The following is a 57,671-nucleotide window of genomic DNA, read 5'->3' on the forward strand; positions in this document are numbered from 1 at the left end:
ATTTTGCCTCACCGACGAGGAGTGTCGCTCCATTCGTCGGCGCAACGATGTCGATCTCGCTTCCGCTCCCATCCCACCAGTTCCCGGGCTCCTCTACGAAACGATACTCGTCACCGAATGCGTATAAGACAGCACGCTGGCATAACTGTTCGAACGTCCCACTGACGAAGTCTGGCAGTTCTGGGTCGATGAGGTCGATATAAGCGTCCTCACCATATACCTCGTACCGCGCTGTCCGCCCATAGACGAATCTGAACCAGAACCGGAATAATGGATCTGTAATCGTATACCGGCCTTTCCGGCTTCGATCTGGGTCGACGGTGACCGGGTAGTCTCGTTCAATAATGCGCAAGTCATTCAGTCGGTTGAGATAATAGCCGACACTACTATTACTGATTCCGGCACCCTGGGCGACTTCGTTCTTGACTCGGTTTCCTTCCGCAAGCGACTTTAATATCGCAAAATACCGGTCAACTTCGTCCAGTTCTCGGTGGAGCACGTTTTCAGGCTCCTCGTGGAGCCCTCCATCACGCCGTAACAGCGTTCTCGTGACGTTCTCCTCAAGTGTCTCGTGATCTTCGACGGCTCGCAAATACTCTGGCGTCCCGCCGAAGACACCGTAGGTCATCACCTGTTCAACGGGGGAATAATCAGCGAAAAACGACATCGCCGCCTCAAAGTGAAGTGGGCCAACTTCGATTTCCCCGTTCGGGTTCTTGGCGACGCGACCGTACAACGGCGCTGTTCCTTCAAGCGCATACTCATGCATCATTCCGATAGCGGACCCGGTCAGCACGAAGGTCGTTGCAGTTTTCTCAGCGGTATGGTCCCAGACGCGCTGCAAGATCGATGGGAGTGCGTCCGTTTGCTCAACAAGATACGGAAACTCGTCGACGATGATGACTGCATCCTGCTCGGCAAGAAATTCGAAGAGCGGTTCCCACTCTTCACGGATCCGCGTGATCCCTGGATACACCTCGGCAGCGTCGTTGATGAACGAGGAAATCTGCTGGTCTGCAGTCCCTCTAGTCGCCTGGTAGTAGACGGCGTCGTTGCGGTCTCGGATCGACTCGATTGCGAGCGTCGTTTTCCCCATTCGCCGTCGTCCCCAAACTACCGCCAGTGCTGCCGTATCGCTCTCGTAGAGTTTCTCGAGGCGTTTCAGTTCCCGTTTCCGGTTTACAAATCCAGTCATGGTGCTCACTTTGAGGGGGGCACGTAAAACTGTTCCTCTAAAGGAGTTTGAACTAACTTAGTTTAGACTAACGTATCTTCGGCACCCATAAACGAGTTCTTGATGCTGTAGTATTCCAATATCAGTTAGTTATCGGGGTCAAGCCCGCGTCCTTCCATAATTAACTCTCCGAGGCGCTCGGGATTCTCGATAGCCATTCGATAGAGCGCATCATGGATTTCGCGCGTCTCAACATTCTTGACGCCTCGTGTGACGAGAAACGGCTGCACCTCGGCCGTATCAATCTGCTGGAATTTTTCGAGAATATCCTCGCGCGGGTACGTTGAATACTGACGAACGTCTTCCGTTCCAAATGGTGGCTCTTCCTTCGGATCCACCACTTCCTCGCTAGTGGTGTCCTCTACTGACGGTTCTGTCTGCTCCACGTCTTCGACTGACTCCTGGTCGGCCGGATCGTCGTCTGCATCTTCTGCGCTTTCCCCAAGGTCAAATCCACTCATGCCTGAATCCCTCCATTCTCGACGATATCAGCAAGCGTTTCGAAATGTGCTAACTGCGCGTTCTCTGGGTTGTACGCTGTCAGCGGCTGGCGTTCCTCGTAGGCGTCCCCGAACTCGCCGGAATGCCGAATCCCTGGCTTGAGATGGAGATCACCGTTATCGATCTGTTCCCACTGGTCGGGCGTAATTCGTGCGAACGGCGGGATGTGTTCGTCCAGAACTGTCTCAACGTCGACGCCGTCATGAAGTTCGGGCTGGCTGCCCGTCCAGTCGGCACGGCGGCCAGCTTCAAGGTAGGCAGCAAAGGTAGGGTCAGTGTTCATCGCCTCAAGCAGGTTGCGATCCTTCGTCCGCTGGTCGATTCGCTGTGAGAGATTGTTCGGTATAGTCGCTAGAATCTCGAAATCGAAGGCTTGCCGAATATCCATCACGAGCTTCTTTGAGGTTTCTCGCAGGCCGTTCAACGCTTCTGGAGCCGGCATAAGCGGGAGAATCGCATTTGGTGCGCCGACGACAGCGTTGTTTACGAGCTTGTTTCGCGAACCCGGGACGTCAAAGAGGATATAATCGTAGTCATTTCCAAGCAATGGGTCGACGAGCTCGTTTTTGAGTTTCATATCGCTCGCGAACACGTCGTCGCGGGCGAGATCGTCATTGACGCGTTCAAGGTTAAGTGCGGGAACGAAGTCGAAGCCGTAACCAGGATGCTTGATTATTTGTTGAGGGTCGGTTTCATTGAGGAGGACGTCTCCGAGGTCGGCTTTATCTTCGTCTTCGCGCGTATAGTAGCCAAGTCCGGTGGAGAGGTGGCCTGCTGGGTCAAGGTCTGCGACGAGGACGTTGTGACCTCGGTTGCCGAGAACGCCGCCAAGCGTGTTCGCACAGATTGATTTGCCGAATCCACCTTTGAGCATCGCAAATGATACGGCGCGTGGTGTTGGCCCGTTCATCGTGATAATTTCTATAATTCACACCATCTTAAAACCTTGCGCGACCTTGAGAGATTGTATAATTTCTATAAAGTATAAGATGTAGAGGAGAGATGTGGATGTTGAATCCAGTATATGCATTTCGGGAATTTTGTAAACCATGCAGATTTTAGAATTTTTGTAGTTTCCAAGATTTTCAAAAATTATAGGAATTTCTAAGATGCTACGATGATTAGAGCGGAAGATGGTGGCTCACAGAAGACCGATATATCGGACAAGGGTTGCCTGATACGAGGGAGTGAGGTACCACGGGTGGGGTGGGCCGTGGCTTCGCCGTAGTCTCTGGCACGAGGGCGCGACACAGGCCCGGCGCACCGCGTCGTATCCCGGAATGGGGTGCGCGGGTTTTGCGAGGCTGATAACGTGGGTTCCATCTCACAGCATCCGTTCTAGTTTAGTGGAGAAATACCACGCTATCTGCTGATTGGAGACCGTCGCAACTACCTGTCTGAGAAACCCGGTGGGAGTTATGCCCTACTCACCACCGGATTCGGTGATTGTTGAGCGGATTCAAAGAGCGTTTCCCTCTGACGAGTTGCGCGAGCGCGCTCGCGCAACGAGTCTCGTTGAACGTGAGCGGAAGTTCGACATCGTTGCACTGTTCTACACGCTCTCGTTCGGTTTCGCTGCTGGATCAGACCGCTCTCTCCAGGCGTTTCTCGAACGCTACGTCGAAATGGCTGACTGCGACGAACTCTCTTATGCGGCGTTCCACGACTGGTTCGAACCAGGATTTGTCGCCTTGCTTCGAGAGATTCTCGATGACGCCATCGAGAATCTCGACACCGGACGAGCCGACTTGAACGGGCGTCTCGAACGCTTTCGAGACGTCCTCATTGCCGACGCAACCATCGTTTCGCTGTACCAAGACGCCGCTGATATCTACACAGCAACCGGCGACGATCAAGCCGAGCTGAAACTCCACCTCACCGAATCTCTCTCAACTGGCCTTCCGACACGATTCCGCACAACCGACGGAACAACTCACGAACGGAGTCAGCTACCCACCGGCGAGTGGGTAGCTGACGCCCTCATCCTCCTTGATTTAGGCTTCTACGATTTCTGGTTGTTCGACCGAATCGACCAGAACGGCGGCTGGTTCGTCTCGCGTGTCAAGGACAACGCGAACTTCGAGATCGTCGAAGAACTGCGAACGTGGCGGGGCAACAGTATCCCGCTGGAAGGAGAGTCGCTGCAGGCCGTCCTTGACGACCTGCAGCGACAGGAAATCGACATCCGCATCACGCTCTCATTCGAGCGCAAACGAGGGTCGGGCGCCAGCGCGACCCGGACGTTCCGGTTGGTCGGCCTACGTAACGAGGAGAGCGAAGAGTACCATCTCTACTTGACGAATCTCGGTAAAGACGACTATAGCGCGCCCGATATCGCGCAGCTCTATCGGGCGCGCTGGGAGGTCGAACTGCTGTTCAAGGAGTTGAAGTCGCGGTTCGGCTTGGACGAAATCAACACGACCGACGCCTACATCATCGAGGCGCTGATCATCATGGCGGCGATTTCGTTGATGATGAGTCGTGTAATCGTAGATGAGTTGCGGACGCTCGAAGCAAGACAGCAAGAGGCCGAAGCCGCCGCAGACGCCGACTCGTCGGCGTCGCGGCTCCCTCGCCGTCGCTGTTCGCTAGCCGTCGAACGCCACGCTCATCTGATCCAACTGTATCTCATGATCGAGTTAGGCTACGAACTGCCGGATTTGGACGACCTGTTGCTGTGGGCGTCACAAAATCCAAATCCACACAGAGATCGGTTACGTGAACGGGTTGAACGAGGTGAGTTCGGCTTTGACCGCCACTAAACTAGAACGAATGCATCTCACAGTAGGGCGTCCAGATAGTTGAAAACAGGGACGCAGCCGAGCCCACGCGCTTCACCCCCGCCCCACCGTGGGCGGGGAACTCCCGCTGTCTCTCCTTCAGATTAAGTATAGTGCCCAAACCCGTCTTACTAACTCAGCTTTGCACGTTAGCGTCGGCGGTTGAGTGAACGAAGAGGTGGTCGATCTCTTCCATGAGGTCATCGACGCCACGATCATCGTTGTCTCGAACCCACGAGAGGAGATTGTACACGGTTTCTTTCAGGGAGTGTTCGAGGTTCGCTCGAAGCGATTAGTAGTTCACAGAAGTTTTGGGTACTCCACGTGCCAGAGATAAGGTAGAAATCCGTTCTTCGACTGAGTCCTCATCCCGGTTCACCCAGAAGTTTCGTTGATCACTAGACGCTTTCGAGCGAACCGTCCCCAAGGCGCTCGACTCAGGATCAAGACGAACGAGACTGTAGGCAGCCATCAGAAGGTGCCAGTGCATAGTGGTTCACAGAAGATTTAGGTGTATTCTGAGTTGGTAGGGCAATGACAGGACGAGAGAAAGAGATCGTCCGTCACCTCAGTGAGGACGATCTCGACCGCTTGCTCACACAGACAGATGACGAGAAGGTGAGTAAGCGACTCATCTTCATCAAACGGCTGTACAAGGGCGCATCACTCGAAGATGCAGCCGACGATGTCGGGATGTCCCAATCAACCGGGAGTCGCTGGGCCAGGCTCTGGAATAAGGGCGGTCTCGGACTTCTGACCCCGAGCTTCGGGGGCGGGCGGCCCCCGAAGCTCGACGAGGAACAACGAGAGCGGCTCCTTGACCTGCTCGAAGAGGGCGAACCCTGGAAGAAGCAGGAGATTCAGCACCTCATCAACGAAGAGTTCGATGTCGAGTACCATCCGAACTATCTGCCGCGACTCCTGTCTGATCTCGGCCTCTCGTACGCGATTCCGCGTACCGAGAGGCCAGACCGGCCAGAGAACGCCGACGAAATCCTCGACGAACGCGTTGCCGACGCGTTCGCCGAGGATGAGAAAAACGAGCCCCACAACAAACAGCCAGAAGACGACGAAGATGAAGACTGGACGGTTGATGACGATATCCGGACAGATGGCGGCACGACAGTCGGTTTCTTCGATATCTCGCATCCGCAACCGTGGGACAATTCTCAGCGGCTCTACACAGTGAACGAGCCGACGATTACCCGGCCGCTGGTGAAAATCGATACACCAGCGGCCGGGTTCTATGCGCTCAACGGCGAGAGTGTTCTCCAATTCCCGCCGAATCAGGAGAAAGAGCAGATCTGTGCGTGTCTCGAAGCGATCCGCGAGCAGAATCCGGGCGAGCGGATTCTGCTCGTCTTGGATAACTTCTCGTCACACATCTGTGCGTACACGCGCAAACGCGCCCACGAACTCGGGATCGACCTCATCTTTCTGCCTGTGGGCTCGCCGCATCTCAACCCGATTGAACCCGTCTGGAAGAGTCTCAAATGGGAGTCTTCGCCCCTGATCGTGGAGGGCGCGGCCGAATACCGCGCCCTCCTCGATGAGATCTTCACGAAGCTGACCGACCAGCTGAGTTTCGCAGGCTCGTGGATCGAAAATCACCTCGACGGATTCATTCAGAAGTTGCGTTAGTCACTACGACTGGCACCTTCATCGGTCTGCATCTCGCAGTCTCCTAGGCCGAGATCCTGCTTCGAGTCCTCGAAGAACGTCTCGATGCGCCATCGCATTCCGTAGGAGCGAATCACGTGCTCGGTCGGGGCGTCGATTTTGTTCGTAGCGAGGTACTTGACCGGGTTCTCTTCGTCTTCGTCGGTCTCCTTCTCGGCGATGACCAGCTTCACGTCTCCCAGCTGGGAGACGGGAAGCTTCTTCGTCCAGATGTGGTAGGTGTCGTCATCGACATCGCGCTCAACCGTGTCGATGCGCTCTGCAAGCGCATCGACGCGGATCTCTTCGCCACCATAGGTCACCTGTCGATTGCTCCGGAGCGGGCCGATCCAGTCCTTGTCGTAGGATTCGATGTGTTCGGGAAGGCCAGAGTCGTGAGCGAACCACGAGTCGAAGAGGTAGGTGTCCGCAGGCACACCTACCTCTTCTTCGAGTTCGGTAACGATCTCTCGGGCTAGATCGTATTTGGTATCGTGGTCATCGTCCTCGTCGTCTTGCTGTTCGTAGAGGCGGAAAGTGAGCGGATAGGCGGTTTTGTCGTCAGCGTAGAACGCGTAGATGAGGTCTTGGCCCCAGACAGTGTCGCCTTCAGCGTGATCGTAGAAGCGGCCGACGCCGGGGACTTCGTCCCCGGCTTTCTCGGTGATGGTGTCGTCGAGGATGATGTAGCCATCCTGTGACCAGCGCGTTTCACCGTGTTTCTGAAGCTCTTCGAGGCGTTCGTGGTTGAACTCCTGTTCGTCCCAGTCGTACTCGGTGAGGAACTTGTTGAGAGCGCGTTTCCCCTGAGCTGGAAGGACTTCGCGTGCGATACCCGCCACGGTCTTGTTGCTGGCCGCAACAAGACCGGTGGCGTAGGTTTTCGCATGATGACGTTGTGCTGGTGACAGCGACTCGAACTCGTCGAACACGCGCGTACACGACAAGAAGTCCGTAATCGGCATCATCCGTCCTTGCCACCGCCTACGTCACGCTCCTACTTCAACGTGCAAAGCTGAGTTACTAAGTAGAACTCAATCCTACACAGTAATACTATATGTGAGGGGAGCTTACAGACTCATATGAGCGATTCAGAATCGGTCACAACTACAGTTACAGCTGGCCCCCCGAAATACCAGGTGACAATTCCAAAGGAAGTGCGCCAAGGTCTGGACTTAGAAGGGGAAAGAGCCCTACTCGAAATTAATGTTAGTCTTGTAAAGATCCTTGACGAGAAAGGAGGTGGCAAGTAGAACTGTCACTAACCACGGTGAAGAACCAGGGGCGGGCCAACGCCCCCAGAATTGGACTCCCAGTGGGCCAGGGTGTCCGTGATCAGTTCTTCGCCACCGAGCGCATTAGGAGTTTCGTCCCCCGACGCGACTCGGAAGTAAATCCTCGTGGAAAGACTGATCTGAAGTCTACAAACACTGGAAACCCCACCCCATTACACAATCATTTAAGTCGGTCCGACTCACAAGACGAAGCAACAGCTAGGAAAACGCAACTCACCAGAAGAAGCGGGTGCCTGAACACCTCCTGCTTCTTCCCGAACCGGCTTAAGCGTTTGCCTTCGGAGAGCCGCTGCTCTGTCCCTCTCGCCACTAAGCCGGCAGGTCGAGCTTGTCCCAGCTACCCAGAGAGATGCACATCCAAAACCAGGACCACCGCGATAGAAAGCGTCCCCAGTAACTCCACCACTACGCTATAGTCATGACTCACAAGCACAGTTTCAAACGACAATCCGGGTCCGATGCTACCAGGCCTCGCCCCGGATGTCGTTTTGCAGTATCGCTGAAGCGGACCAGCGGAGCCGGCCCTCAACACGGATGGAGCGGTATTATCAGCACGCTCCTATCCACAATGTGGACGCGAGGGGTCAAATTGGTTTCGGGACCCTCGCATTCTGCCGGCTTCCACGCAGTCCGCATCTCTCCACGGACTGCATGCACACGCCTAATCAACAACAGGGAATCCGGAAGATCGTTCCAGAAGGGAACCTCTCTACTGCTGGAATTACCATCACCGAGGTCACCCCACAGGTGACGGAGTGGATGCCTGACCTCCTCGAGGAATCTGCTGCTCACGGAGTGTTCAGTCGGTTCGAGAATTCATCCGCGCAAGAAGACCCCGGAGTCCTCGCGCACGCACGATACAACACCGTCCTATCGCCGTCTTCAGAGAGGAAACCCTGGGGTTCGACCATCAAGAGATGGCGCTCCACAACGGATATTTGGAGTGATGCAGAGGCTGAAGCGGTTGAATACGTAGAATCACTTGTCGAGTTCGCAGTCAAATATTCTGACGTTGACGAAGATGATCTCGACGAACTTTCGGAGTATCACCAGCAGCGGTGCAAATCGCTTAAACAGACTCTCACTACGATCAGTACCGGACGTGGCCCTCTCAACGCTGGCCTTGAAACCTTTACCAAGGGACCCGTACGACTCCACGATGAGCTCGATGACGCACCGCAACCGATCACGCTTGTCCTTGATGGCGAGTCGTGGTCAAAACTCGACGATAGAGGAACAGGTATCCGAGCACTTGCAGCTATCGCCGTGCTCGGCTCCACCTTCGACGTCCGCCTGGTTATTTCACCAGCGTTAGACGCCGCGATTGAGCGACGGTATCCAGACTGGTATCACGCCCATCTCCGTCTTACTGAAACCCGTGAGACCTCCTCTGTAGAATCAGCGGGTGGCGACAGACAACCATCGGCGGAGCAGCTCGAGGAAGCATGGGAAGCAATACAGACCTTACCAGAAGAATCGGGGAGACTCCGTCTGCTTGGGAACCTCCCTATAGAGGGATCTCGAGACTATCGTGATCTCAAGCAGGATGATGAAATCAACGTGGAAGCAGGGACTGTCGGCCGTTACATCCTCGATCTGGAAGAATTAGGGCTTGTGGATATCGACCGTCGTGGGCAATACAACAGTGCGTCCCTCACCGGCTTAGGACAGGTTGCTGTTGAGCAGTATGTCACCACGGACTACCGGGTGATCCACCCGGCCCAATCGACGTTGGAAACGCATCTTACGCCGACCCCTCAGCCCCAAGCAAGTACAGTGTATCCCGCGCAGATGAACACGAGGGAGGGGAATCAACCTGGGACAGCGGAGGATTGGATAGCTGCGACAGGCAGTCCTAGTGAGGGTGCTGACTACGTTCAATGGCTCGATGGGCCGTCTGGTGTTCTCGACGCTTGGGGGATGCATCAACGGTATCTTGCTGGACGTCGAGATCGGGGTGTCACCCTAGTTGATGACCAGATCGAGCGTTTTGAGGATGGTCGCGTGTCGTACCTCAGTTGCTTCGATGATGATCTCTTCGTGGCCACTCAGTGGGGTGGCCCCCTCCCTACCCTGGGACGTCTTGCGGGAACCTTACTCAGCGACAAGGCACTAAGCAAGGTTCTCACACCATCACGCCTCGGTTCCGAGTTCGAAGAAATCGATAACTCGGTTGTTGAGAAACTCGATAGAGAAGCCGGAGAAATCATCCGCTGGGGACATCAGATCGGATGGTTCGGTGAAGACGAAGAAGACTATGACGGCTGGCGTGACCGCATTGGAACCGTCCGCAGTCTGTGTTTGAAACAGGTTGGTGAACTCACGAACAGCGACGACATCGAAGCTCGAACTGAATTAATCCGTGATCTGCACGGTCTCATTGCCTCAGCGACACAGCTGTACTACGCAGCCGGTGTCGATGTCACAATCAACATCCGAGTCCCTGACACGGGAATGCTCATCAGTGATGAGCGTCGTCTCAATGACTTCCTCGACTTCGCTCGTTACACCGTTCCAAAACAGTCCGTGTATGGGATTCACTCCGGGTACAGAATGCTCCTGGAGGACCGCCCGGACAAACTGAAACGTCGTCTTCCGTACGACGTGGACGATGCTGACTCGACGATGCACCTGACGGCGTCGTGGGTTTTCTCAGGACCGACGATGACCGATCTTCACGGCGACATCGAGCGTGCCATCGATCAAGAGGCGAACGAACTCCGTGAAGCGATTGCGAACGGACGAGAGTCAGCACCAGTAATGGAGATTCCCGTACGGCTTGGGAATTCCTATTCCGCGGTCCGTGATCTTGTCGAGGAATACGCTTCGGCGAAGAGCTACCAGGTGGCTCACAAAGGGGATATTCACGAAGGGAAACAGGATCTCGAACGGCTCGTCAGATTGTTCCTCCGTGTCCTTGGAACGGAAGATCGCCCACACCGGGCGTGTCCTCATGACGTGGCTGAGGCCATGCTCCACATTGCCCAATCCACCCAGAGTTACGATTTCCTCACTGTCCGAGACATCTCATACGGACTGTCGAATCTCCCCACGAAACGTCTCTTGCCCGAACTCCCTCCAACGGCGACTAAACTCCTCAAAACACTGCTTGACGCTGATGACCCGATGGGTCGGTCTGAGATCATTGACACCGCCGAGATTTCCGAAAGTAGCTACGACCGCTACATCAACGAACTCTCCGCTTGGGACATTATCGAACCACGCGAAATCGAGGGACGCCGCCGGTGGGAGGCACACTTAGAGCCGTGGTGGACACCGCAGAGTGATCGGGACGAACCCTTTGCCGACCCTGACCCAGACACGGGCATCCTTCATGCTGAATTCCCACGTGATGTCGCCAGTGCAGTAATGTGCCACCTCATCACCCATTACGACTTACCTGCCCTCGAAACAACGTACATCGAGGGAATCCAACCGGGAGATGATCTTCAATCTCTCTTCGATAGTCATGATCGGCTCAGACGATGGTGGCCATTCCTTTGGGGTGCGTTCGCCGGTTCGGACGAGCTTGATCAAGGGCCGGCTGGCATACGTGTCTCGGACTTGACCGTGGTCCGTCTCGGTCACCAACCAAGACCTGACACGTCGCAATCCAGCCTCCAGGATGATCTAGAACAAACTACCCCAGAGAACCGGCCTGGCCAGACATCCCCGGGATTGGACTAATGATTGCGGTTCATACCGTCGGTTAGCGCGGACGAACGTCTCTCCCTCGGAACCACATCTCCATGCCGGTGTCGCCGAGTTCCACGAGGTACTCCACGCTATCGATAGCCCTGCCGGTCTCCTTCGCAGCGTCATCAGTTCGGACCTGTCGGACAACTCCTTCACGTCCGTGGTATGGTTCGTGGTCGAGGTCAGTGGTGTCTGGGATATCGATGCGGACTCGGTCGCCGGGTTCGAACCGCATCCTCTACGTACGAACCTTCGCTTCTAGGACGTTCTCTGGTGTTTCAGCCCGTTCCTCGATTACCTCTCGGTGTTCGTCACTAAACCCATACAGGTCGTACACCGCGCCATTAAGCGTTTCTTCCAGCGCTGCTGCTTCCTCCACGGCGTCCTCCCGCAACTGCTGCGATTCACGGAACTCATCGATAACCGTCAATAACCCATCCTCGGTCTTTGGCACGTCCATCGACCGAAGATCGGAGATCAACTCCACCTCGAACGCTTGCAGCAGCGCCGCGAATGCATCTGCCGCCGCTTCAGACACGAACGATACCTCATTTTGCACGTTCAACCGAATGGTTGCCCCGTCAATCGCCGGCGAGACCTCACCACTTTCGTCCCCGAGATCCATCGCGTCGATGTATCCTGCGAACGATAGGCTAGAGGTTTCCACACCAGATACACGCTCGTACAGTAATTCGGGGTTTTCCGAGAGATTTCTCGCTTCTTGCACGTCTTTTGCCAGAGTACGGAGTTGGTTCGCCGTCTCACGTACGATCTGCACCGACTCCTCGTCTTTCTTTTCACTTTCAGGATCAGGAATCGGTATCTCCATCAGATAGCTGGTAATGTACCGTAAGTAGTCACCTCCGTACTGTGGTGCTGTCCGTCGCATGTAGAACTGTACGGCGTTGCTGTTGAGCACTCCGACAAGGTAGTCCCCCGGGAGTTCATCACTGAACATGACGTAAGTGCTGTTGAGCGAGTAGAACTCCCCGTTCTCATCGTGGAAGAAGTTGTTGTAGTAGCAGATGTCCGGAGTGATTACCTTCTCGGTGTCAAACACACCGGGGCGGTATTCTGCGAGTTCGTACCACTCGCGGCGGTTATCAGTGACGCAGTACCGCTCTTCGAGCGCATCGCGGTTATCCTGAAGGTACTCTCTCGCGCCCGGGAGTTCCTCAAGATTCGTTTCAGGCGTGGTGTAGAGGATATACTTGTCGAGTGCTTGCGTATACCACCGCGTTACGTCTCGTCCACCGAGCGTCGGGTGAACGACCTCGTCCTCAATATCGTATTCATCGATGGTCGCTTGATCGAGAACGAAGATGTCGTTCGCGCCAGTTTGAACTCCGTTATTCGCTACTGCACCGTCGTACTCACCGAACTCTCTCGCGTCTCCCTCCATCGATTCGAGGATTTCGTGTTCGTCCTTGGGTACGAACTGCCATTCATCGGCGTCAAGCAACATCGAGGCGTTGATCGGGTAGACCTGCAGCGGCGGCTGGTCTAAATCTGCGCTCGGGGCAATCCCTTGTAGGCGGTCGAGCACTTCCTCCTCACCCGGAGGTTTCGCTCCTGGTTCGTCGGGCACACTCGCCCTGATGATCTCAGCTATTTTCCCACCCTCTTTCTCGCGTTCTTGGGCTGGGGTGAGATCCTCATCCGCGCTCGTGAGAGCGGTTTGCGTTATCTCTGGGAGTCGCTCAGTGACGCTGGCATAGGTGAATGAGTAGTCCTTCGGGAGTCGGTAGTCGCTGCGCAAACTGGACCCTTGGTCCTTTGAGATGCGCTTTCCAGTGAGAATCATCGGGTAAGCGAGCACGCCCTCGAACACGCTCACATCACCGAAGTTGATGATCTCCTGCAATTCGTAGTGCTGCAGGATGTAGTCCTGAATCTTCGCTCCGTATCGGTTCTCAGTAAACTTGTTCGAGACGATGAACCCCAGTTTCCCATCTTCCGCCAGCCATTCCGCCGCGCGCTCGATGAACAGGATATAGATGTCGTAGTTATAGTGCGCAGTATCGTAGTCGTCGTATTCCTCTCGTGCTGGACCTTTCGGGAGGTTCTGAATACGAACGTACGGTGGGTTCCCGACTACGAATCCGTAGTCCTCTCGCTCCTTAATTTGTGAGGCGCGCCGGCGTTCTTCGCGGTACTGGCGTTGAATCGCTGAACTCTGTAGCGTCGCTAAACTCTCTTTTGCCTCATCCCGTAGGCTGTCGGTACGGTAGATCTGGAATCTGTCGAGGGTGTAGTCCGGGTCCTCGTCCTTGACGTCCTTGTACAGGTCGATGACCTGGAACAGGAGATTGAGTTCTGCAATGTGACAGGCGAACGGGTTCAGATCGAGACCGTGGATGCGCTGTTGAACGATTTCGATTGCGTCACGCGGTGGTACCCCTTTCTGGTCGAGCCTGTCGAGTAGTCGGCCGGCAGCTCGAACGAGGAATGTTCCGGACCCGCATGCGGGGTCTATGAGGTCGTACTCTTCGCGTTCGAGTTGCTTGTCAGCGGTGTACCCGACGCTGTCGAGAATCAGGTCAACAACAGCAGTTGGGGTGTAGAACTCGCCGAGTGCTTTCCGCTCCTCTGGTGGAAGGTGTTCTTGATATAGGTGGCCGAGAACGTCCCTATCCACGTTCTCGAAGTTATAGTGATTCAGGTGCCAGAGGGTACGCTGAAGCACGTCATCGAGGTTACTGCTGAACTCAGACTGTATCCCCCAGTCGAACAGGCGACGGGAGTAGAGATAGTCATAGACCTCGCTGAGTTCTTCGCTAGCGGTTTCGAACAGGTCGATGTAGTCGCGCGAAACGTATCGAGAGAAGTCGTCCCAGAAGTCGAAGTAACGGTGTACACCGCCGTTCGAAACCATAGCGTTGACGAGGTCTTTGTCCTCGGCGATTCGGATGAGGAGAATTTTGTTGAGCTGAACGTACACCGATTCGCGGCAGAACACCTCTTTGTTCTCGGCATCATCGTTGTCCTGGCGGTTCGAGAGCTGCACCCACGTCTCGTAGTCCGAGTGGAAGCGTTGGTAGACCTCGTACTCGTCTTCGAGCTCTGCGAGCTTGGTACGGAGCGTCGCTACTTCCGAGTCGTCGTGATCGAACTCTTCCAGTTGCTCAATCTGGTTTTCTAAGTCGCGGCGTTCACGTTCGAATTCCTCGTAGCGTTCTTCGAATTCGTCAAACGCAGAGAGCGTGTACGGGAGAAGGTAGTCTTCGAGACAGAGTCGGAGGGAATCGATGAGGTTGTCGAACCCGGTGTCGGTATCGACATCCTGTCTGCTGTTGAGCGTGAAGTTCTCGTATCGTTCAGGGTTAGTAACTTCCTCGCGTCGGAGCTGGTAGAGCTGCTTGATCTCTTGGCGCTCATCGAGCGTGAGTTCGCTGTTGATGGCGCTCCCGCTTGCTCGGTTGCAGATTCCTTCGAAGGGTACGTCGGCGACTTTGCGCGCGGAGACACCGTGGTGTGTGACGGCGTTTTCGTTACCAGCATCACACCGTTCGTATACTATGAACTGGTCGATGTTCGTGGAGATAAGGTAGCGGGCGTAGGGTGTTTCTGAGGCGTAGCGGAAGACCTGGTCGATGCCGTTCTCGACATCAACATCGCGGCGTTTTCCTTCGACAATGATGGCTGGGTTCCTATCGTCGTCGTAGAATCGAACATCGTTCCAATCGTCTTCTTGAGTGTAGTCGCTTTTCTCCCAATCGAGTGCGTTTATGAAGAGGTGGTCCACGAGCCGAGGCATTAGGTCGTGTTCGGCTCGTTCCCCATCTTGAATCTCGTCGTAGAGGTCAAGGAATTCATTGACGACGGTGTCAACGAATTCATCTTGACCAACGGCGGGTGTAGGTGGGGCGTCTGCCATATTCAGATATCGGTGATTCAGTCTACCCGTACTTAAAACATCTTAGTGGCATTAATCACCGCCTTACATCTGAATCAAATCACTATTAACATTCTAACGTCGGCTGTGGGATCTGCGGGGGAGCGGTGTTGCTAAGTGAGTCTACTGATTTTTCAGAGAATAGAATATGACGGAGCTTATCGAGGACCTTCCGGGTGATTGGGAACGAGACCGTGTCTCAGAGGATCCGAATCCGACCTACACCTACCGCCACCAGTATTTGGACGTCGAGGTCAGCGTGCTTGCGATGGACGCTGAGGAGATCGACTCTGAACTGGATGCGGAATACAGCTACAGTATTAGTCTTCGGTGGGCAGCTGATGTGGTCGGCGTGGTTGAGGACTTCTTCGATGGCCCAGGAGACATCACAACCCGTGGTGACGCCAGGGACTGGACACTAGCGTTACTGACGCAGATCGAACAACAATTCGAACCCGGAGATACAGACTACGTTTCCCGGGCTATGAGAGCCACAATGGGTCAGCAGACGACTGGAGGATCATCTAGTCGGATCTCCGATGCTGAGACCTGCCCTGCCTGTGATGCGCCCTTCTTCCAATTCCGCGGGATGGATACCTACGAGCAGGCTCAGAATCACTTTGCCTATATGGATGATGAAGAGCACGAGGGCTGGGATGTTTCGCTCGAAGAGCGACCGTAGTCACGCGTTTGATTAGCACTTTGTACTATCTCACCAACTACTCGCCGCTGATCAGTTTTACCGTGGTAGGATGACCTATATGGGGTTGCCCGTTCTTGTTCCGAGTAGAGGGTGGTTCACTCCCTCTGTCACACGCTCCCGAATAACCTGGCTTTCACCGTAGAAGGCTGTACTCCCCTTTGGAACACGCCACACTATGAGTTCCCAGAATCCTCGACTTGGAGGGTGTCCACGCTGCGGTGAAGAGATCCAACACCACCACGTCTTGATTGAGTACGAGACGGGGGACGAACCACGATACTGGGCAGAGTGTCCAGGCTGCGGCGACGTTGTCGATCCCGACGTATGATACGTCTCTTCAAATACGTGCTCCGCTCGGAAGATGCCCATGAGTCCGTGGTGGAATGCAGGCGGTGTGGCGCAAATCTGGAGTCAGCGGACGTGGATCACTGTCCCGCGTGCGGCAGTTCCGAGGTAGCGAGTTATCGGTTGTGATCCGGTACGCCATCGGGAAATCGCTGCTGGACCTTTCGCTGTCGCTGAAAACGAGCCGTACGCACCAACGCAGTCATTCCTGGGATGTTGTGCGGAACGTCGTTCCCGAGTCGAAGCTCGTGAGGTCGTCAATCCGGGCCTCTAACTCCTCGATCTCCTGCTGAAGTTCTTCGGTGTGCTCATCCGTGGCAGCAAGCTGGTCTTTCAGCCCTTGCAGCCGGGATTGCTTCGTTTCCTCGTCTACCTCAGCTTTCCGGACGTATTCACTCTCTGTGATGTCGTACACGTCCGATTCAGCGAGTTCGGTTACTTCCAGTGCTTCATCAACCTTACTGGAATCCACGGTCGTCACACGCTCTCGGTCAATCCCTGCCTCTTCTAATACGCTGAGTACCTCTTCGTCGTCTTTGAGCGAGCGATTCCGGCGTGACGTGCGCTGTACTGAGCCGTATTGGCCGCTGACTGGCTGGTCATGATGGAGTCGGTCAAGCAGTACGGCACGTACCTCTTGCCGGAGATCGTTCGCATTCCGCTGGACATCTGACAGCAACGTGTAGAGGTTCACCAGCGCGGGCGTCTCTGTCTCTTCGAGGTCGGTCGGATCGTGGCGTTCGAGCGCGTCAATCAGCAGGAGAGCGTCGGCGTAGACTGGAATATCTGGTTCTTCTCGGTCGGACGTTTCACTAGCCACCTCGTGAGCGTCAACAAGCGGGGAGCTCGTTGGCGTCTCCGTCTCTGTCAGCGTCCCGGCTCGGTCATCGAGTTCGAACCTGGGATGGAGACTCAGTACAGTCGCGTATGGTTCGGCGTCTGCTGGCAGTCGGTCCAACTCGAAGCCAGCGTGGGCGTCTTGTACACGCTGGAATAGTGTTTCAAACTGGTCGCGCTGGAGTGGAGTGGTTCCGTCGTCATCTCGATACGTGATGAGGATCCGGTGTTCCTGCACATCGGTCAGACGAAAAGATTTGCGCGATAGTGGCGTGAGAAGTGTCGCATCAGACGGTAACTCCTCAGCGTGATCGAGAAGCGTGTGCCAACTTGCGCTGAACGGCATACGTTGTCTTCATCAGCACAGGCCAAAAGCCTCTGGGCACCTACCGCACTTTGCTCTCTCTTCACCGTATCTGGTTCCGCTGCTTGATATCAGGCTCGTTTCACTCGCTGTATTGGGTCACGATGTTTTCCAGCGGTTCGCGTATTTCTCCCTCACCTTCGACCATCCCTGTTGGGGAGATGCGATACTGCTCGCCCATCTTCTCGACGAGTAACGACCCGTCGTCAGCTTGCTCGATGTCCCAGTCGGCGTCAGCAAGTCGAGCGCGCAGTGCCTCTCTGTCCACTGTCGTGTCCGCACGGAGTGTTGCAGCCTCCTCATCACTCAGTGTCGAGAGCCGCGACTTCGGGAACGTATAGAGCGTCACGTCGTGAGCGTGCGCTCCCTCCGCAAGGTCTTCTGGCGCAGCGTCCGTCCAGTCAGACCAGTGGGCGTCAAGTCCTGATTCAACGAAGGCAACGACCACCGCAGGCTCGTCAGCATCGTAGTCTGGGTTATCATCGGCGACCGTTCGCTCTCCCTCTCCAACCGGAATCGCGTCAATCGAGGCGTCAGGCCGATCCACGACGATCGCCACGTCTGGGTCGTCATCGTCAGTATCAATCACGTACTCCCCACGTTCCATAGTCGGTTGTTCAGCACCGCCGTATAAGGACTCTTTGAGAGTCTGTCACTCGCTGGTTGTCTCTGTGAGGGCACCCTGGCTGTCACTCTGCGCTGGTGATTCGTCGTCACGAGGAGTGGTGTCTACTGTCCCGGTGTCGCCTTGTGGTATCGTGTCGATCGTTTCGAACCGTGTCAGTGCCTCAGTGAGGTCTGTTGCGGCAGCGTCGATGTCGTGGAGCGTTTCAACTGTTTCGGTGAGCGTCTCGATGGCTGTTTGCGTCTCGGTGATGTACTCATCGTCGAAGGCGTCGGCGCGCTGTCCGAGTACGAACGCTTTCTGTGCGTCTTCCAGTGCTGTCTCTATCTCTTCGGTATCAAGTGTCGAGGCCAGCGCGTTCAGAATCGCATCAAGGTCGTCTTCGTCAGTCGTGAGCACCGTGTCGGTATCAGGAACTGCGTCGCGTGCACGAGCGAGTGCGTCGTCTACCTCGGCTTGCATCTCCTGGGTGGCTTCCTCAAACAGGTCATCCTCATCGAAGGTAGTCTGCGCCATACGTGTGTCTCTGTAATGGCTGAGCTATGAACCTGGCTGTTCGGAGGAGAACGATCCAGCTGAGCCAGTGTGCTCTATACCTATGCCGACTTGTGCCGACTTATCATAGAAGTCGTCACTAGCAAACCGCAGATACCCCCTGAAATGGCCTAATCGGCCGATCACACACCACCGTTTCTGATGCTCGACAGATATATGGTGCAAGGTTGTTTTAGAAGTACCTATGCGACTGGAGGCGACCGCGAAAGCGGACGAATACAAGGTCTGGATGACCGACGCCGAACTCGACGAACTCCGCCGAACGGCGGCGAACCATCGCGACGATCTCATCATCCAGCTCGGTGGCTACGTCGGCCTCCGAGCCTTCGAAATCCCCCAGATCCGCCCGGAGCACGTGAAACGCACACCCGACGGCGACCACTACCGGCTCCGGGTGCCAGAGGGCAAGGACACGACTGGGAACGGCGGGAAGCCACGCGACGCCTATCTCCCGGCCGACGTCGAGGGTGATATCCATCGCTACCAGAATGCCGAAGATATAGCGCCAGACGATTTATTGATCGATCTCACCGAGCGGGGCGTCCGCGACGTCGTGAAGCGTACCGCCGAGCGTGCAGCCGCCGAAACCGGCGACGACGACTACCAGTACGTGAGTTCGCACGACCTCCGCCGACGCTTCGCCCAGCGACTCCTCGTCGACCGCCAGATGAATCCTCGCGTCGTGATGGCCGTCGGCGGCTGGGACTCCTTCCAGGCTATCGAACCGTACCTCAACGCCCCAACCGCCGACGTCGTCAACGACGCCTTCGAGGAGGCCGGGCTCGCATGACCGAAGACGACGTCGACCCCGAGAACCCGCGACCGAACGGGCACTATCCCCGGTTTAGAGATAACGAGTGGCATTACGTTCCGGAGGACCTCGCACAGACGATCTCGCTGGGGCCGGGCGGCGACGGTGAAGAGGGCCAAGACTGGGTGCTCACGTACACGCCGGAGCAGCGAGATGAAGATGATCGCGAGAAAGTCCTCGTCCGGCTGACGCCACGCGCGCTCCACGAACTCTACATCGAGACGAAGGACCTCGACGTCGAAACCCGGCAGATGGGCCACCGCGCAGAGTGTGACCTCTGTGGCGAGATGGTCGATTTCGAGCGGGCAATTCCGAACGGCACTGGCGACCCGTGCCATCGTCGCTGCTGGGCCGACGCCTACGGCGCACCCGAGTGGTTTACTGACCACGCGTAGCGAGAATGGGCGAAAATGCGAGATAGGACGGCGAGGGAACCGGTTTCCGGGACGTAAGGGTGAGGTTCAAGCCGGGAAGATGGGGTTGTGGTGAGTGAACAACGCTGGTATCCGCCTTCTGCGATTATCCCGAATCCTTACTTTCCAACCATTCTGTGACTTCTGTGACGTCCATTTTCTCCAAGCGTTCCAAGCCGAGTTCGACGATCAGCGGGTAGAAGTGGCACATCTTCTTGAGTTCACATTAGGTGGTTCACCGATCACGCGTAGCGAAAATCGGTGAAATGCGGAATTGGCCGGCTCATCCACCAGGCTTTGCACCAGCTCGAGGCGGGGCACCGTGAAGATGTACTGGAGTCGGCTGGCGTCTATCGAGCCCCCATTTGCTGAATGTATCTTGCAGAAGAACCAGAGAGGGGCTTCGCACTAAGGAGAGAAGGACTAGCAAGAATAGCAGTGAGAGACTGTTATGAGATATCTCCTTGACGGTGAACGTGGTCTTCTATACACCTGAGTGAGTACGGGGAGTCAACTAATGACGACTAACGATGATGAGACGCTCCGACTTCTTTGTATGGGAGACAACCACGGGGATGTCGACTCACTGGAGCGGGTCGTCGACGGTACTGAAGGCGAGGAATTCGACTTCGTAATTCACGTCGGCGATATCACGAACGCATGGTTTGATGGCGTTGACGAGGGGCGGGAACAGCTCGATGCGGTCACGCCGTATTTCGAGACTCTCCGTGAGCGGGGAGAGCTCCTCTACATCTGGGGGAATCGGGACGGGGCAATCGGCCCGGAACAGCCGTTCCAAGACTACGACCTTCCAGGGACGTTCATCCCCGAAGATGACAGTATCACCGTTGCTGGAGAGACGTTCACGCAGAATCCCGAACTAGTTGAAGACGAGACAATCCTCGTGAATCACTACTGGCACCCCGAACTGCTAGAACACTTCGCGGGGAAGGCATACTTCTCTGGTCATATACACACCGGTCGCTACAAGAACAAGGCTCTCAATACCGCATTCCTCTACCGAACGGCAGACCATGGTGCAGACGCGCTTCTCGGCGCGTACTTCATCGTTGAGATCGCCCCTAACGGAACGTGGAAGGTCGATTTCCGAAACATCGGGCAGGTTCGAAAAGGAATCTGTCCCAAACACCAGGCGCTCGGTGTGCAGTTCGTCCCCGACTACTGGCGAAACGACTGTCAGTTCTGCTACGACGAAGACGAGTTCTACAGTGAGGTCGTCCGCACAGTGCTCTACGGACTGGGAACGATACAAGAGGAAGCCGAGACTGACGAAGTGGTCGAATCTGCAGCCGCAACGTTCGGGGCTACTCCACCGTCTTTCGAATCGAAGCTGCGAGAGTTTCTCGAAGAGCAGGCAGAAGATCATTCATAGCGGCCACTATGGGACGAGAACCAGAATCTATGCCGGTTCTGCCCGGAACCGAGTGATCGGGACGTCGGTGACGTCGTCGTAGTCATCGTCGGCACCGACCAGGAGCATCCCGTCGACGTGCGCTGCGGTCCCGAGTGCGAAGGCATCACCGAGTGCTGGCGAGTAGCGGAACTTGAAATCGGCGGCGGCGGACCACGTCTGTTCGGTGTCGACCCTGCGGATACCACTCTCCTCGAGGACGTCGACGACAGCATCAGCGCGTTCCTCGCCGTCAATCGCCCGGACGATGTAGTGGACCTCGGCGAGATTGATCGCCGAGATGTAGCCGTCTGCTGCGCCTTCAACGGCGTCGACGTACGTTTCGACGGTGTCGCTCCCTGGTTCGTTGCAGAAATAGGCGATGAGTGGTTCGGCGTCGAAGACGATCGTTTCGGGAATCTCAGCCCCGTCCGTCATGCGTCAGCCTCGTCGTCACCGGCGTAGCGCTGCCGCAACTCCTCTTCACTAGCCTTGTCCTGCTCGCGTTCCTCCCGCAGGCGTTCGACTGCTGAACGACCCTGCTCGTCGGTTTTCCCTTCCAAGACTCCACGCAGGTCTGTGACCGAGTGGATGGGACGGACGACGATTTCGCCCTCCTCGGTGCGAACGAACTTCACGCGGCCGGGTGTGTCGATGTCGAGTTCCTTCCGGAACTCTTTGGGAATGGTCGCTTGGCCGCGCGACGATACAGACACTACTTTTTCAGACTCTGCTTTACTCATACTCTCTCAATTCATTACTTCGTCCCAGTCATACATAAGAGTGTCGTGGGAGAGTAATCGGAATCACTCTATACTGAATCCTCTCCTTCCAACCGTTCTGTGACTTCTGTGACTTCCATTTCCTCCAATCGTTCTAGACCGAGTTCGACGATCAGCGGGTAGAAGTGCCGTGTCTTCTTGAGATTTACCTCGGCGTCAGCCTCCGAAAGCGAGAGATCCAGTCGTTTGAACGCAGTCGTGAGATTACTATCGAGGCCGTCATCGAGGTAGAAACTCCGCACATTCCATTCCTTCTTGATGTTCTGTGCTCTCTGTGAAGCCTGTGACTTCCTCTCGGCCCCTGATTGACTAGAATTCATGTCGTTCTGTGACTTCTCAGAAATGGTCTCGTTCTCGTCGTCCTGGTCGTCGTCAAACCGACGGCTCAGACGATCGTCGATTTCGTCACTCATCGGCCACCTCCGCAGCTATCTGCGCATACACGTCGGTCATATCGACTTCCTCGGCGTCTTCGGCGAACACCGAACCCTGGTCTTTCACTGCCCGCTTGATTGCTGCCCGGCTTCGAACGGTCCACACTGCGACGCGTCCTTCGAAGCGCTCGTTGAACCAGTCGATGGCCGCCTGCTGTTCATTGTCCAGGGGATAGGCCACGTTCGAAACAATGAGACCGAGGACATCGACGTGCGTGTCGTAGTTATCCTCGAGCGTGTCCAGCTGGCGGAGTAGATGGTTGAGCGCGAGCTGGGAACTTTCGTCGGCTTCGACCGGGACGAGCAGTTCCTCGGTGGCAAGAACGACGTTATCATTCAGTGGGCCGAGCGACGGCGGCGCATCGATCAGGACGACGTCCCACGCGGTCGCGTTCTCCAGGACCGTCTTCAACCGCAGCCGGGGACGCATCCCGCTCGCGATGAGATCCTGCTCAAGATGAAACATATCGATGTTGGCCGGAAGGAGATCGAACTCCTCGTGAGCGACAACGAGATCGTCGACGTCGTGGTCGGCGGGCGACTGAAGCGCATCGTATAGCGACGGTGGGTCCGAAGTGTACTCGTCTTCGAACCCAAGCCGATGCGTGAGGTATCCCTGAGGGTCCATATCGACGGCGAGAACGTCTACACCATCGGCAGCGAGCCCGCCAGCGACGTTGATTGTATTCGTGGTTTTACTCACGCCTCCCTTCTGATTCGTGATCCCGATTCTCCGAGTCATAGCTTCCATCCGTTCTGTGCTTTCTGTGACTTCAAATAACTACGTCAGACGCGTTTCGGTCTCTTGCCGTCTGAGTTACCCCACAGATTGATACTCAAAGCGAGACGTGGGGTAACTATGGACGGATCCTTAGAGCCGCCCACAACAGAACCGCAAGCGCCAGAGCTACCGAACTATATTCTCGAACCACTGGACAAGCAGTCGCCCGATCGACTCGATGCGATTGCAACGTATGCCACGAAGCTGGCGGCTTGGAAACACGCCGAACGCGAGCGTATGGCTGATCAAAACCAGGAAGAGGAATCGATCAGCGAGGCCCAACAGAACGAGCTCGAGGAACGAGACGTCTCGACTGATCCAGCAAACTACGATGATGTCCCAGCTGGTGGAGCCTACATCACGATTAAAGAGACAAAGCCGGGCTATCACTACTTTTACTGGCAATGGCGTGACGGCGACTCCTGGAAAAACGAGTATATCGCACCGGTGAACGCGAACCAAGAGTCTTGATTGCTCCAGATATCCTCGAATGGTTCTCCCTGTAGTTACCCCACGCATTCAATCATAGATCGCTGGCGTGGGGTAACGTTGAGCAGGAGAGAATATAGCGACTGCTTTGCTGATTGGTACGTGTTTACCCCGAGGTCTCGACAGCCGGCACAGCGTGAGCCCGTGAGAGCATCTCATTGCTGCTGACGACTCGACGAAGCTCTTCGTATGGATTGCGTCCCTGCTGGCGCCACGTCGCCAGCAGGGACAAGACCGTCTCGTGAACGAACATTCCTCGGTCATTGCGGAGCGTTCCGATGATTTTCCGGAGAACTACTGGCTCACGAAGCGCGTTCTCTGCGGCATTGTTTGTCGGAGAGACCGCTGGCTCACCGACGAAGGTGAGCCAGTGGTCAAGACCTCCTTCGATCTTCCCGAGCAGTGTTGCCACTGGTCCGTCGGGTACTGACCGTTCAATCAGCGATTCAAGCTCTCTTCGCGCCACACGCTGGAGGTCTGCTCTCTCACGAGGACTTGGGTCGCTCTCCAGCCGGGCCTGGAGAGCGACGTACACCTGTCTGAGAGCGTGGTAGATCGGTTCACCTTCTGCCTGCTTTTCGGCGGCGTCTTCAGCCTCTCGAAGAATATGCGCCCAACACCGCTGGAGGTTGCTGCTGAAAGCTGGGTACGCCGTCCACCCGTCACAGATGACCGTTCCCGCGAAGTCCTCGCCGAGGACTTCCGCGGGAACATCACTCCCGCGACTCTCTCTCACCGCGTATAACGTATGCTGAGCGGTCTTGAACGTCCAAATCCACGCCTGCTCACCGTCACGTTTGATGCCTGTTTCGTCGATGTGGACCACGTCGGCATCTTGGATCTCTCGACGGATCTGCTCGTACTCACAGCGACCGGCGCGCGCAGCGCGCTCGGTCGCGTGCCACGCGGATGCACCCGAGAGTTCGAGTTCATGCAGTTGCTCGAAGCGGTCAGCGATTTTCCGGTAGGGAAGGCGGTGATCGTACCGTGACAGAGCTGATTGAGCGATGACGTTCACCCCGAACTGCCCCTCATCGGGGCAGTCGGGGTGAGCCGCAACTGTCTCTGTTCCACAGGAATCGCACTGGTAGTAGTGGCGGTTGTACCGGGTGATTTCTGGGGGCTGCGGATCAGGGATCTCCTCGACGAGTCGGGGGCTGACGCCCACCGACTCGTCGAAGTGGTCGCCACACTCAGGACAACAGTCACAGGTGACTTCGATTTCTTCGTCGGGATCAGTTGTAGAACGCCACTCCGGGTCGTGACCGTCTTTTCGTCCGGGGGTGCCGCCGTCAGTTCGGACATCGTCGTCTTCGTCGTCTTGAGAGGTCGGGGACTCGTCAGTCCCCGACCGTCGCTTACTAGGCGGTGTATGTGGATTCTCGTATTTGCGAAGACGTGTTTCGAGTTCTTCGATTCGTTCGTCCTTCTGCTCGAGTTTCTCCTCCAACTCGTCGATTCGCTCTTCCATTTGGAGAAACCGTGAGAGAAGTTCGTCTTTGCTGAGGTCATCCCTATCCACTATGACCACCTCAGCGTTACCTCAGCAGGGTCACCGGGATGGTTTCCGAGCGGAGACCATCCCTGAAGAAGTTCAATTAGCCCTTGCTGAGGGTGCATATCTCCCCGATTGGTCGCCTGCTACGAGACAGTGCCGAAATTCACTGGGGCTAAACACGTACGCTGATTGTATTGCTCCCCCTCCCCCCATTTGCGGAATGTATCTTGAGAAAGGGTCGGGGACATCCTAACATCGAGAATGACCAAAATGTCGAGATCAACTGTTAGAAGACGTTTAGAGGAGATAAAGACGAAGAACAGTTCCGAAGCCATTCCTCTTCATATAGAAATTATATCTTTCTTTCCATTACGCTCTTGCTGTATTACGGATACTGTTACTAGCCCCTTTACATAAAACCTTCTATCTACAAACCTAATTGCAGATATTCACCAAATCAGCTATCTCAAAGTCTATAAGCGCGATTTTCCCGGTTTTAGTGATTCTTGTCGTGATTCTCCTCTCAACCCCACCCGCCTTTTCGTGAGATACAATCAGTAAATGGGGGGAGAGGGTGGGTTGCGACTGTTCGCTTGGGAAGATTCCAGTTCTCAACAGCCGCTCTGGGCTGTTACGGCTGGTCTATTGAATATTTCCTCGATGGGTGATGCGAGAACGACCTCGATGTCTCTGAGAATACCCTCCGACTTCCTCTGCTGTGGCGAGATACAATCAGCAAATGGGGGGATGACGTCTGTCAGACGTTCGTCGATGATGCTCGGACCCCAGATCGAGAGAATACATTCTGCACATGGGGCCTCTCACAGTATACAATCAGCAAACGGGGGGTGGCCACGTACCGCCTCGACCAGTCTCATCTTTTAAACAGTGAAGAATCTTGCCCCAAAGGGCAGGCGTGAATCGCGTCACTCGACTACGAAACCGCCGTTAATCGGCGGAACTGGATTCCATACGTTCGTCGATACACTCTCTGACGAGGCTCGACAGGTTGATATGATTCTCCCGGATCCATTCGTCTTGCTCTTCCCGGATTGTAACGTTTCTTCGGTTCACAGACGGTTCTACAGCATCGGAACCAAAAAGTGTGTAGGATGTGTATCGTGTGGTATGGCAGGGGAGGTGACGAAAACTCTCGAGGCGACACTTGCCCCACCGACGGAGGGGAAGGCGGTACGTCTCCGTCGCCTTCTCTCCACCTACCGCGAGGCGTTGCACGATGCGTTCGACTCCGGTGCGGATACGATGAACGGCGTGTCCGACGTAGTAACGCCGTTCGACCTGCCTTACCAGGCGAAGGCTGCACTGTGCAGCTACGTCCCGAAGCTCCGAAAAACGTACAACGCCAGCGAGTTAGACGACGAACACCCGATCCGGCTCACAAATCAAGCCGCGAAGTTCGACCGCGATGAATCTCGCCACCACGAGATTTGCTGGAACGTGCCCCTGCCGGGCTACGGGACGAACTTCTGGATTCCGCTGCGAATCAACCCCGAGCAAGAATCGTTGTGGCACGATCTCCTCAACGAGGGTGCCAAGGCCGGACAGATCCGGCTCCAGCAGAACCGGAGTAGCTGGGTGTTGCACATTACCGTCACGTACTCGGTCGAAGAACCCGAGATGGACGGTGACGAGACGTACATCGGGTTCGATATCGGCGAATCTACGTTGATTACGGGCTGTGCCCTCAAGCGGAACACGCCGACGAAGCCGATGCTCGAGAGTGGCAGTCGTGCTCGAGCACTTCGCAAAGAGATGTTCACGACACTCCGGCGGCTCCAAGAGCGCGACGCTGCCGAGTGGCGGATCGGTGAACGATTCAACCACTATCAGAACGCGCTGACAGATATCGTCGAGAAGGCGTCTCGAAAAGCCGTCGAGTACGCCCGACAGTTCGACGATCCCGTGATTGTGATGGAGGACTTGTCCTTCATCCGCGAGAACTTGGACTACGGGGAGTACATGAACCGACGCCTTCACGCATGGGCGTTCGCTCGGCTTCAAGGCCGGGTCGAAGATAAGGCCACCGAGGCCGGTGTCCCGGTCGAGTACGTGAACCCGCGCTATACAAGCCAGACGTGCCATGAATGCGGACACATTGGATCTCGTAATTCACAAGCGGAGTTCGAGTGTACGAACGACGACTGTCACGTAACTGAGTTCCAAGCAGACATCAACGCGGCGGCGAATATCGCCAGTCGCGTAGATCCGTGGGGAGAGAGCGTTCCTTGGGAACCGGAACGCGATGACTCGCCTCGGAACGGGAGCGCCTGTGACAGCGCCACAGTCTACCGGGAGACGAGCGAGAAATACTCGCAGATGACGCTCGCGGCCTACTCGGGCTGAAACCTACGGCACAGCCGGAATCCCACTGTCGTGGGAAGCCCCGCCGTTTACGGCGGAGAGGATGTCACGTGCTATTGAATTCGTCGAGCTGGGATTCCACGACAAGCTGGAGGGAATCCTGTTCGATCTCAGTTATCCGGCTGTCCCGCTCAATCGTCTCTTCGACAGTCTCGGGATCGATAGCGAAGGCGTACTCGTTGTGAACACCACGTCCGCGCCCGCGGCCGCTCCGATCCTTCGAGATGATGTTGTACGACGCTAATTCCTTTGCATACCGTCGGAAGGAATCGTCCGATTTCGTGACCGCATCGATGCTCTCGGTCACGTAGCTGTAGACCTCATAGGCGACTGGACCGGGGATCGAATCGAGTGAACGAGTCGCGTGAACAGCGACCGACGTCAAGGCGTACAGAGTGTATTTTTTCTGCGCGGAGAGCCCGTTGATCGTCTTCTGTGCTTGGTCGACGTCGAGTTTCCCCTGTGCAGTTCGAACATGGCGCTCCTCGACGGTCCCGCTTCCTTCGCGGTCGGCCATCTCACCTGCCTTTCTGAGCAAGTCGATTGCCTTCCGAGCGTCACCCTCGTCTTGAGCAGCGAACGCGGCGGCAAGCGGTATCACATCGCCGGAGAGTACGCCATCACGGAACGCATCTTCTCGATGCTCGAGGATGGCTCGAATCTGGGTGGCGTCGTAGTCGGGGAACACGACGTTATCTGGATTGAACGAACTGGCTGTCCGCCCATCCAATTTCTGTATCAACTGGGTGTCGTTGGTGAGTGCAGCGACTGCTGACCGGCCTTCGATGTCGCCCTCGGCGGTAGCGCGTGAGAGTTGATAGAGCAGTCGAGAGTAATCCGGCTCGTCGTCGTTGCTATTCCCGGTGAGATAGTCGATCTCGTCCAGGATGAATAGGATCGCCTCGAAGCGTTCATTGACGATCTCGTAGAGGCGGTCGTACTTGTCTGAGGTTGCCGTTCCCTGTTTTTTGATGCCGACCTCAGCACCGGTCTTCTCAGACACGTCCTGCAGCATCGCGTAGACGGCTTTATCCTCGGAGCTGATCCGCTGGCAGTTGATGCGAATGACGCCGAAGTCGACACCGCGATTCTCACAGAGCGTCGCGACCTCCTCGGCAGTCGCGTTGATGATGAGGGATTTGCCCGTTCCAGAGGGGCCGAATTGGAGAATATTGTCTTGCCGCCCTCCCTTCACTGCGGGGAGGAGTAGTTCGATGATCCGATCTAGCTGCTCGTCGCGACCAACGATGCGATTGGCGTCAATGATCGTATCCGGGTGAACGAGGTCCTTATTGGCAAACACTGACGTCGTCGAATCCTTCTCGTTCAGTTGGCTCTCGACGCGATCCCGAATCGTCTCATTCAATCCGCTAGTACTGCTCCCCTCTTCTGTGTCCGAATCAGGGTCAGTCTCGGCAGATCCATAATCTGATTCCGTAGCAGTCTCACTGTCAGCACCAGATTCGCCGTCTACATCGGGTATTGCACTGTCGTCAGTGATTTCCGCTTGGTCTGGAGTGCTATCCTTCTGCGGCCGGGTCATGAGTCGGACATTTCACCCGAGGGTAAAAGTCGTTGTGTATGCTGAATCTAAATTGCCAGTCCTGGCACTGTACACTCGAAATACCCATCTACTGCACAAATCCGTCTATCCACCGTTTGCAGGTTGTAACGGCTAACGGCGGGTGTCAGTTGCTGAATAGCGTCCTCAGATTTTCTGAGACGTATTAACCAACACGAGTTCTCATTTGCCGCCGAGTGTTGGTTAAGATAGCTGTCTCGGGCCGATCATGGCTGGAAAGACGATGAGATCTACGAGTGCGCATTGAACCGCTACCGCATCACGAATGCCCCCGTCGCTCCGCTCGGGGGCGTGCGCTCGGCTCCGTCAGTCGGGACCCGTGTGAGGGTCCCATCCTTCGGTCGCCTCGCTTGTGGTGGCTGTTAAGCCTCTGTAAGGGTGTCATAGAAGTCTTCTCATAGTGTTGATTACATCCACTTCTACGGTGAATTGGCCGATAAGTAGGTCTGCGAACTTAACAATACGAGTGAGGGTGTCATAGAACTCTTCTCACACTGTGATGATCGTACTTCCCGGATTGTCTCCACGTTCGTAGTTGGTGATAGCGACGACGAGGCGAAGGCACAGGGCAACAAACACCTGCGCCCGTGCGTGGACGCGGCCTCGGGCGTGCGTTCGCCCGAGGCCGCAGTCCTTCACTGATTCGTTGGTTCGTTCGACTCCAGTACGGCGGTTGTACGTCTCATCCAACGTGGACTGCTTCAGCTGCACGTCCTCGCCGTGTTCGGTGATGCGGTCTTCGACCCTGTACTCGATGTCTTTCGGGTCGTCAGTGTTTCGCGCGTTGTACGGCGCGACTGGCACGACCCCTGCGGCCAGCAGGTGGTCGTGCCAGTCGAGCGTGTCGTAGGCGCTGTCACCGACCATCCAGATCGGCTTGGCGACGGCGAGCGCGTCACGCGTGACGCGCATCGCCGTCTCCTCTGGCGCTTGTTTACTCTCTGTGAACTCCGCCGCGATTGGGATCTTTTGCCCGGTCGAGACGATCGTACAGCCGTAGCCGTAGTAGTACTCGTCGTCGGTTGGATCGTAGCACTTCGACGCGTCTTGATCGGCAGGCATCGCCCTCACGTCCGTTGAATCGATACAGTAGGTCAAGTCGAGCAGGCCGCGGACGGCGGCCTGCTCGACGAGTCGGTCAAAGACTTCGTCGACGACGTGTTCGAGGTCGGTGAGAAAGCGATCGACCGCGTCTCTCGACGGCGGTCGATCGAAGCCACAGCTCAGCCAGACAACCGTGTTCCGAAGCTCTCGTTCAACTGGACGAATTCCATAGATGTCCTTGTAGTAGCAGTGGAGGAAGCCACGCATCAGCTCTGGTGGTTCGTGCTCTCGTGTTCGCCCCGTCTGCGCCGGGGCGAACACGTCGAACTCTTCGAGAAACTCGAAGGAGAGGTGCTCAAACAGCGCTAGCGTCTCGGTCTCCGCGACATTGAAGAACGTCTCTACCGAAGGATCATCTTGCAGGGTCGCTGAGGCCATACCATCTCAGCATTCACCCTGCTCTTTGGTGTGGTAATCGTTCTATGACACCCTCATACGAGTGACAAAGACTATTCAAGTATTCTCCCAACAGTGACGTATGATTGAGCGGCAGGAACGGAACATACGACGAGATGGAGCCCTCTTTCTACTCGGCTTCATGGGCATAATTCTCGTTGAAGTCATGGCACCATCAGGGCCGGTCGGAAGTGATGAGACAGCAGTTCACGGCCTTCTCTTCGGTTGCTCAATCGGAATAATGCTTTCCGGTATTTTTCGTGCTACCAGTAAACAAGCCCTTTACTCAACGCTCGCATTGGGGATCGGTTTTGCCCTTGGTGCTGTTATCGACATATTCTGAGCCGGGTCGATAGAACCAGCGGTAAGTAGTTCACCTGTACTTATCGAATCAGGGTACTCACATAGGTTGTGTGAGAGCCGTTCTATGACACCCTCTCAAACTAGGTAGCAAGGCGGATTCCCCGCCCCACCGTGGGCGGGGAGGAAGCCGACGCCCGCTGCCACAAACCTACCAACTATTAAGTACCTTTACTCTCTATTGAAACTCGTGGCAGACGACTACCTGAGACGCACCGCAATCACTCGCCCCATCCTCACCCACGAGCAGAAGCAACTGCTTGATGCCACTATCAACGAGTGGCAAACTGCCTGCAACACCAGCAGCCAGATCGGATGGGAACACGGTGAAACGCGGAAGACGTACCTCCAAGACCTCGCCTACGGCGATGTGCGAGAGGAAACGCGTCTCGGGAGTCAGCACGCAATCCTCGCCACCCACCAAGCCGCAGCCGCACTCTCCGGCGTCGAAGAAATCAAAGAACTGGACGAGGAGTACAAGACATCACGTCCGGAGTTCACCGCCGAGACAGTGAAATACGACACCCGGACGATGACGATATTCGACGACGGAACAGTCTCACTTTCCACGGTCGACGACCGTATTCGGTGTGATCTTGCGTTGCCGGACGACGAAGGTGGCTACCAACACCAGTACCTCAACGATGAGGACTGGGAGGTCACCGAATCCACGCTTTCTCGGCGTGATGGCGACTACTACCTGCATCTCGGCTTTCGCAAACCGAAGCCCGAGAAACAGGTCGAACAACAGGGCGACGACGAGGACAGGACAGTTCTCGGCGTTGACCTCGGTATCGTCAACATTGCCACCACCAGTACGGCGTACTTCGCGTCCGGCAGGGAACTTCGACACCGCCATCGGGAATTCGAGCGGATACGTGGCAACCTCCAGCAGACTGTACACAATCCGCACACCGCACGATTCAGCAGATGAGCGGTAGGGAGTCCCGATACGTCCGTGATGTCCTGCACCGCGTGGCCAACGACATCATCGAAGAAGCACTGGAGCATAACTGCGAGTACATCACCTTTGAGAACCTGAGACACATCAGGGAACGTGCGCCGCCGGTGAAAGAGTTCCACCAGTGGGCGCACCGCCAGCTCGTTGACCTCGTGGAGTACAAGGCTGACGCGGAAGGCATCTGTGTGGAGTACGTTGATCCGGAGAACACGAGTCGGCGGTGTCCCGAGTGTGGACACACTAGCGAAGGCAATCGCGTCAGGCAGGCGGAGTTCGAGTGCGAGAAGTGTGGTGCGACAGCGAATGCGGACTATGTTGGAGCGAAGAATGTTAGGTGGCGGTATATCCGTCGGAGCCTACAGTCGTCGCGGCGGACGGGCGACGGTCAACTCGCCCTGAAGTCAGGAACCGTGACGCCGAACCGGGGATTCGTCCCGTCCGACTAACTGTCGGCAGAGGCCGAGTTCACTGACAAGCCCCGCGCCACCGTGCGTGGAGCAGTTGACTGAAGCCATAAATCAGGGTGTTAAGGAGTACTTGATTCTTGGAATCCAATAGGATGTGTCGAGTCATGGAGTCAGTGAATCAATGAATCAGTGAATCCAAGAGATAGGGATTCAATGAATTACCTACTCCGAGAAGCACAGAGTCACTCATTCAGTAACTGCCAGTTGCAACCACCATTCCACGAGGACCCAGCAAAGCGGGGATTCCAGGATGTGTTGAGTCAATGAATCAGTGATTCTTTGATTCCCACCAAATACATCACCAAAACCGCCTGTTAGCGGTTTATACCCTGAATACGGACCTTTAGAATTTCTAGAGCGGGATTCGATGTCTGGCGTAGATTTATGAATCAGTGAATCAATGATCGAACTATGACCGAGTCACCTCGTGGCTGGGGCGTCACACCATCGACTGGTATCCCCACGATCGCCTTCGGCAATCAGAAAGGCGGGACTGGGAAAACAACGGCGACGATAAACAGCGCCGCAGCACTGGCCTCTCGAGACCACGATGTCCTCGCGATCGATATGGATCCACAGGCCGATATGACGAAGGGGCTGGGATTGGGGCCAGGCGATGATAACGATCCGTCAAGCCCGAAGAACGACCTTCCAAATACGCTCGCGACCGATGACGCAAATGTTCTCGACGTCCTCGTCGACAATCCGCGCACGGACGACACGACTCTTTCAGAAATTATGATCCATAGCGACGATTACGAACACCTGAATTTCGATCTCGTACCGAGCCACAAAGACATGGGGCTTGCCCGGGATTGGATGGACGACGCAGGCGCTCGTCTTTCGTTGAAAGTGGCTCTCGAGGAGCTGGTGGACGACGGCTACGACTACGATTTTATCTTGATCGACTGCCCGCCAGATCTCTCGGTTCTGACGGATGCAGCGTTTATCGCGGCGCAGAACGTGTTCCTGGCCGCACAAACCCAAGCCACATCACGAGATGCCCTAGACGATCTCTGGGATCAGCTGGAATCCATCGAAGACAACCAACAGATCGAGATTGCAATCGTGGGACTACTGGCAAACATGTATAGAGACGATGGTCAGTCACAGAAGTTCCTAGAGGCATTTGACGAGTCATATGCATCACTAGCGCCGATTTTCAAACTTCCAATGCGGGTAGCGATACAGCGCGCGTGGGACAACGGCTGCGATATTTTCGAATGGGAGGACGCGAACGATCAGCAAGTTGAGCGCGATCTTTTCTTGGAGGTTGCTGAAACAATGGAACGGGCGTTCGACAAAACGCAGGTGGAGGTGTAAGTATGCCCCGAGGAATGGACGAGCGATTTGAGGACCCATCAGAGGAAGCAGAAGACGAAGAAGCCGCCGGCAGCGACGAGACAGCAGAGGCGACATCGGAAACAGAGAGACAAGACCGTGAACCTGGAGCCGCCACAGAAGAGCAATCAGGTCAGGGGAAGGGTGCTGGCTCGGCGGATACTAAGTCTCCCACTGAGGAGGCAACAGAAACGGATGATGAACCATTGAACATCCGCGAGGACTGGGACTCAGCCACAATATACGTTGAACCGGAACAGAGCGAGGATATCGAGGTCACATTCACGCGGCTGAAGAAACAGTTGAAGCGAGAGGACGTCACGCTCGAGAAGAACAAGCACTTCTACCGGGGGATTTTCGAAGTGGCGTTCGGCGAGCACCGCGAAGAGACGAAGGAAAAGATCCGCGAACTAGCAAAAGAAGACAGTGATCAATGAATCACTGAGTCTTGGATTCAACGAAAGGAAATCAACGTTGTGATTCCTGATCTACGGGAGTGAAAGTTACTGTCTGGTTCAGCACTCCTCAGCTGGCGTTCGTCCGTTGAGAGCGTGATTCGGCTGCGTGGTTGTAGTGATGTCTGAACCGCGTAGCAACCGTCTCGCGCTGGATAGATATTGCCTGCCATGAAATCTACAGCATCAGTTAATATGACGACCGGGGCGAGAAGGACATCTACTGTGACCTCCTCGAAGAGCAGAGCCTCTCATTTAATGTTTTGAATAAGTATGGAGCTGGCCTCGTACAACAAGGCGTATCGACCCTGCCTTTTATTTAAATGGGGAAAGACCCCACAGGCTACAGGTTTAGAGTTTCAGTGAGTGGCTCAGGGTCCCCAAAGCAGACGGTCGGAGAATCATGTCGTACTGAACACCAAGATCTCCTCGGTGCGTTAACGAACGAAAGCCGGTGGAGCAAGGAGGCGGATCTTGGCGTCGGCAATCAAGTCGTTGCCTCCACGCACGAGAGTCGAACAGTTTTGGAACTCATCCAGAATGCGCGGGACGCGATTCGCGACGGACACGACGATGACGGACGAGTGGCTGTTATCGTCGGCCCAGAATCCTTACTCATCGCGAACACTGGTCGGCCGTTTGAACTCCACGATGATGATGTGTTCGAGGCGGTCACTGGACTCGGTCGATCGGAGAAACTCGATAACAGCGACTCGATCGGTGAGAAAGGGGTTGGTCTCAAATCGTTACTCCAGCTGAGTGAGCGGTTTTCCGTCCATTCGGTCGTCGATGACGATCAGCTCTCGGCACAGTTCTCTCGCTATCGCGCGGGCCAGATGCTGTTAGCAGGGTACGACCATTACCTCAAGACAAATCTCAGAAATGAACTCGATGTCGAGAGTTCCGTCATCGAGTCGTATCAGTCTATTCTCGACGAAATCCTAGATGAAGAAGCATGGTCGAGACTCCCATCAACGCCGGATATCGACACCATCGCTGAGCGGGAGTCGACCGAGGAGCAGGCACCGCCAGCGCCAAGCGAATTCCTCACCGATTTGCCTCGACTCTCTTTATTCCGGTACCCATTCCTCATCAGTACCGACCGCGAGGAGTCGGATGCAACAGGCCGGCTCGTTGACGCTCTCCTCAAGACAGGTCAATCCTCTTCATCAACCGCAACGCCGGACAATGAATGGCTCGAGGACCATGCCGACACTTACCAGACAGTCGTCCGGCTTGATTATGATGACCCGGAATGGACCGGGTTGCTCGATTCTGTTCAAAACGCACTCGCCGAAAGTGGTCGCGATATCGTCGACGCCTTTGAGACTAACCGGCGAAGCGCAAACGTTGGCGGACTGTCCAGCGACAAGACACCCCAAGCGCAATTCTGGGATGAGTGTACCGACCTCTCTGCGTCAACGCTGGTTCTCCTTGGAGAACTCGACGAAGTCGATTTCCTCAAACTCGAGGGCGACGACACCGAGGAAACCGGTTCTCTTGAGATTAGCGACCGCCGGGAGGTGACTATCGAGACCAACAGTGCCCACCAGTCTTCCATCGGCGACGATCCCGAACTCTCCCGAATTCCGCATACAGTCACGGAAGAAACGACCACTACTGCCGGCACGACCAGCCACGAGCGAGAGTTCCTTCGATACTCACAGACACTGACCCCAGAGGTCCATCAGTGGTTGACGGATGAGGACCGCGACATCGACGCCGAATCGGCAACGATAGATATCCTGCTGGAACAGCCGCGCCCCGAGGCAGCCGATTGGGAACCAACGCCAGAACCTCTCCACCTTTACTACCCGATTTCGGATGCTTCGACGCCGTTCCCGTTCGTAATTCATGCTCCCTTCGAGGTGAGTTTCGATCGCCAACATCTCGCGACTGCTGAAAAAAACCAGACGCTCCTCAAGGAGCTCCCGACGCTCATCGCGACCGTAAGCGAAGACCTCATCCAAAGCAACGAGGCAACTCACGCTCCACCGTCGGGATATCGATCGTGGATGCCGTGGCTTGTTGCCCCCGTCGACGTCGCCGAGACTGACGCCGAGACATCGCTCGCAAATGGAATCGCTGACACCCTCAGTCGACTCCAAGACACCGCGATCGTCCCGACTGACTCCCAGGAACCGTTGCAGCCGACGGCGACACTGCTCGACCCGACGCGGTTGGAAGCCTTCGAGGCATTGCGTGGGCGGGATGCCGCGCCGCCGATCCCTGCTACAGAAGTCATCGCGAATGGGAAAGCGTGGAAAGCCGACCTCCCCGAATCGGGGCCGAGTGACCAATCCCAGTTCAACGGGTTCCTTTCCCAGATCGGGTTGACCACGATTATCGAGACGATTGCAGCAGATGCATCGGAGGATGACCTCGTGACGGTCCTCTGTGACTTCTGGAAACGAGCCAGTACAACCACACCGGATGGTGGGTTCGATGCGTGGCATGTGACTGTCGAGCAGCCAACCCACGCAGAGCTGTACTTCGAGGCCATAGCGGAGGCGCTAGCCGGCCACGGCGCAGATGCGGATGACGACGATGAAAACGATGCAGAAGTCGATGCAGCGACCCGCCTCGGTAGACATGGTGTCCCCCTATTGCCGGCAGAGAAACACAAGGAAGGCACATCGACGACTGAATCGGAGGAGGCAACCGTAACCAGATTAGTTCGCGCGAGGCCTAGCGAGGGGCAATCCGATGATGGATCCCGCCAACGGAGTGAACGCATCGTCTTCCGCCGCCAGGAGCCCGGTGAGTCACAACAATCCATGGCGGAACTCCCCACTCCACCCCAACAATTACCGGTCTATATCATTCCGTATCAAAACGAGTGGGTCGGCCCGCTCAAGCGGCATAACCGACGCTGGGGAACCCGAGAGCTGGAAGGACAAGCAGCTTTCTATCGCCGTGTCGGCGCCGAAGCGGGTGGGTTCTCGGGCGGCGAAAATGGCGACCCAGACGTCGTCGGCTACCTAGCCGATCTATACAAGCAATCCACAGCCGGACAAACTGCCGAGTGGGTGACCCCCCAGCCGTTCCACAACAAGCAGTTCGACGACGTCGAGGAAGTCTTCGCGTATGATACACTCACCGGTACCCCAACGGACTACGATGCGTTTCTCGAGCGACGATACATGCAGACGATCCCGCTTCCGACCGACGACGGCAACCAACTCCCAGCCGAGCGACTGGTGTTCGGCCCCGAATGGGCGGAGAGATTCAGCGCCGTTGCGGATTCGCTCGCAAGTGAAAATGGCGTCGAGTATCCATTTTCCGGGACTGATGATGGTGAGGCCGAGCCGGCCGCGAAGTTCCGACGATGGGCCGCAGCAATCGAGTGCCGCCAGGACTTCGAACCCACGGACACCCCAACCCTCGCGCCGCCCAGTGACGAGCAGTGGGAGGCCATCCATGCACAGATGGACCTCTCAGAGGCAGAACGCAAGCGGTGGGAACTCTACTTCTTGTTGCATCTGGGCGTCCAGGTCGGCCCCCACATCGATTGGGGATGGCTCTTCCCTGGCCGAGGCACCGACGACCGTCGTACGGGCGCGCTATCACTCTCGGAAGTGCAGTCCCTCGCGGATGCCGATCCCGAGTTCGAAGCCAATCCACCGATTTCCCCACCCGAAGACCTGCTGGAGCGGTACCAAACGATTAGTTGGCGCTCAGAACACCATCCAGCGTTCAGTGCCGGCCACTCGGGTAGCTGTCAAAAAGATTGGTTAGACTGCGATATTGAGGAGTGGGAGTACAACAAGGACTTGGCGATCCCAACGTGGTGGCATCTCACGGAACTCAATCCAGACGCTGACCGGGGTCATCGGGAGGCAGTTCGGGATGCGACGGCGCTTATCTGGCCAGAACTCACGGCGACCATCACAGACACTGCTTGGTACTGTGACGGTACGCATTACAGTCACCAACCGAATACACACGACGCCACGATTCCAGCGCTCGGGGTCGTCCAACTACAGGATGCGGCACTCTGGCCGGTCACGGAACCAGATACAGATGACGATCCTGCGGAACCGCCCGGTGGGTTGATGCCAGAGGACCTCCACACAGCAAGGCCACTGATCACCGCCGATGAGCAACGCGGTGCGGCCAGCTATCTGCCACGACTCGATCTCGACGAAATTATCGCAAGCATCGAGTCGCGGTTCGATTCGGATGGAGAACTGCCGAACGTCGACATTGCATCGCTGCCGACAATGCTTGGTGCACGGCCGCTTGATGGACTAACCCCGGCCCAAGCGGCCGATCGACTCAACGAGTTCTTAACCAGCCGTGCGGTTGCCGATACACATCGCACATACGACCACCAAGCGCTTTCGGCGATGGAATCCACATGGGATTCCCAGTCGAATACAGTGCCCACCTATGGATTGTTACGGCGGCTCACGGCGACCTCGCAAGTCAGTCGAAAACTCACTGATGAGGAACCCAAGCGCCAGTGGATTCGTCGAGATATCTGGCATACTGGCGTTCGACTCCCGGTCCGATGGGCCGACGACTCGCTCATCCTCCACGTTGAGGAGGACATCCCACAAGTCGAGGAGCCTGAGCTACGAATCTACACGCAGCAAATCCCACAGCATGCACGCGAGCAGTTCGCCAATGACGAGTCCATTGCGATCGTCGAACGGCCCAGTCGAGAGGCACGAGCCATTGCATACCTGCTCGGGGGTGCCCCCGATGGGCCAATACCTCCGTTTGGAATTCAAACAGAGACGGAACAACCGGACCTCGGAGTTCCCGAAGACGAGTCCGAGCCAACAGCGCAAGAACAAGATGCGATAGAGGATCTCAAATCCACACTGAAGCCCCGGATAATCTATCTGCTAGCCGCATACGATGCAGATGTATCTGAGCCCGACCATAGATCGGTCTACAACCAGCTTAATGCGATCATCAACAATCCAATCGGGATTATCGAGAACCCAGAAGGTACGAGTTCGAGACGATCAACGCAGTGGTCACCGCCAACCACTGCTGAGGAAAAGCCTAATCAGATCGCTATCTATCGGAGCGCAATCGACGAGCACAGTGACGATTCGACAGAGATCCCGCTATACCTCGTAGCAGATGGCCTTGCCCAAGTTATCGACCAATATTCGCTTAGGGATGTCTTCGAGAACATCCTCATCAAGCCAGATTACGCACTTGATTACGATTACGCCGAACAGAAAGAGAATGTCCGCAAAGAACTCTCTGAGCTCCGAGAACAGCGATTCAAGCTGGTTCAAGCGGCACTAAGAACACTGCTTTCGAACATCGACGAGACGGCAAGCCCACCGGAGTTGCATATCGATCCGGACGACGATGTCGAACCCACGTTGGAGAAAATGGCGAACGCACCGAACGAGACGGAGGACACTGTCGTCAATGCGTGGGTGGAGGCATTCACGACTGCGGGGCTTGCCGAACCGGTCACCCGGCATTGTATTGCGGCCGCAGCGACGGAGGAGTTCTACGCACGACTCCAATATATTGCTACAGCACTCCAGAACGCCTCAGAGCTTCATCACGATGACTTAAGAGGCCACCAAGTTTGGGATGAACTCGATTCGTGGCCGACCGACAGCGACGTCGAGCCCCTCCGAAAGTACCTCACTGCCGTCGCCAAAATTGACGCCTTCTGGGCGACGTACACAGATAGCGAATCAGATGTAGAAACCGCCTTCGCCCTGGCCGTCGAAACAGCTGCCAACCCAACAGCGCCACCGGCGCCACTGACACCAGTCATAGAGGGCATTCCCGCAGGCGACCGCGTGGCGACAGCGCTCAGGGACCGCTTGCTGATCGAACTCCCAAAACAAAGTGACGGGCCCATTCCCGAGTCCATTATAACGACCGTCGCCGAGTGGCACGCAACCCGCCACGAAACGTTCGCCGCCTCACTAAGTGAGGACGATGACACCAGCAAGCTCCTCAAGGCGTTCACAACGGCGCTCGAGAACCCCACCGAGTCGCTCGCGACTGTTATTGACGCACTGAACGGGTATCGTGAGGACACTGGTGGCGGTGGCGGCACTACGAGCCACGCCAAGCGACGGGAGCTCACCATGCAGTGGGTGTCAGCGTCGGATGCCGAGCTGGATGACGCGGTTAACTCATCTCTCACACTGGAGGATGCACCTGAAGATGGGGGCGCTCCCAGTATTGGATCGACTTCATCTAGCACCCCGACATCAAATGCAGAGATTGCTGATGACCGAGGGCGTGAAGCCGAACTGCTGTGTCTGGCGCGTACGTGGAACCAGTTCCGGACGCAAGACCAATCAACACGAGAGCGAATCCTCAAGGAACTCACTCGATGGCGGAGCGCCGATATCTGGCGAATGAAACCGGTTGAAGCCATCGCCGATATCGAGGCAGATGAGCCAGCAATCGTGGGCGAACGGCCGGAAGTGGTCCTTCGACAGGCAACAATCCCAGATGAATCAGCGTATCGGACTGCATTCCGCCTGTTGTTCGACGTCTCTGACGAGCGTGGGCCCGGATTCGATTATATCGACCCTTTCGCCGGCATGGACGAAAAAGCGAACTCTGACTGGCGTCCGGAACATATGAGACGGGTCGAAGTCAAGGCCGTTACACCGGATCGAGCGACTAATGGCCGCGTCAAATTGACCGGAAACGAATTCCGGATGGCCCGCCGGCGAGGTCCCGAACCATTGGCGGGTGAGTTACCGAAGCAAATCCGTGAATCAACAGACCGCTACCTGCTCCGCTTAGTGAGTCTCCCGCGTGCGTGGCGCAGTAACAGTGCGAATGGCATCACAGTTAGAGACATTCAGGACTTCATTGACTACGGGAAATTTGAAGAGGATGATGAACCCCTCTGGGAGAAGCTGCGGGGTGGAGAGTTCTACGTGAGCTTTGGATCTGGGGACTGACATCCCCCTCGATACATTCGGCGACTCGTCTACAATCCAACCCCTCACCCACACCACTACACGTTCGGCGCTATCGACAGAGTTCCTTTCTCAGCCGCCATTCACTCAATAGATCGAGTTCGTGCGTGTCTGTCAAAGGTGACTCAAGACATCCTCCTGGAAGCAGACGGATTCAGCCGAGATTTGGAATACACGGTCGTCGACCAACTACCCCACATACTCGCTGAGCAGGGTAATTAAGGAACTGATAGGTCGTGTTTTGTTGAGCGTGAAAGTGTACCAGTACTTTGGAAAGGTCGCCGCGACAACGACTTCAAGATCAGAGGCATCGAAGTCTGGCAGCGCTCAACCCCACCCTTCGTCAAGGACGTCCAGCGAGACTGTCTTGACCGGCTCGATGCCACGCGGTCACCGGACGCGGTGCTCGGACGGCTGGAACGAGCAATCGACGAACTGCAGGCGGGCAACGTAGCAGTAGAGCGGCTCGTCGAGCGAACCGTGTCTCGAAGCCGTTGGAAGGCTACTCACAGAATACCCAGAACGTGGCCGCCTTGAAGCGAGCGCGCGAGCAGGAACTGGCAGTCCAGCCGGGCCAGGATATCGAGTACGTAGTCGTCGACGACGAGAAATCCTCGCGAGATCGGGTCGCCCTCGCCCACGAGGAGATCGAGACCTACGACGCCTCGTACTACGAGACGCAGCTGGTCAGAGCCGTCGAGAGCGTGTCTTCACCGCTCGGGTGGGGTCGGACAGACATTCGACGGAGACTCGCACAGACACGAGAGCTGGAGCTGACGGAGTTTACAGCAGCCCGGAACGGATGAGTAGTCTCAAATCTCTTCTGAGGTGAGCAAAATCACAAGTGGGCGACGAGGTCGATCCCATTCACACTCCGGGGGGTCCTGCTCTCTGGAACACCCCCCAGAGTGTGAATGGAGGCAAATCAATCACACCGAGGGTGGACAACCTATATGTGAATGGGGCGAATTGGTCCGCTCATGCCAAACAACGATTCCACACAAACCACCGTCGACGAGATATTAAATGTCGACGAGGGGGATAGCGAAGATGAATCGGATATTTTTGAGAAACCGTGGTTGCTCGAGATCGATAACGTTCCTGACGCCAATCGAATTGTCGGACGAGACGACCATATCACGTTCTTGGCCAAGAATCTCCGAAAAATGCGGACAAATAGCGTCCCGGATAACGTCCTGGAGTGGGGCGAAACCGGGACGGGGAAGACACTAGTTGCAAGACACGTCTGCGAGCGGCTTGAAGCAGCAACTGCAGGAACGGACTCCCCCATCGTTACTGCCTACATTAACCCAGACCCCATCTCTACGTATACCTCCACCTTCCGAAAGATTGCAGAGCAGGTGAACGCGAAAGCAGAGAATCCGCTTGATGTCCCCTATCAGGGCCTCTCAGCCGAGCATTATCGGGATCAGAAATTGTGGCCCGTTGTTCAGCGGGAGTTTTCTGGCGGTCTTGTCGTCATTATCGATGAAATCGACAAGCACGGAGAAGTGAATGAAGTCCTCTACACGCTATCACGGTCACAATCAAAAGACGACGTTGACTTCCCAGTCCTTACAATCGGGATTTCGAACGACATCGAATTCAAAGGAGAAATCGAGTCACGGGTTCAATCGACTCTCCAGCCAGAACACCGAACGTTCACACCGTACGAAGAAGACCAGCTCATTGCAATCCTCGAAAATCGACGGGACGCATTTTACGACGGTGTCCTCGATGACGAGGTGATTCCAACCACGGCTGAACTCGCAGCTGAAGAACACGGTGACGCTCGACGGGCAGTCCGATTGTTCCGGAATGCGGGCGAGATCGCCGACGAAGAAGGCGACGATATCGTGACCGCGAATCACGTTCTCGAAGCTGACGAACTCGTCGAAGTTGAACTCTTTATGGAGATGGTGAAAGGGACTCCGTTGTCCGGGAAATTACTCCTGTTTGCTCTCACGCGTCTTGACCGGAATAACCCGGAAAAAGAATGGTTCCGGACGTCAGAGATTCACGAGGTTTACCAAACAGTAGCACGGGACGTCGAAGTAGAGCCCAAGGGGTACAATCGTGCGCTTGAGCTTCTGAACAAGCACGTGACGACAGGAGTTCTCGAATCGAAAAAGAAGGAAGGCGGAGATCAGGGGAAGTTCAGGTCGTATTCCCTCCAAGGAGATGTTGAGAGTACGCGAACTGGACTGATCAACTCAACGCCGGAACTCCAGACGTTGATGGGATGGTGACACCCCCACCCCTCGGTGTGAATGGTCCCCCATAGGATACGACGGTTGTAGAGATAGAGCGGCAGTCGGGGAAGCAGGCTCGTTCGTCTGAAGAACCTAGTACGGCACGGAGAGCGGCTTACACGTTCTGCCACGGTAGCTGACCCAAACCGCTACTGCACCGCACCGCAGTTGTAGTTATCTTTATTATACTACAGTCTAAACAGTCCTCCGAGTAGATGTATTCTGAAAGGCGAGGCCTTATGCCGAAGCCGAAGGTTCGCCACTGAGGCGAGAACCCTCCCTACGGCGTGAGGACTTTTGCTGTTAATGCCTTCTTAATCGCGGTACCCTGGGTGGTGGACCATTCACACTGAGGGGTGTGGGGGTAAACGAGGCGTAATCTATCCGCGTGTTGCTCTGTCTTCTCTCGGCGTGAAGTCTCGTTAGAGATCGGCGGTTGGTAGCCCATTCACACCGAGGGGTGTCGGGTAAACCGATCCCATTCACACTCTGGGGGTGTGTCATCTGCTACGCTCCGAATCACGTTGAAACGAACATCAGGATACAGTTCCATCTCGTCTACTCGTCGGGATTCACCGGCCCGTTGTACTTCGACGTCACCGAATCGCCTTCCCGCCACTGCCAGTAGTAGTAGCGGTTGTCGTTGATCTCCTTGATCGTGATCGTCGCTTTCGCCGGCACGTCGTCTGGGAGGTCATCGGGGCGCTCCTCGACGTCGGCGTCGTCCGCTTCCTCCTCGAGACGAGCTTCACGCTCCTTGTGTTCGGCCAACGCCTCGGCGTAGCTGGCAGCGTCCCGAAGATGCTCCGGTGTGGCTTCATTGAGGGCGTCGACGATCTCCGTCGGGAGGTTCGCCGGTGGGGTCGGGGGTTCGTCGGACATCGACTCTCTCCGTGTTAACCAACACGACCCACGAATCCATAGTTTTGTTGGTTAAGACGATGGGCTCTTATGTAGAAACACGGAAAAAGGCCGTCTACGTGTAGTGGCTTCACACTGCACGACTTAGTTAGCGTTCAAATCGCCAGAAGATAGCAGAATTAATTCCGGTTAAATCGTCTTTCCACAGCTGTACGGAACAACCAACGCGTTAACTGCTTTGTTCCAGTACGGATGCGATGACGAGTTACTCAGGGTTGTTGTGTAGGCCCCACACCCCAGATTTCCGGAGTTAGCAGAGACATTAATGTGCCATCCTATACGAACGCTACAGTACCAACTTAGATGTCGTATCTATTCGGTTATACCTGCAATACGGTTTTGGTTATACATAACATATCATAAACCTACCGGTGATTCCAGCTCTTTCTCAGATACTCTCTACCGCGATAACTCCGGAAATCTGGGGTGAGTATGTAGCATCTCCGGAAACAGCGGAAACGTCGATCCCATAGGTTTACAGGATCCCGAAATAACCTAGTACACATGTCCGACCGGCTCTTCGAACGGGGAAACACCCCATTTGCAGACCGCGACGCCCTATCTGACCACTATACCCCAGACGACCTCGTCGGCCGAGACGCCGAAATTAAGCAATACACGAATTATCTCGAACCCGCTGTCTGGGGCGAAGACCCAAACAACATCTTTGTCTACGGGAAAACCGGCGTTGGCAAAACCGCCACTACGCGATACCTCCTCGATAACCTCGAACGTGATACCGCCGAATACGATGACACCAATATTTCCAGTCTTCACATCAACTGTGACGGCCTCTCAACGTCCTATCGTGTCGCCATCACAATCACCAACGAGCTCCGGGAACCCCACAACCAGATCTCTGAATCCGGTCACTCCACGAGTGAAGTCTACAACCGTATGTGGGAAGCTATTGACAACCTCGCCTATGACCCCGACAAACCCGACCGCACAAACATCGTCCTTCTTGTTCTCGACGAAGTCGACCACACAGAAACCGGCGAAGACTCGATCCTCTACCAACTCTCTCGCGCCGGAGAAAACAATACACTTGAGCACGCCCGTATCGGCGTCATCGGCATCAGCAATGATCTTACATTCGCCAGTAGCCTCTCGCCGAAAGTCGAATCTAGCCTCTGCCAGAAGAAACTCTTCTTCGATACCTACGACGCAAATGAACTCCAAGAGGTCCTCCGACAACGCGCTGAAATCGCCTTCAAGGACGACGCACTCCGTGACGGCGTCATCCCGCACTGTGCGGCATACGGCCGCCGGCAGTCCGGGGACGCCCGCGAAGCACTTGACTTGCTCCGAGCCGCAGGCGATATAGCACGCAACGAAGGGCTCGAAACCGTTCGCGAAGAACACGTTGAACAGGGTATTGATCGCGTCCAGCGGGAAGAGGTTATTGAGGGAATCCGGACGCTCCACGAACACAGCCAGTACTGCATATACGCACTTGCGACGCTAGAAGCAGAGGGGGCGACACCATCTCGTACGCGTGGTGTCTATGAGCGGTATGAACTCGTTTGCCAGCTTGCTGGTGTTGACTCCCTTACCAGCCGCCGTGTTCGTGATTTTCTCCGCGAGCTATCGATGCTTGGCGCAGTTGAGACCCACGACCAAAACAAGGGGAAAGGTGGCGGCCAATTCTATGAATTCGAACTCGCCCATCCTTTGGAAACGATGGTGACCGCTCTTGATGATATGATCGAAGATGTTGGGATGCACTCTTCTATTGAAGAGTACACCTAATCCTGCACCCCACGTTTCCGGAGAAAGTTCTGGGATAGTATCCGTCTAACTCCGGAAATATGGGGTGGTACAGTCAAGCTTCTTCGGGACGGAGAGCGTTCTCGTATTTGACCATCTTCTCGGGCTTGTTGGAGATGGTGTCGTAGATCTGCTGGAGTGTCTCCTCTGCGGCGAGGGGGTTGTGGTCGTTGAGGAATGCCCGTCCCTTCTCGGTGAGTCCGTAGAACTTCCAGAGGTAGCCCTGCCGGCGCCGGTCATCGTCCAGGACGACTTCTTTGACGATGCCGACGTCGATGAGTTTCTGGATGTGCTTGTAGACGGTCGCGTCGCTCACGCTGGAGTTGTGCTCCTCGAGCTCGTACATCGAGGGGAGCTGCTTGGGATGCTGGAGGATGTTGTTGATGAGGGAATTGAGGCACCAGTTCTAGGGTGTGTTAACCAACAGAATCGCGCTTTTACGCCTATATTGTTGGTTAATATTCGAAACGGTGATCGCGGTCGGATTGGTCCACATCTGCCGCGGGGAAGTCCAGCTGGTGATTTCCTAGGGTGAGAGAATTCTATGGTTCAGTGGGAAATGGTGAAGCGGTGTATCGCCGGTGGTCCTCCACGGGGATGGAGGGCGAAGGGTGGTGACAGGTAATCTGGCGGCAGCGGTCTCAATTCTGGCGCCAACTCGGCGATACACACGGTAGTGACCACTCTCGTTATGTGTATTCTCTGAATACTCTAATATTTTCCACAGCCATCCCCACTCGCCTTCGCTATCCCCGATGGGGCTACTCGCGGCAATTTTCGGCACCTACAGCACCCGAACCATCCGAACCGACCCCCGTGAATCGCCCCCGGAGACAAGCCCCTCGACACTCAGCTTCCGCCGCCCGTAGACCATGTAACTGACGTGAGTTTCACTCAGGCGCAACGACGTCCTCGCAGCTGGGGCACTCCGCCCAAAGACCGTTCTCGCCGTCGCTTGTCTCGTATTCAACGAGCAACCACGCTTGGGTAATTTGGTCGCCACAGTCCGGACATCGACCAAGCACTGGCGTGTTTGTGGTCATGGAACGGGGTGGGCGGAGCGTGTGACTCGTCCGTCCATCTCGATGTTTGATTGCGTATCCCTAATGGTTGCGACTGTTCCAGCGGCTAGCAGACCGAATTATGGGCGATTACGTGCGGCCAATACGTCTACATACCTTCCTTTGAATTGCCTATGGACGATGGGGTTCGGACACTCCTCGCTCGCCTCCGTGCAATCAACAACGCTGACAGCATCGTTGAGTGCCGGCACTGCGGGACGACTGTCACGCCCGAGACCGATGAGTGTCCAGCGTGCGGCAGGCGTGCGTTTGCTCAGTATGACATCTCGTAGGATGTGCGCTGTGTATGGAGTCGATTCGGTGAAACGCATCCCCTGCAGACGATTCCACCGAGGCGGGGAAGGACCAATCGGGATGCGTTATCGGACGATGAGAACATGCGCAAGCAACCGGTTTTGATGTAGTAATTCGTTTTTAGAGCGCCTGTATCTCGATTAAACGATGTTTTAGGTGTATTTTGCGAGCCTTTATCTGATGGTGGCATTCAATATCGAATAAGTAAGCCCCGGTAGCATGGAGAAGCCATCTGTCGCATGCGGCAGGTGGAAGATATCAAAGGTTGTAACCCATGTAGGTCGCCTAACAAGCGATCAGGCCGTCATCGTGGTTCGGACTGTCCGCTCTACTGGGGAGCGGACGCCCGAATTCCGATCGGCTGCCAACGGAATCTGGAGTACATGGTTCACTCGGGATCGCCAACTGCGAGGCTCCGAGGTGGATGCCGGCGGAGAAATTCCGTCGATAGTGAGCAACACTGGAGCTACCACCCCAGCCGTGAGACTGCCGATTTCTATCGTTTTTCTGGCAACGGGAGGAATTTAGAATGGGTGTTTGGTCTGCTATAGTAATCACAGTCAGCAGTGAAGGGCTTGGATAAGAGCTGATGTCCGTAATGAAATCGTTTAGAGAGATTGAGAAGGGTCGGTTCGAGACGGGAAGTTTGTAACTCCCGAGTGGGGTGAGGTGGGATTGAAAAGGGATGTGACGGCCACGACCCAGCACGGTGTTGTCCTGGCGTGGTCGCCCCATCACCTCCCGCCTCTGAATCACATGCAATATCTTCCCCAGTGGCAACACACCGCCACCAAGTTGTATCAACTCCTGACCCAGCCCGTACTGTTTCGAGGGCCACGATGACGCGGCGGACGCGTCCCGAACAGGGACAGACTACGCGCGAAGCACTCGAGATGCACCTCGCACAAGCACTCACTCGCTGTGAGTCAGCCGTCGTCCGTGCGCATCTGGAGGCCGCATTGCGGCAGTGTCGTGACCTCCCGCCGACGCCGCTCGTCGAGTGCCCGGTCTGTGGACGAGTCGGATTGCCAGAGCGAATCCAAGCACACGACTGCTCAGGGACCACTCGAGATTAATAACGACAATAGTAGACACTTATTGATGAAATCTCGGATTCACTCAGTGACGAGGGGTTCGGTGTTTTCCACGGGCGGGAGAACGGCCAGCTCGCATTGAACTCGACGGTGTCCAAGCAGTACTTCAAGGGGAAGGAGGCTGTCATCCTGGCGTACAACGAGGACGACAACGAGATCGCAATCATCCCGCTGGACGAAGACTACGACCGGACGAACGTCTACTCGCTCCAGTGGGACGATGACCGCGGCTCCATGTCAGTAAGCGGGTTCCTCAAGCAGAACAACATCAAGCCAGACCAGACGATTCGGTATCCACCGGAGTGGGACGAAGACATCGGCAGCGAACAGGTTCCAGGTGCGCTCGTCATTGACCTCGACCAAGAGGGTGAGGTCTCTCCGACAGCGAACGACGGGGCGGACGAGGAAGCTGACGGAGCGGAAGCGTAACCAGAGTCGTTGCACTGGCTCCACAGTTCGGCCAGCATCTGCTCGAACTCCGTGGACGCGAAGCTCAACGACACTCCACAGCAGGCATTCTTTTCGGACACACCAGGATCTCGGGTGCCGGTAGCCACCGCACCGCCATAGCTGTCAACCCGGCCTCGATACGCGACCGCTGGTTCCTCCCACCCCCGGCGTTTTCGCAATCTTCGCAGAATCTACCCGTGATTCGCTCGCAGTCTTCGCAGATTATGTTCGTAACGGTTGGGAAACGCCTCCGCGTCGGCATACACACGACAAACCTCGGGGGTCGCGTCGATACCACGTAACTGCTGGTGCGATCCCCGAGTGAGCATGAGACTGAACCAGTACCAGCCGTCGCTCAAGCTCCAAACCTCCCGAATAACACCACCAGTATCACTATTCTTATACTACCGGCGGCGAGAACAGACTCTAATTACCAGACGGCAGCCGAATCATCGGAACGCCTCATTAGATGTGTAATTACCGGACGCACCCCCAGTTTGGATGGTCTCTCATTACACTCGAAGCCCGATCGGTGACTGCCCCGAGCCAAGCCGTAATTACAGGACGGCGTCCGATTTGCGTCCGTTCCTCATCAAACCGCTAATTACACGACGGGATGCGGATTACGGGGGTTCGTGATTACCGAGATTTTCGGCGTTAACCCGCGACGACAACAGCTGTAATTACAGGACGGCGGTAGGATTGGCACACCCACTCATTACATGGCTAATTACGGGACGGCAGCGGGGTTCGAGGTGGTCGTAATAACCCATCAACCAGCGGCTCAGAACACCCCTAATTACCAGACGGCAAGCGAATCCGACCCACCCATATTATCTTATGCGTTTGAGCCTACATTTCCACTAATTACGGTACGGCGGTAGGATTAACGGGGGAAGTCATAACTCTGAAGGGGTCGAAATCGGGCGTCGATGTTCAGCCACGCTCTCAGATTGCTCCATAGGGCCTATACAGTCCTCTCGTTCCCTTGTCGATGACCAGCCGAAATTACACAATTAGGGTTCAGGGGAGTTGAAGTTCCAGTGGGTAGTCGCGTGGCGGATGATTCAGGCAGAGCCGAGGTGTAGGCGGGGGTGAGGGGTGGAGTGGGAGCGGAGGCGATGGAGGTACTACCAGATTGTTGATAGTGGAGGGAACCCTGGGGGAGCGCATGGGTGGAGGCGGGGTAGAGGCGCGGCGAGGCAGGGGGAGACTGGAGGCGTCGACGGCGACGTGGTCTGGACGGGCTCGGGTGAGGGGGACTGGCGAGGGGCTGAGTTGAGAAGACAGCGAGGAGCGAGGAGGCGGCTGGCGGCTTCGGTGGACGACGTCTGGTGAGCGCAGCGGCGGGGGAGATCGTCTGGTGAGGGGTGGGGCTACGGGAGTCGTCTGACGAGGACCGAACAGCGAGGGTGGATGGCTGGCGAGCGAGTCGGCGAGGTCGTGGGTCGGTCGTGGCTCGGCATGGGCGGGGGGCTGGTTGGGGTCGCGCGGCGGCAGCGATTCGGGGAGTGGTCTGGACTCGGCAGGATGGGGAGTCAACATCGCGGCGAACGGCGACGGAGAACAGCTGGGGTTCGGGGCGACGAGAGAGGGGGCGACGGCGACAGCATATGCCGGGGGCGACGTCGCGTAGCGAGAGGGAGGGGGCGGTGTCTCGAGAGACGATGGGTTCTGGGGCGGGGCGAGAACAGCGGAAGCACTGGGGTCCGGGGGCGGCGGCGACAGCGACAGCGACGACGTCGGCGTCGACGACGAGGGCGATGGCGAGGAGCAGGAGCGAGGGTGGGGGATTGGGCGGGAGCGAGAGCGACGACGACAACGACGGCGACGGAGACGGCAGCGGTTGGTGGTGGGGCGGGGAGCGGAGGACGGCAACGACGGCGACAGCAGACAGCGACAGCAGGAGGGACAGCTCTCGACGGGCGACGGCACTAGACGTCGGCGCGGCGGACCCCTTCTCTGACTCGGGAGAAGGGGAGCGAGAAGGATAGTGGGTGGGGGTTGGTGTAGAGAGCGGAGGGATAGTCTCCCCGCGTTGCCGTGGGCGGGCTGATCAGGGCGGAGCCGAGGAGTCGGACAGGACGGGGCCAGGAGACGGGCGCGGCGGCGGGGAGTAGCCGGGGTCGACAAACAACAACTGGAACAAGACTGGGTCGGCAGACAAAATGAGGGAGCCTCGACTCAGCGAACGGGATTGTCAACCCAGGTCCCACGGCCAAGTCAGGCACGTGGCTAATACGTGTGGCCTCGGCTCAGGCGCTTTTGCTCGCCGGGGACACTGATTTGGATGGTCTGTGTTCTCCATATCGTTTACAACGCTCTGCGGACCGAGACAACAGCAAGGCCTCGGTCCAATGTGATGATTACAGGGGGCCGAATCGGGGGACGCTCGTGATGACTTTGACGATATTCCGGTACGACTCTGTAGAGGCGTTAGACGTCTATCGTGGTTGTCCTGGTCTCTGAGTTGGTGCGACTGAAGAGTGGACAGACGAAATCTGTGATCCTCGTTCAACCAGCAGTCCCTCATCGGAGTTTTCAGTGGTATCAGAGATCACGGGTTCATGGCTAGCGCGCCCAGCCTCGGTTGAGTGGAAGTCACGGTCACGGTAGTTCTGTCTATTGGTGAATCATTCAGAGAAATGCGGATTAACGTTGAATTGTGGGCTCCTATAACCCTCTACCTCCCTTTCTAACTACCTATTAGATGCGACTCTCGGACCGCAATATCTAATAACTAATTAGTCATTAGTTCATAGTGAGGACGTTATCGTATGGACTTGAATGAGACAGACCAGCTGATTTTAGCGAAGCTCAGAGAGGGCAGGTGTACCCCGCGGTATTTAGCAGATGAACTCACCCGAAACAAATCGTATGTAAGTCAGCGGTTACGGCATCTCCAAGATGAAGGATACGTTGATCGCGTCCATCGAGGATTGTACCGACTTACCGCTGTTGACCCATCTCACGTTTCCGCCGATGAGCTAGTAGAATCGTGTGAGCCAGAGGAGTTAGTTTCCCCGTGTGAAGATTCCAGTCAATACGATTCCACAGCGAATGAAGTCCCGTCTGAGATATCCTCACTACGTATCGAATTCGGCACTGACGATATTGCGAGCGTGGCCTCACGTGTCTGTCAATCCGGGACGGACGAAGAGCAACTGGCCCTGGAGTCACTCATTCACGATATCCTGTGGGTACTCATTCAAGATGGGGAGCTACCGGGGAAGGCCCTTCGGACCAAAATAAAGCAGCTGAACGATCTCGACGTCGTTGATTTCAGGGATATCCACCAGTACAAGGTTGCAATCACGAACAGACTCACAGACCACCCTCAGATTAGCGTGCGACGTAATTCACGATCGAGAGACGTGGTCTATACTGGCGAATCACCTGTGGTCCGTTTGTAACGTCTTTGGTGCTGTGAGCGACGCGGTTTCTCGCCGGACAGGATGTTGACTGTCAGGAAGGTTTCGAATTAATAGTCATAGTGGCATGATTCAAATCGTAATGGGATGAGTCGAGTCTGTATTGGGTATTTGGTATTGTTGTCTAAGAAACCTAATTGCCGGGGATTTCATACCGCAAGGGGTGGATAATTAGGGAGAATATTTCTGTGTATTAATCTATTATAGCAATATCTCTTGTAGGGAACAGTCCAATTTCAATAGATAAAACACAACGAGACTCGCAACCCCCCACGAAGTACCGCGGGAGTGGGGGCTGTGAGAGACTTGTTTTTAACTACCGGAGGTAGTGGAGTGTGAATTAATAGGTCGATAACACTACAAGGAGATTCTTGCGGTACAGGCGTTCAAAGACGCAAATACGCGATCCAGGGTTTGTGACAGCGATATAAAAGTCACAATCGCTCTTACACAGAACTAGCACGATTCTCGCGCAATCCCCCGGCGCAGGCACGCCGGAGGAATCGTGCTGCCACACCGATGACAGCAAGCCAAATTACCAGGGTCAACAGTGATAACTCTGTCTCACAGAGCGCCACTCTTGAACACGACCCACTGACACACCATGCCGTACAATTCGCACGCCAGCGAACTGACACAGCCGACGACGACAGCAGTCCCACAGGTACCCAGCTGCGCGAACCGATACCGCAGTATCTACCATGGCACCTACACGACCTCGACGAACACCGCCCCGACGACACCTCGTCGAGAACTCGTCAGGCGCATCGACGAACCACACCTATTGCGGGGGCGGTCTGAATGGACGATACAACCGGCGACACGGCGTCGCTCGCCATCCCGATGGATCCCGACGTCGCGTTCAACGCAATCTCGAATAGTCGTCGGCGCCGCGTCTTGTTATCGTTGTCACGCACCCACGGCGAGCTCACCGCTAACGAACTCGCCTTCGAAATCGCGGCCATCGAAAATTCAGTCGACCCCAGCAAAGTCGGCAGTGACGAGCGGACGTCCGTCTACATCACGCTTACCCAATCACATCTTGGGACGCTCGCTGAGTGCGGTGCCATCGACTATGATGGCCGTTCGAAGACTGCAACTGCAACGGATGCAACCGAGCCGCTCGCCGAATACATCCGCCGACTCCAAACAGCGTGCTACAAGCCAGAATCAGAGGAAACCACATGACGGACAGCCACCAGCCAGCACTCGCGGCGCTTCGAGACATCGACGCTCGCTTCCACCGGCAGCTGGAGGCGGTCGCCACCGCTGACGAGACAGCAGCTACACCAGTCAGAGATCCAGTTGCCACGTTGCGGCGCGCCCGCGCTCAGATCGACGCTGCACTACTCAAACACCAGCAACAAACCGACGACGAGACACTCCCAGACGGTGGAACGTGCGTCATCCAGTGGAACCCGCCCGGTACACCACCCCGACGGCTCGTCCTCGATCCCAAAGACGGCGACAGCTGGACTCGCCGTGAACTCGAATGGACAGGAGACGGCTGGCGTGTCTGTAGTCGTGACACCGTCGACGACGTTGCGATACGCGCCCCGGCGGAACCACGCTACCCGAATCCCGTGGACCCGCCGACGATCAACACGCTGCTCGAGTGGATTCGAGGCAGCTGGACGAATCCGGATCCAGACGTCCTCGTCTTCGATGCAACGGCAACCACCGAACAGGGCGTCCTCGTAGCTGTCGACGGTGAACTCCGCTACCGAGAAGCCGACAGCCACCGATGGGTTACAGTCACCGACGAAAACGAACTCTACCACCATCTCCAACAGCAAGGCCAACCCACGCTCACGTCGCTTGCAGAGACGCCGCTGACGCGACAGCACTTCACACCAAGCCCACTCACACGATGACATCGGATGAATCCCCACTCCCAGACGGGTACAACGAACACCTGCGCGGGCTCACGGAAGCGATCGAGTCCGTTCGTGACACCCTCAAAACCGACCATACGCTCACCACTGACCAGCAGATGTTCGCCCGCCGACTCCTGTACTTAGCGAACGAGCCAATCAAGGAGGCCAAATCTCTCCTCCCCGAGCCCAACCAAGCTGATGCAGCGACGGACGAACGGTCCTCGAGTTCGGCAAGCGACTACATGGAGTTGGTCACCCAGATCGAACAGGAGTTGTGCTGGCTGATTCGATCACTGCAAGCAACGCAACCCGCAGCCCATCACTACGACGAACCACCCGCTGAGAAGTTCACAACAGCCCTTGAGTACGCTACCGCACTCAGAGACATCCTCCCATCAGTCCCAGAAGACAGCCCAGTACTTGCCGACCAAGCGGACCTCAGTCTCAAGGAGGTCGACCCACACGTTGGCGGGCGTGGTGATAGTGACGGCCGGTGGCTCGAGTACCAACTAGAGCGAGCACTAGGACGGTGGGGATACCGTGCAGATACCCGCCAACACCTCTTCAGCCTCGAGGTCGACATCGTCGCCACGCGGAGGGAGAAACAACAGGAGCCAAGCGACTGGATCGTCGCCCAATGTAAGGACTGGACGAGCGATCCGATCACGCCAGCAGTCCTCTTCCGGTTGTGTACCGTGGCGTTCGCGTGCCGAGCGATGCCAGTACTCTGCCACACAACCGAACTAACGCCGCGAGCCGAACAACTCGCCCGTGAATTCGAAGTGCGAGTCCTCGATCTAACCGATCTCGAACGTGCTGAGTTGCCTACCCCACAGGTTGCCAGGCCAACGGCAGAATTCCGGGAATGGCAGCCACAGTACCGCGCTCGCGACGACCGAGGTTCACTCCCGTTGATGTTCTACAACGAGCCCGGGAAACGATTCAGCTACGTCCCAGGATTCACCCCCGTGGGCAAAGACGCCGACTACGAACCAATCGAGAGTGATCGGGATGACGATACGCACCCCGCTGCCGATCATTAAACTGGCCCCGAGCAAACCGAGTTCCTAACCCGCTAGATTCGGAAATCCGCCTACCGAACGCTTCGATTTCTGGAGAGGGAACCACGTTGTCGATTCAACATGGGTTAGGACATATGGAGTCTCCCTAATGCGGTCGCTCAGGACGAACTCGACTGAAATGTGGTGTGAAAGAGCGATGACTTGGTGAATGGTCCAAAGATGAGTATAGGATGTATATTTCACACCCCGGCCAGTAGTGTATTGGCACGGGGTTCGTTACAATTACAGCAGTTTCAGACAGGGTTTGCTGTAGTGAAGCAGGGGCTAGTACACTTGGATGATGGCCAGCCGCGAAATCCTGTTCACATGACCTAAGACTGAATTTACACATCCATCCGGTCCAATACCCGCTCCGAAAACCGTAATGGCAACCAGTAACACTTGACATCCTCCTCCGCGTAAACGCGGAGGAATCCCGAGCGGTGGGAGTTTCAGGTTTGCAGTCCAATCACCGGACTACCAGCCCTTTCGGGCACGGGTAGGCCCACGGTATCGGACTGGTGGACTGCTGGCCATGCCAAGTGGCCATTCGTCTTTAGTTAAGAGCGAAACCGCCACATGGCGTAGGGCTGAACAGTGAAGAGAAGATTTCTATTCGCCCAAGACCAATCCGATATTAATTTAGCTAGGTCGTGGTTTTGAATGACGCTCTAAGAAGTTCGTGCACTCGGTGCACGAACTTCTCTACGAGTTAGAGCGTTTTCTGTTGCGGATAATCAGCTCTCGCGTCTGTTTGATTTGGTCTTCATCGTTCTGAAAATATGCTGTGAGGATGGCTTCAACGATCTCGGAGCGGCTTGCTCCGAGATCTGAACACTCATCGACGAGTGAATCGAGTTCATCAACGAGTTCAGTTCGGATGGAGACGCCCATTTTGGTTCGAGCCATAGTCTTAGACGCTCTTAGAAATACGTGCACCGGGTGCACGGTAAGATTATCGTCTTATTTCGATTTAGGTTAAAATATTATCAAAAGAGATCTCAGCCGCGTCTTGCACAGCGAAGAGATCCTACCGCTGTCACGCGATTTCTTAACTAAAGACGAATGGCCCGGGAGTTCCTGACGTCGTCAGTCCCGGGCTTGAACGCGAGCCCGAGGACGGCGACGCGTTTGTTCCTGACGTCGACGTGGTCGTCCATGAACGAGAGGAGTCGCTTCGGTTGCTCGTCGTTCACCTCCGTCGCGGCGTCGAGCATGCGCGGTTCGTAGTCGTGCTGACGGGCCGCTGCGCGGATCGCGGCGGTGTCCTTGGGGAAGCAGCTGCCGCCCCACCCGAGCCCGCTGCGGAGGAACTGTGCGCCGATACGGTCGTCGAGGCCGATCGCGTCGGCGACCTCGTAAGCGTCGACGCCGATCTCCTTGCAGATGTTCCCGATGTCGTTGATGAGGGAGACTTTGGCCGCGAGGAATGCGTTGTTCGCGTACTTGATCATCTCCGCCGTCCGGGTGTCGGTTTCGACTACTGGGGCGTCGGTCTGGTCGATGAGCGGGTCGAACACGTCGTGCATGTCCGCGAGTGCGCGGTCGGCGTCGGCACCGAGGACGACCTTGTCCGGGTCGAGGAAGTCGTGGACAGCTGTTCCTTCTCGGAGGAACTCGGGGTTCATGCCGACGCCGAAGTCCTCGCCAGCGGTTTGCTTGGTTTCTCTCTCGAGGATGGGAGTGATTTCGTCCTCAGTGGAGCCGGGTACGACCGTGCTCTTCACAACGACAGTGTGCCAGTCGTCCTTGTCGGCGAGGGTTTCGCCCAGTTGGGCGGCGCCGGCCTCCATGATCGAGAGGTCGATACTGCCGTCATCGTTTTGCGGCGTCGGGAGACAGAGGAAGGTCGCGCCGGTGTCGAGGAGCTCGGCGTAGTCGGTGGTGGCGCGGAGGCGGTTTGTGCTGTTGGAGCCGGCGTGTTTCTCGAGGAGTTCCGGGAGGCCACCCTCGTGGATGGGTGCTTCGCCGGCGTTGATGGCGTCGACGATGTCCTGGTCGATGTCGATGTTAACGACGTCGTGGCCGAGATCCGCGTAGCAGGCCGCGATTGTGGTGCCGACGTAGCCGCTGCCGACGACGGAGAGATGCATTGAGCGTTGGTTCGTCGGTCGGTTATTCAGGTTTTGGTTTACGAACGAGCATATTCAAATCCCTGAATAGAGTTTCCTTATCGGCGGCAACTCATTCGGGGGCTTGGGAGAGGGATTGCAGGGAGAAGTGTTCGTCCCTTACGAACTCAGAACAAGGGGCTCGTACCAGTCGCGGTTCTGCTGATACCAGCTGATGAACTCTTTCACGCCTTCCCTGATGTCACGACTCGGTTCGTAGCCGATGAGCTCGTTTGCTTTCGA

At 56.1% G+C, this 57,671-nt stretch carries 38 protein-coding genes and 6 pseudogenes (1 of these 44 running past the window's edge); 23 read left to right on the forward strand and 21 right to left on the reverse strand.

Features of this window, described 5'->3' with window-relative positions; all coding sequences use genetic code 11:
• The 3 genes from ACOZ32_RS00075 to ACOZ32_RS00085 all read right to left on the reverse strand — a co-directional run.
• On the reverse strand, positions 1–1,195 hold a 1,195-nt coding region (locus tag ACOZ32_RS00075), incomplete at its 3' end, for an ATP-binding protein (RefSeq protein ID WP_424334755.1).
• A 125-nt stretch (positions 1,196–1,320) separates the two neighbouring features.
• Complete coding sequence (locus tag ACOZ32_RS00080; protein ID WP_188872923.1) at positions 1,321–1,695, reverse strand: hypothetical protein; 375 nt, start codon at positions 1,693–1,695, stop codon at positions 1,321–1,323.
• Complete coding sequence (locus ACOZ32_RS00085) at positions 1,692–2,645, reverse strand: ParA family protein (RefSeq protein WP_188872924.1); 954 nt, start codon at positions 2,643–2,645, stop codon at positions 1,692–1,694. The genes ACOZ32_RS00080 and ACOZ32_RS00085 overlap by 4 nt, the downstream gene beginning before the upstream one ends.
• A gap of 508 nt (positions 2,646–3,153) precedes the next feature.
• Between ACOZ32_RS00085 and ACOZ32_RS00090 the strand changes: the two genes are divergently transcribed.
• The gene (locus tag ACOZ32_RS00090; protein WP_382217744.1) at positions 3,154–4,497 is read left to right on the forward strand and encodes an IS4 family transposase; all 1,344 of its coding nucleotides are present in this window, start codon (positions 3,154–3,156) and stop codon (positions 4,495–4,497) included.
• A 154-nt stretch (positions 4,498–4,651) separates the two neighbouring features.
• Here ACOZ32_RS00090 and ACOZ32_RS00095 read toward each other — a convergent pair.
• A pseudogene (locus tag ACOZ32_RS00095) lies at positions 4,652–4,807 on the reverse strand (IS701 family transposase); the annotation flags it as partial.
• A 242-nt stretch (positions 4,808–5,049) separates the two neighbouring features.
• On the opposite strand from ACOZ32_RS00095, the gene ACOZ32_RS00100 reads away from it, so the two are divergent.
• Positions 5,050–6,156, forward strand: coding sequence for an IS630 family transposase (locus ACOZ32_RS00100; protein ID WP_211086653.1), 1,107 nt, complete (start codon positions 5,050–5,052; stop codon positions 6,154–6,156).
• A 5-nt stretch (positions 6,157–6,161) separates the two neighbouring features.
• Here the strand turns inward: ACOZ32_RS00100 and ACOZ32_RS00105 are convergent.
• Positions 6,162–7,142 (reverse strand): annotated as a pseudogene (locus ACOZ32_RS00105) (IS701 family transposase); the annotation flags it as partial.
• A gap of 114 nt (positions 7,143–7,256) precedes the next feature.
• Here ACOZ32_RS00105 and ACOZ32_RS00110 point away from each other — a divergent pair.
• Both ACOZ32_RS00110 and ACOZ32_RS00115 read left to right on the forward strand, forming a co-directional pair.
• Positions 7,257–7,427 (forward strand): hypothetical protein, encoded by a 171-nt coding sequence (locus ACOZ32_RS00110; RefSeq protein ID WP_424334756.1) that lies wholly within the window; start codon positions 7,257–7,259, stop codon positions 7,425–7,427.
• A 693-nt stretch (positions 7,428–8,120) separates the two neighbouring features.
• Positions 8,121–11,156 carry a plasmid replication protein RepH gene (locus ACOZ32_RS00115; protein WP_424334757.1) on the forward strand — a complete coding sequence of 1,012 codons (3,036 nt, stop codon included), beginning with the start codon at positions 8,121–8,123 and terminating at the stop codon, positions 11,154–11,156.
• Positions 11,157–11,178: 22 nt separating this feature from the next.
• On the opposite strand, the gene ACOZ32_RS00120 is transcribed toward ACOZ32_RS00115, so the two are convergent.
• Both ACOZ32_RS00120 and ACOZ32_RS00125 read right to left on the reverse strand, forming a co-directional pair.
• Positions 11,179–11,400 (reverse strand): hypothetical protein, encoded by a 222-nt coding sequence (locus ACOZ32_RS00120; protein ID WP_285254679.1) that lies wholly within the window; start codon positions 11,398–11,400, stop codon positions 11,179–11,181.
• 3 nt (positions 11,401–11,403) lie between these two features.
• Entirely contained in the window at positions 11,404–15,042 is a 3,639-nt protein-coding gene (locus tag ACOZ32_RS00125) for an Eco57I restriction-modification methylase domain-containing protein (RefSeq protein WP_285254680.1), read from the reverse strand.
• Between the two features lie 166 nt (positions 15,043–15,208).
• Between ACOZ32_RS00125 and ACOZ32_RS00130 the strand changes: the two genes are divergently transcribed.
• The gene (locus ACOZ32_RS00130) at positions 15,209–15,742 is read left to right on the forward strand and encodes a hypothetical protein (protein WP_285254681.1); all 534 of its coding nucleotides are present in this window, start codon (positions 15,209–15,211) and stop codon (positions 15,740–15,742) included.
• A 568-nt stretch (positions 15,743–16,310) separates the two neighbouring features.
• On the opposite strand, the gene ACOZ32_RS00135 is transcribed toward ACOZ32_RS00130, so the two are convergent.
• The 3 genes from ACOZ32_RS00135 to ACOZ32_RS00145 all read right to left on the reverse strand — a co-directional run bounded on the left by ACOZ32_RS00135 (position 16,311) and on the right by ACOZ32_RS00145 (position 18,450).
• A complete protein-coding gene (locus ACOZ32_RS00135; RefSeq protein ID WP_285254682.1) occupies positions 16,311–17,291 on the reverse strand; it encodes a hypothetical protein in 981 nt (326 codons plus the stop codon).
• A 100-nt stretch (positions 17,292–17,391) separates the two neighbouring features.
• Entirely contained in the window at positions 17,392–17,916 is a 525-nt protein-coding gene (locus ACOZ32_RS00140) for a hypothetical protein (RefSeq protein ID WP_135807374.1), read from the reverse strand.
• 45 nt (positions 17,917–17,961) lie between these two features.
• Positions 17,962–18,450 carry a DUF5790 family protein gene (locus ACOZ32_RS00145; protein WP_135807373.1) on the reverse strand — a complete coding sequence of 163 codons (489 nt, stop codon included), beginning with the start codon at positions 18,448–18,450 and terminating at the stop codon, positions 17,962–17,964.
• Positions 18,451–18,673: 223 nt separating this feature from the next.
• Between ACOZ32_RS00145 and ACOZ32_RS00150 the strand changes: the two genes are divergently transcribed.
• The 3 genes from ACOZ32_RS00150 (at position 18,674) to ACOZ32_RS00160 (ending at position 21,106) form a co-directional block, all read left to right on the forward strand.
• Positions 18,674–19,279 (forward strand): site-specific integrase, encoded by a 606-nt coding sequence (locus tag ACOZ32_RS00150; protein ID WP_424334758.1) that lies wholly within the window; start codon positions 18,674–18,676, stop codon positions 19,277–19,279.
• Positions 19,276–19,695 (forward strand): hypothetical protein, encoded by a 420-nt coding sequence (locus ACOZ32_RS00155; RefSeq protein WP_424334759.1) that lies wholly within the window; start codon positions 19,276–19,278, stop codon positions 19,693–19,695. Before ACOZ32_RS00150 ends, ACOZ32_RS00155 begins: the two co-directional genes overlap by 4 nt.
• A gap of 535 nt (positions 19,696–20,230) precedes the next feature.
• Positions 20,231–21,106, forward strand: a complete 876-nt coding sequence (locus tag ACOZ32_RS00160) for a metallophosphoesterase family protein (RefSeq protein WP_135830727.1) — start codon at positions 20,231–20,233, stop codon at positions 21,104–21,106.
• A gap of 27 nt (positions 21,107–21,133) precedes the next feature.
• On the opposite strand, the gene ACOZ32_RS00165 is transcribed toward ACOZ32_RS00160, so the two are convergent.
• The 4 genes from ACOZ32_RS00165 to ACOZ32_RS00180 all read right to left on the reverse strand — a co-directional run bounded on the left by ACOZ32_RS00165 (position 21,134) and on the right by ACOZ32_RS00180 (position 23,082).
• On the reverse strand, positions 21,134–21,562 hold the full coding sequence (locus ACOZ32_RS00165) for a PIN domain-containing protein (protein ID WP_285265550.1): 429 nt from the start codon (positions 21,560–21,562) through the stop codon (positions 21,134–21,136).
• On the reverse strand, positions 21,559–21,867 hold the full coding sequence (locus ACOZ32_RS00170; RefSeq protein WP_349253526.1) for an AbrB/MazE/SpoVT family DNA-binding domain-containing protein: 309 nt from the start codon (positions 21,865–21,867) through the stop codon (positions 21,559–21,561). The genes ACOZ32_RS00165 and ACOZ32_RS00170 overlap by 4 nt, the downstream gene beginning before the upstream one ends.
• Positions 21,868–21,935: 68 nt before the next feature.
• Positions 21,936–22,319 (reverse strand): hypothetical protein, encoded by a 384-nt coding sequence (locus ACOZ32_RS00175; RefSeq protein ID WP_285265548.1) that lies wholly within the window; start codon positions 22,317–22,319, stop codon positions 21,936–21,938.
• Positions 22,312–23,082 (reverse strand): ParA family protein, encoded by a 771-nt coding sequence (locus tag ACOZ32_RS00180; protein ID WP_168216309.1) that lies wholly within the window; start codon positions 23,080–23,082, stop codon positions 22,312–22,314. The genes ACOZ32_RS00175 and ACOZ32_RS00180 overlap by 8 nt, the downstream gene beginning before the upstream one ends.
• Before the next feature lie 117 nt (positions 23,083–23,199).
• Between ACOZ32_RS00180 and ACOZ32_RS00185 the strand changes: the two genes are divergently transcribed.
• On the forward strand, positions 23,200–23,592 hold the full coding sequence (locus ACOZ32_RS00185) for a hypothetical protein (protein ID WP_285265547.1): 393 nt from the start codon (positions 23,200–23,202) through the stop codon (positions 23,590–23,592).
• 124 nt (positions 23,593–23,716) lie between these two features.
• Here the strand turns inward: ACOZ32_RS00185 and ACOZ32_RS00190 are convergent, their stop codons facing one another.
• Entirely contained in the window at positions 23,717–25,081 is a 1,365-nt protein-coding gene (locus ACOZ32_RS00190; protein ID WP_010890436.1) for an IS66-like element ISH10 family transposase, read from the reverse strand.
• A 1,155-nt stretch (positions 25,082–26,236) separates the two neighbouring features.
• Between ACOZ32_RS00190 and ACOZ32_RS00195 the strand changes: the two genes are divergently transcribed.
• Positions 26,237–27,472 carry an RNA-guided endonuclease TnpB family protein gene (locus tag ACOZ32_RS00195; RefSeq protein WP_424334774.1) on the forward strand — a complete coding sequence of 412 codons (1,236 nt, stop codon included), beginning with the start codon at positions 26,237–26,239 and terminating at the stop codon, positions 27,470–27,472.
• 64 nt (positions 27,473–27,536) lie between these two features.
• On the opposite strand, the gene ACOZ32_RS00200 is transcribed toward ACOZ32_RS00195, so the two are convergent.
• Positions 27,537–29,033, reverse strand: coding sequence for an AAA family ATPase (locus ACOZ32_RS00200; RefSeq protein ID WP_232590570.1), 1,497 nt, complete (start codon positions 29,031–29,033; stop codon positions 27,537–27,539).
• Between the two features lie 528 nt (positions 29,034–29,561).
• Positions 29,562–30,554, reverse strand: a complete 993-nt coding sequence (locus ACOZ32_RS00205; protein ID WP_424334760.1) for a transposase — start codon at positions 30,552–30,554, stop codon at positions 29,562–29,564.
• A 100-nt stretch (positions 30,555–30,654) separates the two neighbouring features.
• Between ACOZ32_RS00205 and ACOZ32_RS00210 the strand changes: the two genes are divergently transcribed.
• The 7 genes and pseudogenes from ACOZ32_RS00210 (at position 30,655) to ACOZ32_RS00240 (ending at position 43,334) form a co-directional block, all read left to right on the forward strand.
• Positions 30,655–30,915, forward strand: coding sequence for a hypothetical protein (locus tag ACOZ32_RS00210; RefSeq protein WP_232590569.1), 261 nt, complete (start codon positions 30,655–30,657; stop codon positions 30,913–30,915).
• Positions 30,916–31,122: 207 nt separating this feature from the next.
• Positions 31,123–32,339: pseudogene (locus tag ACOZ32_RS00215) on the forward strand (RNA-guided endonuclease InsQ/TnpB family protein).
• 432 nt (positions 32,340–32,771) lie between these two features.
• Positions 32,772–33,683 carry a ParA family protein gene (locus ACOZ32_RS00220; RefSeq protein WP_285265487.1) on the forward strand — a complete coding sequence of 304 codons (912 nt, stop codon included), beginning with the start codon at positions 32,772–32,774 and terminating at the stop codon, positions 33,681–33,683.
• A 14-nt stretch (positions 33,684–33,697) separates the two neighbouring features.
• Positions 33,698–34,138, forward strand: a complete 441-nt coding sequence (locus tag ACOZ32_RS00225) for a hypothetical protein (protein WP_285265488.1) — start codon at positions 33,698–33,700, stop codon at positions 34,136–34,138.
• A 341-nt stretch (positions 34,139–34,479) separates the two neighbouring features.
• Positions 34,480–41,067 carry a sacsin N-terminal ATP-binding-like domain-containing protein gene (locus ACOZ32_RS00230; RefSeq protein WP_424334761.1) on the forward strand — a complete coding sequence of 2,196 codons (6,588 nt, stop codon included), beginning with the start codon at positions 34,480–34,482 and terminating at the stop codon, positions 41,065–41,067.
• 280 nt (positions 41,068–41,347) lie between these two features.
• A pseudogene (locus ACOZ32_RS00235) lies at positions 41,348–41,891 on the forward strand (DNA polymerase domain-containing protein); the annotation flags it as partial.
• Between the two features lie 174 nt (positions 41,892–42,065).
• Entirely contained in the window at positions 42,066–43,334 is a 1,269-nt protein-coding gene (locus tag ACOZ32_RS00240) for an orc1/cdc6 family replication initiation protein (RefSeq protein WP_074878724.1), read from the forward strand.
• Between the two features lie 561 nt (positions 43,335–43,895).
• Here ACOZ32_RS00240 and ACOZ32_RS00245 read toward each other — a convergent pair.
• Positions 43,896–44,219 (reverse strand): hypothetical protein, encoded by a 324-nt coding sequence (locus tag ACOZ32_RS00245; protein ID WP_424334762.1) that lies wholly within the window; start codon positions 44,217–44,219, stop codon positions 43,896–43,898.
• 543 nt (positions 44,220–44,762) lie between these two features.
• Between ACOZ32_RS00245 and ACOZ32_RS00250 the strand changes: the two genes are divergently transcribed.
• The gene (locus tag ACOZ32_RS00250; protein ID WP_285265656.1) at positions 44,763–46,010 is read left to right on the forward strand and encodes a Cdc6/Cdc18 family protein; all 1,248 of its coding nucleotides are present in this window, start codon (positions 44,763–44,765) and stop codon (positions 46,008–46,010) included.
• A gap of 73 nt (positions 46,011–46,083) precedes the next feature.
• Here ACOZ32_RS00250 and ACOZ32_RS00255 read toward each other — a convergent pair.
• Positions 46,084–46,419: pseudogene (locus ACOZ32_RS00255) on the reverse strand (PadR family transcriptional regulator); the annotation flags it as partial.
• Between the two features lie 2,157 nt (positions 46,420–48,576).
• On the opposite strand from ACOZ32_RS00255, the gene ACOZ32_RS00260 reads away from it, so the two are divergent.
• The 5 genes from ACOZ32_RS00260 (at position 48,577) to ACOZ32_RS00280 (ending at position 55,299) form a co-directional block, all read left to right on the forward strand.
• Positions 48,577–48,927, forward strand: coding sequence for a hypothetical protein (locus tag ACOZ32_RS00260; RefSeq protein WP_285253892.1), 351 nt, complete (start codon positions 48,577–48,579; stop codon positions 48,925–48,927).
• A 2,798-nt stretch (positions 48,928–51,725) separates the two neighbouring features.
• Positions 51,726–52,361 (forward strand): helix-turn-helix transcriptional regulator, encoded by a 636-nt coding sequence (locus ACOZ32_RS00265; RefSeq protein ID WP_424334763.1) that lies wholly within the window; start codon positions 51,726–51,728, stop codon positions 52,359–52,361.
• Positions 52,362–53,222: 861 nt separating this feature from the next.
• Entirely contained in the window at positions 53,223–53,567 is a 345-nt protein-coding gene (locus ACOZ32_RS00270; protein ID WP_424334775.1) for a DUF7344 domain-containing protein, read from the forward strand.
• The gene (locus ACOZ32_RS00275) at positions 53,564–54,253 is read left to right on the forward strand and encodes a hypothetical protein (RefSeq protein ID WP_424334764.1); all 690 of its coding nucleotides are present in this window, start codon (positions 53,564–53,566) and stop codon (positions 54,251–54,253) included. Before ACOZ32_RS00270 ends, ACOZ32_RS00275 begins: the two co-directional genes overlap by 4 nt.
• Positions 54,250–55,299 carry a restriction endonuclease gene (locus ACOZ32_RS00280; RefSeq protein ID WP_424334765.1) on the forward strand — a complete coding sequence of 350 codons (1,050 nt, stop codon included), beginning with the start codon at positions 54,250–54,252 and terminating at the stop codon, positions 55,297–55,299. The genes ACOZ32_RS00275 and ACOZ32_RS00280 overlap by 4 nt, the downstream gene beginning before the upstream one ends.
• A 1,082-nt stretch (positions 55,300–56,381) precedes the next feature.
• Here ACOZ32_RS00280 and ACOZ32_RS00285 read toward each other — a convergent pair.
• Together ACOZ32_RS00285 and ACOZ32_RS00290 are read right to left on the reverse strand one after the other, a co-directional pair.
• Positions 56,382–57,410: pseudogene (locus ACOZ32_RS00285) on the reverse strand (nucleotide sugar dehydrogenase); the annotation flags it as partial.
• A 138-nt stretch (positions 57,411–57,548) separates the two neighbouring features.
• A protein-coding gene (locus tag ACOZ32_RS00290; protein WP_424334766.1) for an SDR family NAD(P)-dependent oxidoreductase crosses the window boundary here: on the reverse strand, positions 57,549–57,671 show its 3' portion. It continues 864 nt past the right edge of the window; only the last 123 of its 987 coding nucleotides appear in the window; its start codon lies beyond the right edge, outside the window — the gene reads right to left on this strand; it ends in the stop codon at positions 57,549–57,551.

The sequence above is a fragment of the Halobacterium sp. MBLA0001 genome (genome assembly GCF_049705385.1).
In the GTDB taxonomy this organism is placed as follows: Archaea; Halobacteriota; Halobacteria; order Halobacteriales; family Halobacteriaceae; genus Halobacterium; species Halobacterium salinarum.

Bases quoted from the DNA above. Each gene is read 5' to 3' on its own strand.
- ACOZ32_RS00265 (WP_424334763.1), top strand. From the start codon at position 51,726: ATGGACTTGAATGAGACAGACCAGCTGATTTTAGCGAAGCTCAGAGAG.
- ACOZ32_RS00100 (WP_211086653.1), top strand. From the start codon at position 5,050: ATGACAGGACGAGAGAAAGAGATCGTCCGTCACCTCAGTGAGGACGAT.
- ACOZ32_RS00085 (WP_188872924.1), bottom strand. From the start codon at position 2,645: ATGAACGGGCCAACACCACGCGCCGTATCATTTGCGATGCTCAAAGGT.
- ACOZ32_RS00160 (WP_135830727.1), top strand. From the start codon at position 20,231: ATGACGACTAACGATGATGAGACGCTCCGACTTCTTTGTATGGGAGAC.
- ACOZ32_RS00280 (WP_424334765.1), top strand. From the start codon at position 54,250: ATGACATCGGATGAATCCCCACTCCCAGACGGGTACAACGAACACCTG.
- ACOZ32_RS00110 (WP_424334756.1), top strand. From the start codon at position 7,257: ATGAGCGATTCAGAATCGGTCACAACTACAGTTACAGCTGGCCCCCCG.
- ACOZ32_RS00275 (WP_424334764.1), top strand. From the start codon at position 53,564: ATGACGGACAGCCACCAGCCAGCACTCGCGGCGCTTCGAGACATCGAC.
- ACOZ32_RS00195 (WP_424334774.1), top strand. From the start codon at position 26,237: ATGGCAGGGGAGGTGACGAAAACTCTCGAGGCGACACTTGCCCCACCG.
- ACOZ32_RS00185 (WP_285265547.1), top strand. From the start codon at position 23,200: ATGGACGGATCCTTAGAGCCGCCCACAACAGAACCGCAAGCGCCAGAG.
- ACOZ32_RS00175 (WP_285265548.1), bottom strand. From the start codon at position 22,319: ATGAGTGACGAAATCGACGATCGTCTGAGCCGTCGGTTTGACGACGAC.
- ACOZ32_RS00080 (WP_188872923.1), bottom strand. From the start codon at position 1,695: ATGAGTGGATTTGACCTTGGGGAAAGCGCAGAAGATGCAGACGACGAT.
- ACOZ32_RS00270 (WP_424334775.1), top strand. From the start codon at position 53,223: ATGGATCCCGACGTCGCGTTCAACGCAATCTCGAATAGTCGTCGGCGC.
- ACOZ32_RS00220 (WP_285265487.1), top strand. From the start codon at position 32,772: ATGACCGAGTCACCTCGTGGCTGGGGCGTCACACCATCGACTGGTATC.
- ACOZ32_RS00125 (WP_285254680.1), bottom strand. From the start codon at position 15,042: ATGGCAGACGCCCCACCTACACCCGCCGTTGGTCAAGATGAATTCGTT.
- ACOZ32_RS00130 (WP_285254681.1), top strand. From the start codon at position 15,209: ATGACGGAGCTTATCGAGGACCTTCCGGGTGATTGGGAACGAGACCGT.
- ACOZ32_RS00120 (WP_285254679.1), bottom strand. From the start codon at position 11,400: ATGCGGTTCGAACCCGGCGACCGAGTCCGCATCGATATCCCAGACACC.
- ACOZ32_RS00245 (WP_424334762.1), bottom strand. From the start codon at position 44,219: ATGTCCGACGAACCCCCGACCCCACCGGCGAACCTCCCGACGGAGATC.
- ACOZ32_RS00210 (WP_232590569.1), top strand. From the start codon at position 30,655: ATGATTGAGCGGCAGGAACGGAACATACGACGAGATGGAGCCCTCTTT.
- ACOZ32_RS00165 (WP_285265550.1), bottom strand. From the start codon at position 21,562: ATGACGGACGGGGCTGAGATTCCCGAAACGATCGTCTTCGACGCCGAA.
- ACOZ32_RS00225 (WP_285265488.1), top strand. From the start codon at position 33,698: ATGGACGAGCGATTTGAGGACCCATCAGAGGAAGCAGAAGACGAAGAA.
- ACOZ32_RS00145 (WP_135807373.1), bottom strand. From the start codon at position 18,450: ATGGCGCAGACTACCTTCGATGAGGATGACCTGTTTGAGGAAGCCACC.
- ACOZ32_RS00170 (WP_349253526.1), bottom strand. From the start codon at position 21,867: ATGAGTAAAGCAGAGTCTGAAAAAGTAGTGTCTGTATCGTCGCGCGGC.
- ACOZ32_RS00190 (WP_010890436.1), bottom strand. From the start codon at position 25,081: ATGGAAGAGCGAATCGACGAGTTGGAGGAGAAACTCGAGCAGAAGGAC.
- ACOZ32_RS00200 (WP_232590570.1), bottom strand. From the start codon at position 29,033: ATGACCCGGCCGCAGAAGGATAGCACTCCAGACCAAGCGGAAATCACT.
- ACOZ32_RS00180 (WP_168216309.1), bottom strand. From the start codon at position 23,082: ATGACTCGGAGAATCGGGATCACGAATCAGAAGGGAGGCGTGAGTAAA.
- ACOZ32_RS00240 (WP_074878724.1), top strand. From the start codon at position 42,066: ATGCCAAACAACGATTCCACACAAACCACCGTCGACGAGATATTAAAT.
- ACOZ32_RS00140 (WP_135807374.1), bottom strand. From the start codon at position 17,916: ATGGAACGTGGGGAGTACGTGATTGATACTGACGATGACGACCCAGAC.
- ACOZ32_RS00250 (WP_285265656.1), top strand. From the start codon at position 44,763: ATGTCCGACCGGCTCTTCGAACGGGGAAACACCCCATTTGCAGACCGC.
- ACOZ32_RS00205 (WP_424334760.1), bottom strand. From the start codon at position 30,554: ATGGCCTCAGCGACCCTGCAAGATGATCCTTCGGTAGAGACGTTCTTC.
- ACOZ32_RS00230 (WP_424334761.1), top strand. From the start codon at position 34,480: ATGGGGAAAGACCCCACAGGCTACAGGTTTAGAGTTTCAGTGAGTGGC.
- ACOZ32_RS00090 (WP_382217744.1), top strand. From the start codon at position 3,154: ATGCCCTACTCACCACCGGATTCGGTGATTGTTGAGCGGATTCAAAGA.
- ACOZ32_RS00115 (WP_424334757.1), top strand. From the start codon at position 8,121: ATGCACACGCCTAATCAACAACAGGGAATCCGGAAGATCGTTCCAGAA.
- ACOZ32_RS00135 (WP_285254682.1), bottom strand. From the start codon at position 17,291: ATGCCGTTCAGCGCAAGTTGGCACACGCTTCTCGATCACGCTGAGGAG.
- ACOZ32_RS00150 (WP_424334758.1), top strand. From the start codon at position 18,674: ATGCGACTGGAGGCGACCGCGAAAGCGGACGAATACAAGGTCTGGATG.
- ACOZ32_RS00155 (WP_424334759.1), top strand. From the start codon at position 19,276: ATGACCGAAGACGACGTCGACCCCGAGAACCCGCGACCGAACGGGCAC.